Annotated in this window: 56 protein-coding genes, 1 pseudogene and 1 other annotated feature (1 of these 58 running past the window's edge); of the genes and pseudogenes, 32 read left to right on the top strand and 25 right to left on the bottom strand. The window is 42.7% G+C overall.

Going from position 1 to position 57,671, the window contains the following annotated elements; genetic code table 11:
- Nucleotides 1-272: the 3' portion of a hypothetical protein gene (locus BTW00_RS10995; RefSeq protein WP_075107439.1), read on the top strand. Its footprint begins 10 nt before the window's first position; only the last 272 of its 282 coding nucleotides appear in the window; its start codon lies off the left edge, out of view; its stop codon occupies nucleotides 270-272.
- A gap of 120 nt (nucleotides 273-392) precedes the next feature.
- Here BTW00_RS10995 and BTW00_RS10990 read toward each other — a convergent pair whose 3' ends face one another.
- The gene (locus BTW00_RS10990) at nucleotides 393-1,058 is read right to left on the bottom strand and encodes a DUF924 family protein (RefSeq protein WP_075107438.1); all 666 of its coding nucleotides are present in this window, start codon (nucleotides 1,056-1,058) and stop codon (nucleotides 393-395) included.
- A gap of 99 nt (nucleotides 1,059-1,157) precedes the next feature.
- Between BTW00_RS10990 and BTW00_RS10985 the strand changes: the two genes are divergently transcribed.
- Nucleotides 1,158-2,399, top strand: coding sequence for a carboxynorspermidine decarboxylase (locus tag BTW00_RS10985; protein ID WP_075107437.1), 1,242 nt, complete (start codon nucleotides 1,158-1,160; stop codon nucleotides 2,397-2,399).
- Nucleotides 2,400-2,713: 314 nt separating this feature from the next.
- The gene (locus tag BTW00_RS10980) at nucleotides 2,714-3,988 is read left to right on the top strand and encodes a saccharopine dehydrogenase family protein (RefSeq protein ID WP_075107436.1); all 1,275 of its coding nucleotides are present in this window, start codon (nucleotides 2,714-2,716) and stop codon (nucleotides 3,986-3,988) included.
- Nucleotides 3,989-4,083: 95 nt separating this feature from the next.
- On the opposite strand, the pseudogene BTW00_RS10975 reads toward BTW00_RS10980, so the two are convergent.
- Nucleotides 4,084-5,303 (bottom strand): annotated as a pseudogene (locus BTW00_RS10975) (IS3 family transposase).
- Nucleotides 4,912-5,028: a sequence feature (AL1L pseudoknot), on the bottom strand. (Overlaps the previous pseudogene by 117 nt.)
- A 307-nt stretch (nucleotides 5,304-5,610) precedes the next feature.
- On the opposite strand from BTW00_RS10975, the gene BTW00_RS10965 reads away from it, so the two are divergent.
- The 4 genes from BTW00_RS10965 to BTW00_RS10950 are packed head-to-tail and all read left to right on the top strand — an operon-like array spanning nucleotide 5,611 to nucleotide 8,070.
- A complete protein-coding gene (locus BTW00_RS10965) occupies nucleotides 5,611-6,306 on the top strand; it encodes a hypothetical protein (RefSeq protein ID WP_075107434.1) in 696 nt (231 codons plus the stop codon).
- A gap of 3 nt (nucleotides 6,307-6,309) precedes the next feature.
- A complete protein-coding gene (locus BTW00_RS10960; protein ID WP_075107433.1) occupies nucleotides 6,310-6,687 on the top strand; it encodes a hypothetical protein in 378 nt (125 codons plus the stop codon).
- Between the two features lie 31 nt (nucleotides 6,688-6,718).
- Nucleotides 6,719-7,462 carry a hypothetical protein gene (locus BTW00_RS10955; protein WP_075107432.1) on the top strand — a complete coding sequence of 248 codons (744 nt, stop codon included), beginning with the start codon at nucleotides 6,719-6,721 and terminating at the stop codon, nucleotides 7,460-7,462.
- Entirely contained in the window at nucleotides 7,456-8,070 is a 615-nt protein-coding gene (locus BTW00_RS10950) for a hypothetical protein (RefSeq protein WP_075107431.1), read from the top strand. The genes BTW00_RS10955 and BTW00_RS10950 overlap by 7 nt, the downstream gene beginning before the upstream one ends.
- Before the next feature lie 76 nt (nucleotides 8,071-8,146).
- On the opposite strand, the gene htpX is transcribed toward BTW00_RS10950, so the two are convergent.
- On the bottom strand, nucleotides 8,147-9,061 hold the full coding sequence (gene htpX / locus BTW00_RS10945) for a protease HtpX (RefSeq protein ID WP_075107430.1): 915 nt from the start codon (nucleotides 9,059-9,061) through the stop codon (nucleotides 8,147-8,149).
- Between the two features lie 350 nt (nucleotides 9,062-9,411).
- On the opposite strand from htpX, the gene BTW00_RS10940 reads away from it, so the two are divergent.
- Both BTW00_RS10940 and BTW00_RS13945 read left to right on the top strand, forming a co-directional pair.
- The gene (locus BTW00_RS10940) at nucleotides 9,412-10,224 is read left to right on the top strand and encodes a PhzF family phenazine biosynthesis protein (RefSeq protein ID WP_143506598.1); all 813 of its coding nucleotides are present in this window, start codon (nucleotides 9,412-9,414) and stop codon (nucleotides 10,222-10,224) included.
- Between the two features lie 6 nt (nucleotides 10,225-10,230).
- Complete coding sequence (locus BTW00_RS13945; protein WP_143506596.1) at nucleotides 10,231-10,563, top strand: YnfA family protein; 333 nt, start codon at nucleotides 10,231-10,233, stop codon at nucleotides 10,561-10,563.
- Between the two features lie 247 nt (nucleotides 10,564-10,810).
- Here the strand turns inward: BTW00_RS13945 and BTW00_RS14215 are convergent, their stop codons facing one another.
- Entirely contained in the window at nucleotides 10,811-10,933 is a 123-nt protein-coding gene (locus BTW00_RS14215; RefSeq protein ID WP_021815223.1) for a hypothetical protein, read from the bottom strand.
- 361 nt (nucleotides 10,934-11,294) lie between these two features.
- Between BTW00_RS14215 and BTW00_RS10935 the strand changes: the two genes are divergently transcribed.
- The 11 genes from BTW00_RS10935 (at nucleotide 11,295) to radA (ending at nucleotide 21,985) form a co-directional block, all read left to right on the top strand.
- Nucleotides 11,295-11,897 (top strand): 6-carboxytetrahydropterin synthase, encoded by a 603-nt coding sequence (locus BTW00_RS10935; RefSeq protein WP_075107429.1) that lies wholly within the window; start codon nucleotides 11,295-11,297, stop codon nucleotides 11,895-11,897.
- Nucleotides 11,890-12,420 carry a tRNA (adenosine(37)-N6)-threonylcarbamoyltransferase complex ATPase subunit type 1 TsaE gene (gene tsaE, locus BTW00_RS10930; protein WP_075107428.1) on the top strand — a complete coding sequence of 177 codons (531 nt, stop codon included), beginning with the start codon at nucleotides 11,890-11,892 and terminating at the stop codon, nucleotides 12,418-12,420. Before BTW00_RS10935 ends, tsaE begins: the two co-directional genes overlap by 8 nt.
- A 41-nt stretch (nucleotides 12,421-12,461) precedes the next feature.
- On the top strand, nucleotides 12,462-14,198 hold the full coding sequence (gene mutL / locus BTW00_RS10925) for a DNA mismatch repair endonuclease MutL (protein ID WP_075107427.1): 1,737 nt from the start codon (nucleotides 12,462-12,464) through the stop codon (nucleotides 14,196-14,198).
- Nucleotides 14,199-14,250: 52 nt separating this feature from the next.
- Nucleotides 14,251-15,414 (top strand): tRNA (adenosine(37)-N6)-dimethylallyltransferase MiaA, encoded by a 1,164-nt coding sequence (gene miaA, locus BTW00_RS10920; protein WP_075107426.1) that lies wholly within the window; start codon nucleotides 14,251-14,253, stop codon nucleotides 15,412-15,414.
- 417 nt (nucleotides 15,415-15,831) lie between these two features.
- Nucleotides 15,832-16,362, top strand: a complete 531-nt coding sequence (hfq, locus tag BTW00_RS10915) for an RNA chaperone Hfq (RefSeq protein WP_075107425.1) — start codon at nucleotides 15,832-15,834, stop codon at nucleotides 16,360-16,362.
- Between the two features lie 220 nt (nucleotides 16,363-16,582).
- On the top strand, nucleotides 16,583-17,575 hold the full coding sequence (locus tag BTW00_RS10910) for an SIS domain-containing protein (protein WP_075107424.1): 993 nt from the start codon (nucleotides 16,583-16,585) through the stop codon (nucleotides 17,573-17,575).
- Between the two features lie 76 nt (nucleotides 17,576-17,651).
- Nucleotides 17,652-18,218, top strand: coding sequence for an HAD family hydrolase (locus tag BTW00_RS10905; protein ID WP_075107423.1), 567 nt, complete (start codon nucleotides 17,652-17,654; stop codon nucleotides 18,216-18,218).
- Nucleotides 18,215-18,799 carry an LPS export ABC transporter periplasmic protein LptC gene (lptC, locus tag BTW00_RS10900; protein ID WP_058024069.1) on the top strand — a complete coding sequence of 195 codons (585 nt, stop codon included), beginning with the start codon at nucleotides 18,215-18,217 and terminating at the stop codon, nucleotides 18,797-18,799. The genes BTW00_RS10905 and lptC overlap by 4 nt, the downstream gene beginning before the upstream one ends.
- A 153-nt stretch (nucleotides 18,800-18,952) precedes the next feature.
- Nucleotides 18,953-19,435 carry a lipopolysaccharide transport periplasmic protein LptA gene (gene lptA, locus BTW00_RS10895; protein ID WP_227511569.1) on the top strand — a complete coding sequence of 161 codons (483 nt, stop codon included), beginning with the start codon at nucleotides 18,953-18,955 and terminating at the stop codon, nucleotides 19,433-19,435.
- A gap of 66 nt (nucleotides 19,436-19,501) precedes the next feature.
- Nucleotides 19,502-20,281: an LPS export ABC transporter ATP-binding protein gene (lptB, locus tag BTW00_RS10890; RefSeq protein WP_075107422.1), complete on the top strand. Its 780-nt coding sequence runs from the start codon at nucleotides 19,502-19,504 to the stop codon at nucleotides 20,279-20,281.
- Between the two features lie 267 nt (nucleotides 20,282-20,548).
- Nucleotides 20,549-21,985, top strand: a complete 1,437-nt coding sequence (gene radA, locus BTW00_RS10885; RefSeq protein WP_075107421.1) for a DNA repair protein RadA — start codon at nucleotides 20,549-20,551, stop codon at nucleotides 21,983-21,985.
- Nucleotides 21,986-22,081: 96 nt separating this feature from the next.
- On the opposite strand, the gene BTW00_RS10880 is transcribed toward radA, so the two are convergent.
- On the bottom strand, nucleotides 22,082-22,696 hold the full coding sequence (locus BTW00_RS10880; RefSeq protein ID WP_058024065.1) for a septal ring lytic transglycosylase RlpA family protein: 615 nt from the start codon (nucleotides 22,694-22,696) through the stop codon (nucleotides 22,082-22,084).
- Between the two features lie 1,054 nt (nucleotides 22,697-23,750).
- Nucleotides 23,751-24,893, bottom strand: coding sequence for a rod shape-determining protein RodA (rodA, locus tag BTW00_RS10875; RefSeq protein WP_075107420.1), 1,143 nt, complete (start codon nucleotides 24,891-24,893; stop codon nucleotides 23,751-23,753).
- Nucleotides 24,894-25,241: 348 nt separating this feature from the next.
- Between rodA and BTW00_RS10870 the strand changes: the two genes are divergently transcribed.
- Together BTW00_RS10870 and BTW00_RS10865 are read left to right on the top strand one after the other, a co-directional pair.
- Nucleotides 25,242-26,144, top strand: coding sequence for a D-Ala-D-Ala carboxypeptidase family metallohydrolase (locus BTW00_RS10870; RefSeq protein WP_256714056.1), 903 nt, complete (start codon nucleotides 25,242-25,244; stop codon nucleotides 26,142-26,144).
- Nucleotides 26,145-26,497: 353 nt separating this feature from the next.
- Nucleotides 26,498-26,992 (top strand): hypothetical protein, encoded by a 495-nt coding sequence (locus BTW00_RS10865; protein ID WP_075107418.1) that lies wholly within the window; start codon nucleotides 26,498-26,500, stop codon nucleotides 26,990-26,992.
- A gap of 132 nt (nucleotides 26,993-27,124) precedes the next feature.
- On the opposite strand, the gene BTW00_RS10860 is transcribed toward BTW00_RS10865, so the two are convergent.
- The 3 genes from BTW00_RS10860 to BTW00_RS14080 form a co-directional block, all read right to left on the bottom strand.
- Nucleotides 27,125-28,699, bottom strand: a complete 1,575-nt coding sequence (locus tag BTW00_RS10860; protein WP_083603634.1) for a pitrilysin family protein — start codon at nucleotides 28,697-28,699, stop codon at nucleotides 27,125-27,127.
- A 68-nt stretch (nucleotides 28,700-28,767) separates the two neighbouring features.
- Nucleotides 28,768-30,267 (bottom strand): M16 family metallopeptidase, encoded by a 1,500-nt coding sequence (locus BTW00_RS10855; protein WP_371915070.1) that lies wholly within the window; start codon nucleotides 30,265-30,267, stop codon nucleotides 28,768-28,770.
- Between the two features lie 64 nt (nucleotides 30,268-30,331).
- On the bottom strand, nucleotides 30,332-30,484 hold the full coding sequence (locus BTW00_RS14080) for a hypothetical protein (RefSeq protein ID WP_178379292.1): 153 nt from the start codon (nucleotides 30,482-30,484) through the stop codon (nucleotides 30,332-30,334).
- A gap of 293 nt (nucleotides 30,485-30,777) precedes the next feature.
- On the opposite strand from BTW00_RS14080, the gene ftsY reads away from it, so the two are divergent.
- A complete protein-coding gene (ftsY, locus tag BTW00_RS10850; protein WP_075107417.1) occupies nucleotides 30,778-32,148 on the top strand; it encodes a signal recognition particle-docking protein FtsY in 1,371 nt (456 codons plus the stop codon).
- A 55-nt stretch (nucleotides 32,149-32,203) separates the two neighbouring features.
- Nucleotides 32,204-32,788 (top strand): methylated-DNA--[protein]-cysteine S-methyltransferase, encoded by a 585-nt coding sequence (locus tag BTW00_RS10845; protein WP_075107447.1) that lies wholly within the window; start codon nucleotides 32,204-32,206, stop codon nucleotides 32,786-32,788.
- Nucleotides 32,789-32,907: 119 nt separating this feature from the next.
- On the opposite strand, the gene BTW00_RS10840 is transcribed toward BTW00_RS10845, so the two are convergent.
- Nucleotides 32,908-33,657, bottom strand: coding sequence for a YebC/PmpR family DNA-binding transcriptional regulator (locus BTW00_RS10840; protein ID WP_058024057.1), 750 nt, complete (start codon nucleotides 33,655-33,657; stop codon nucleotides 32,908-32,910).
- A 318-nt stretch (nucleotides 33,658-33,975) separates the two neighbouring features.
- Between BTW00_RS10840 and BTW00_RS10835 the strand changes: the two genes are divergently transcribed.
- Complete coding sequence (locus BTW00_RS10835) at nucleotides 33,976-34,806, top strand: ion transporter (RefSeq protein ID WP_075107416.1); 831 nt, start codon at nucleotides 33,976-33,978, stop codon at nucleotides 34,804-34,806.
- 46 nt (nucleotides 34,807-34,852) lie between these two features.
- Here BTW00_RS10835 and BTW00_RS10830 read toward each other — a convergent pair whose 3' ends face one another.
- Nucleotides 34,853-36,154 carry an AarF/ABC1/UbiB kinase family protein gene (locus BTW00_RS10830; protein ID WP_075107415.1) on the bottom strand — a complete coding sequence of 434 codons (1,302 nt, stop codon included), beginning with the start codon at nucleotides 36,152-36,154 and terminating at the stop codon, nucleotides 34,853-34,855.
- A 156-nt stretch (nucleotides 36,155-36,310) separates the two neighbouring features.
- Nucleotides 36,311-36,847 carry a type II 3-dehydroquinate dehydratase gene (aroQ, locus tag BTW00_RS10825; RefSeq protein ID WP_075107414.1) on the bottom strand — a complete coding sequence of 179 codons (537 nt, stop codon included), beginning with the start codon at nucleotides 36,845-36,847 and terminating at the stop codon, nucleotides 36,311-36,313.
- Between the two features lie 417 nt (nucleotides 36,848-37,264).
- On the opposite strand from aroQ, the gene BTW00_RS10820 reads away from it, so the two are divergent.
- Both BTW00_RS10820 and BTW00_RS10815 read left to right on the top strand, forming a co-directional pair.
- Nucleotides 37,265-37,480 (top strand): cold-shock protein, encoded by a 216-nt coding sequence (locus tag BTW00_RS10820; RefSeq protein WP_058024053.1) that lies wholly within the window; start codon nucleotides 37,265-37,267, stop codon nucleotides 37,478-37,480.
- Between the two features lie 278 nt (nucleotides 37,481-37,758).
- Nucleotides 37,759-38,913, top strand: a complete 1,155-nt coding sequence (locus BTW00_RS10815) for a DEAD/DEAH box helicase (protein ID WP_075107413.1) — start codon at nucleotides 37,759-37,761, stop codon at nucleotides 38,911-38,913.
- Between the two features lie 113 nt (nucleotides 38,914-39,026).
- Here BTW00_RS10815 and BTW00_RS10810 read toward each other — a convergent pair whose 3' ends face one another.
- The 7 genes from BTW00_RS10810 to ilvA all read right to left on the bottom strand — a co-directional run bounded on the left by BTW00_RS10810 (nucleotide 39,027) and on the right by ilvA (nucleotide 45,388).
- On the bottom strand, nucleotides 39,027-39,905 hold the full coding sequence (locus BTW00_RS10810; RefSeq protein ID WP_075107412.1) for a sulfite exporter TauE/SafE family protein: 879 nt from the start codon (nucleotides 39,903-39,905) through the stop codon (nucleotides 39,027-39,029).
- Nucleotides 39,906-40,004: 99 nt separating this feature from the next.
- Nucleotides 40,005-40,280, bottom strand: a complete 276-nt coding sequence (gene ccoS, locus BTW00_RS14210) for a cbb3-type cytochrome oxidase assembly protein CcoS (RefSeq protein WP_058024050.1) — start codon at nucleotides 40,278-40,280, stop codon at nucleotides 40,005-40,007.
- Nucleotides 40,281-40,409: 129 nt separating this feature from the next.
- Complete coding sequence (locus tag BTW00_RS10800; RefSeq protein ID WP_075107411.1) at nucleotides 40,410-41,183, bottom strand: YdcF family protein; 774 nt, start codon at nucleotides 41,181-41,183, stop codon at nucleotides 40,410-40,412.
- Nucleotides 41,173-42,282 (bottom strand): UDP-N-acetylmuramate dehydrogenase, encoded by a 1,110-nt coding sequence (gene murB / locus BTW00_RS10795; RefSeq protein ID WP_075107446.1) that lies wholly within the window; start codon nucleotides 42,280-42,282, stop codon nucleotides 41,173-41,175. The genes BTW00_RS10800 and murB overlap by 11 nt, the downstream gene beginning before the upstream one ends.
- A 237-nt stretch (nucleotides 42,283-42,519) precedes the next feature.
- Complete coding sequence (locus BTW00_RS10790; RefSeq protein ID WP_083603633.1) at nucleotides 42,520-43,017, bottom strand: low molecular weight protein-tyrosine-phosphatase; 498 nt, start codon at nucleotides 43,015-43,017, stop codon at nucleotides 42,520-42,522.
- A 206-nt stretch (nucleotides 43,018-43,223) separates the two neighbouring features.
- Nucleotides 43,224-43,646, bottom strand: coding sequence for an RNA-binding S4 domain-containing protein (locus tag BTW00_RS10785; protein ID WP_058024048.1), 423 nt, complete (start codon nucleotides 43,644-43,646; stop codon nucleotides 43,224-43,226).
- 188 nt (nucleotides 43,647-43,834) lie between these two features.
- Nucleotides 43,835-45,388 (bottom strand): threonine ammonia-lyase, biosynthetic, encoded by a 1,554-nt coding sequence (ilvA, locus tag BTW00_RS10780; protein ID WP_075107410.1) that lies wholly within the window; start codon nucleotides 45,386-45,388, stop codon nucleotides 43,835-43,837.
- A gap of 288 nt (nucleotides 45,389-45,676) precedes the next feature.
- On the opposite strand from ilvA, the gene rpiA reads away from it, so the two are divergent.
- Complete coding sequence (gene rpiA, locus BTW00_RS10775; protein WP_075107409.1) at nucleotides 45,677-46,336, top strand: ribose-5-phosphate isomerase RpiA; 660 nt, start codon at nucleotides 45,677-45,679, stop codon at nucleotides 46,334-46,336.
- A 120-nt stretch (nucleotides 46,337-46,456) separates the two neighbouring features.
- On the opposite strand, the gene argF is transcribed toward rpiA, so the two are convergent.
- The 3 genes from argF to dnaB all read right to left on the bottom strand — a co-directional run bounded on the left by argF (nucleotide 46,457) and on the right by dnaB (nucleotide 50,264).
- Complete coding sequence (argF, locus tag BTW00_RS10770; protein WP_057760398.1) at nucleotides 46,457-47,380, bottom strand: ornithine carbamoyltransferase; 924 nt, start codon at nucleotides 47,378-47,380, stop codon at nucleotides 46,457-46,459.
- A 209-nt stretch (nucleotides 47,381-47,589) separates the two neighbouring features.
- Entirely contained in the window at nucleotides 47,590-48,696 is a 1,107-nt protein-coding gene (alr, locus tag BTW00_RS10765) for an alanine racemase (protein WP_075107408.1), read from the bottom strand.
- Between the two features lie 164 nt (nucleotides 48,697-48,860).
- Nucleotides 48,861-50,264, bottom strand: a complete 1,404-nt coding sequence (gene dnaB / locus BTW00_RS10760; RefSeq protein WP_071001653.1) for a replicative DNA helicase — start codon at nucleotides 50,262-50,264, stop codon at nucleotides 48,861-48,863.
- Nucleotides 50,265-50,562: 298 nt separating this feature from the next.
- On the opposite strand from dnaB, the gene pdxA reads away from it, so the two are divergent.
- A complete protein-coding gene (gene pdxA, locus BTW00_RS10755) occupies nucleotides 50,563-51,651 on the top strand; it encodes a 4-hydroxythreonine-4-phosphate dehydrogenase PdxA (RefSeq protein ID WP_075107407.1) in 1,089 nt (362 codons plus the stop codon).
- A 745-nt stretch (nucleotides 51,652-52,396) separates the two neighbouring features.
- On the opposite strand, the gene BTW00_RS10745 is transcribed toward pdxA, so the two are convergent.
- The gene (locus BTW00_RS10745) at nucleotides 52,397-52,825 is read right to left on the bottom strand and encodes a hypothetical protein (RefSeq protein WP_143506594.1); all 429 of its coding nucleotides are present in this window, start codon (nucleotides 52,823-52,825) and stop codon (nucleotides 52,397-52,399) included.
- 265 nt (nucleotides 52,826-53,090) lie between these two features.
- Here BTW00_RS10745 and BTW00_RS10740 point away from each other — a divergent pair, with 265 nt between their 5' ends.
- Nucleotides 53,091-53,423, top strand: coding sequence for a hypothetical protein (locus tag BTW00_RS10740; RefSeq protein WP_075107404.1), 333 nt, complete (start codon nucleotides 53,091-53,093; stop codon nucleotides 53,421-53,423).
- Between the two features lie 407 nt (nucleotides 53,424-53,830).
- Here BTW00_RS10740 and BTW00_RS10735 read toward each other — a convergent pair whose 3' ends face one another.
- Complete coding sequence (locus BTW00_RS10735; protein WP_075107403.1) at nucleotides 53,831-54,610, bottom strand: transglutaminase family protein; 780 nt, start codon at nucleotides 54,608-54,610, stop codon at nucleotides 53,831-53,833.
- Between the two features lie 515 nt (nucleotides 54,611-55,125).
- Here BTW00_RS10735 and rsmA point away from each other — a divergent pair.
- Together rsmA and BTW00_RS10725 are read left to right on the top strand one after the other, a co-directional pair.
- The gene (gene rsmA, locus BTW00_RS10730; protein WP_075107402.1) at nucleotides 55,126-55,989 is read left to right on the top strand and encodes a 16S rRNA (adenine(1518)-N(6)/adenine(1519)-N(6))-dimethyltransferase RsmA; all 864 of its coding nucleotides are present in this window, start codon (nucleotides 55,126-55,128) and stop codon (nucleotides 55,987-55,989) included.
- A gap of 43 nt (nucleotides 55,990-56,032) precedes the next feature.
- On the top strand, nucleotides 56,033-56,869 hold the full coding sequence (locus BTW00_RS10725) for a symmetrical bis(5'-nucleosyl)-tetraphosphatase (RefSeq protein WP_075107401.1): 837 nt from the start codon (nucleotides 56,033-56,035) through the stop codon (nucleotides 56,867-56,869).
- 215 nt (nucleotides 56,870-57,084) lie between these two features.
- Here the strand turns inward: BTW00_RS10725 and BTW00_RS10720 are convergent, their stop codons facing one another.
- Nucleotides 57,085-57,624 (bottom strand): BLUF domain-containing protein, encoded by a 540-nt coding sequence (locus BTW00_RS10720; RefSeq protein WP_256714058.1) that lies wholly within the window; start codon nucleotides 57,622-57,624, stop codon nucleotides 57,085-57,087.
- Nucleotides 57,625-57,671: the final 47 nt, after the last annotated feature.

Genomic DNA, 57,671 nt, shown 5'->3' with positions numbered 1-57,671 from the left:
GTTCAACACGCCCTAATGTACCGATTCAATTGATCGACTTTGATAACGATCCGTATGTGAACACCAACTACGCATTACCAGCGAATGAGGCATTTATTTTGCCATTAACAGATGCACTAAAGAGCTGCGAAGTTAATCGCGCGGCAAATCAAAGCCAGCAATGTGGTCTGTATGGCAATACAAAGTATCAAGTAAGCTTTGATATCTTGGTTGATGATAAAAACTTAGAAAGTAAGTCATTCACTTTTACGACGGGTAAGGTAAATTATTAGTTAAGCCGTTTAATCAATCGTACAAACAAAAGGACTGAACCAGATAACTGGTTCAGTCCTTTTTTTATATAAAGACACTATAAAAATGTGACAAAGTAAGTAGACTGGATAAAATTTACTTTAAAATGAAGAGTTCGGCTGTTGCAAAAAGGCTTTTTCATCCTCAGTTGATTTGCGCCCTAGTGCCTCATTACGATGTGGGTAACGCCCAAATTGATCAATAATTTCTTTATGACGATATTCAAAATCTAGCGTGGTTGCATCGTCTAATTGCTTAAATAATGGTAGATAACGGTCGTGAATCAGCGCTGACTCAGAGTGCATAAATGGGATAATCATAAACTTACGCCATTGCATCGGTAAAGTGTCAAAATAGGGCTGCTGAGTGGCTTCTTGTGCTAAGACTAATGCTATACCGTCTTGTGCAAAAGCACAGGCTTGTTCGCGACACAGGTTTCGTGAAAACTGATCTAAGACAATGATTTCTGCCAGTCGCCCTGCTAGCGTTGTTATTGAACTATTGCCATCTAGAGAAGATTCTGCGAGGCGCCAATTAACGCATTCACCTTGCTTTGCTGCCTGCCAAATGTCACCAAACTTGTCCTTTATCTGCTGATCAAAACGATCGTTTTGTTCAAACCAACACGCTTCATTATCTTTATTAAACCAAAAATCCAATACTGCACGCGCATCCGGGTGGAGGTGCGTTAAGTCTATATGTTTTGGGTCTAATTGAGAGGCATGGGATCGACTGGCAGAGGTGGAATAATCGGTTGAGAGTGCCATAAGATATTCTAATTATGATGGATTTAGTCTACTATAGCGCAAATATTTATATCTGTCTGTCAAGATACCAACAGCAGAGTGTCTATTAGGTAACCTATTATGAATGCAAAAAATCTAGAGAATTCTATCAACGCGACATTGCCACCAACGCCTTACTATGTGCTTGATGAAGCAGCTATCGTTGCCAATATGAAAATCATCGCTAGGCTATGTGAGCTGTCTGGTGCCAAGGCATTGTTGGCACTAAAATGCTTTGCCACATGGGGTGTTTTTGATGTAATGCAGCCATATCTACATGGTACAACTTCATCTTCGCTTAACGAAGTCAGATTGGGCTATGAGACCTTTGGCGATAACAATGATGCCAGTAGCAGCGATAAAAAAGAAACGCACGCTTATAGCGTCGCCTATAGTGCAGATGAAATTCCTGAAGTACTGAGTTATGCTGATAAAATTATCTTTAACTCAATCTCGCAGCTAACTGCTTTTAAAGATCAAGCGGCAGCACAAGGTGTTCCAGTAGGCTTACGATTAAATCCAAAAACCAGTAACTCATCATTTTTGATCGCTGATCCTGCACGTCCATTTAGCCGTCTTGGTGAGCATGACAAAGGTAAAATCGCAGCGGTACTTGGCGATATCACTGGCGTCATGATTCATAACAACTGCGAAAATGACAGCTTTGAAGCCTTTAGTGAAAGTTTGGCTGATATCGAAGCCAGATTTGGCGATATTTTGCAGCAGCTTGAGTGGGTGAGCTTGGGCGGCGGCATTCATTTTATCGCGCCTGATTATCCATTAGAAAAGCTGGCTGACAGATTAAAAGTATTTAGTGAGACCTATGGCGTGCAAGTTTATCTTGAGCCAGGTGAGGCAAGCATCCATGGCGCGGGCACGTTGGTCACGACAGTGTTAGACACCATGCACAATCAAAAAAATCTCGCCGTCGTCGACGCTTCGATTGAAGCACATATGCTCGACTTGCTTATCTATCGTGAGTCCGCACCGATTGCCGCGATCAATAATACTGCTGGCAATATTGCACCTACTGGCAATCCAGCAGAAGCTGCGCCGTCTGAATCCAACGCAGGCTCAGCAGACCATACCATCATTTATGGTCGTTCTTGCTTGGCAGGGGATATCTTTGGTGAATATGCATTACCGAGTAATATTCAGATAGGCGATAAGATTGCCTTTGGTAATGCCGCAGGCTATACGATGGTGAAGAAAAACTGGTTCAATGGGGTCAATATGCCTGCGATTGTCATCCGTCGTTTGGATGGTCGTATCGATATCCAGCGTGAGTTCGACTATGAGGAATATAAAGCCAGCCTATCTTAAGCCTTAGTAGCGTTAGTAGCCTTAGTTTTTAAGACTATGTTATTGTCGGGTTTTGTATTTTAATGTTTAAAAAACAAAGGCTTAACCTGTATTAGTATGCATTTTAATATCTCTACTTTTTATACATATTTTTTACCGATAAGGGAATAAAAATTGTTATAATCGCGTCGGGCAAATAATGGAGTATTATCTGCCCGACGGGTGCGTGGGTTTTCCTCGGTCTTCCTTTTTAATTCACGCATATCATTCACTCGTTTCTGTTTTGCATAGCCGCAATCAATGGTATCGACAGGGGCACAAAGGAGGATTGTTCATTGAACACAAACCAACAAGCCAAATCTAACAAAAAAGACGTACTTATCATCGGAGCAGGTGGTGTCGCTCAAGTGGTCGCGCATAAGTGTGCGATGCATAATGATGTGCTTGGCGAGATCCATATCGCCTCACGTACCAAAGACAAATGCGATGCTATCGCGCAGAGCGTAAAAGAAAAAGACAGCTTTAAGCAGGCTGCAGTCTTGCATACACATCAGGTCGATGCCATGGACAGCCAAGCACTCGTGCAGCTGATACAAGACACAAAAATACAGATACTTATTAATGTTGGCTCGGCATTTATCAATATGACCGTACTAGAAGCTTGTATTGAAACAGGCACGGCATATATAGATACGGCTATTCACGAAGATCCACGCAAGATTTGTGAGACACCGCCGTGGTACAACAACTACGAGTGGCAACGCAAACAGCGCTGTGCAGACAATAATGTCACTGCTATTTTAGGTGCAGGCTTTGATCCCGGTATGGTCAATGCTTATGCACGCTTGGGCTATGATATGATGGATGCAGGATCTGTGACTGATATTGACATTATTGATATCAATGCGGGCAGTCATGGCAAATACTTTGCGACCAACTTTGACCCAGAGATCAACTTCCGTGAATTCACCGGTACGGTTTACTCTTGGCAAGACAGCAAGTGGCAGTCTAACAAAATGTTTGAAGTCAAACGTACAGACGATTTACCAGTTGTGGGTGTGCAGAACAGCTATCTGAGTGGTCATGATGAAGTGCATTCATTGTCAGCCAATCTAGATGTACCAAACATTCGTTTTTGGATGGGCTTTGGTGAGCATTATATCAATGTATTCACCGTGCTACAGAGCTTAGGACTACTGTCTGAGCAGCCAGTGATGACGGCTGAAGGCCAAGAAGTTGTGCCGCTAAAAGTCGTGAAGGCAGTACTACCAGATCCAAGCTCGCTGGCACCAGAATATACAGGCAAGACCTGTATCGGTGACAAAGTCAAAGGAAAAATCAATGGCGTTGAGACGGAAGTATTTATCTACAATGTCTCAGATCACAAAGATGCGTACAACGAAGTGGGTAGCCAAGGTATCTCGTATACCGCAGGCGTGCCACCTGTTGCTGCTGCAATACTAGTCGCGACTGGCGAATGGGATGCAGGCACAATGGTCAACGTCGAAGAGTTAGATGCTAAGCCATTTATTAATCTGCTCAACAAAATCGGTCTGCCAACGCGTATCAAAGATAGCGAAGGCGATAGAGCGCTTGAGTTTGATATTTAATTAGCAAGCGTAATTTAGAAAAGCCTGTCTTTTATAGATAGGCTTTTTTTATGGTTTGAACCGCCCCGACTTTATCGGAGACTTATTTACTTGAGTCAGGCAGCTTCACCTGACAAGGTTAAATTATCATAATACCGCTTTTCAAACTCAAAGGGTGACACATATCCAATCGTGCTATGCAATCGTGTTCTATTAAACCAATCCACCCATTCAAGGGTTGCTAGTTCAACATCGTTCACACCAGTCCAGTTCTGTTTTAAATAATGAATCACCTCAGACTTATAAAGCCCGTTGACCGTCTCAGCTAATGCATTATCGTATGAATCGCCTGTCGTACCGACAGAAGCTATAACACCGCATGTAGCCATTTTATCAGTATAGCGAATGGATAAATACTGAACCCCTCGATCACTGTGATGAATCACATCTTTGGGATAGTTTCTATCTGCTATTGCTTGATTTAACGCCGCCATCACCATATCTGTGTTCATACGATTAGATACTTTCCAGCCCACAATAGCGCGAGCAAACACATCAATAATAAAAGCGGTATACACCCAGCCGCTTATCGTCTTGATATAAGTAAAGTCTGCCACCCAGAGCTGGTTAGGGCGATGAGCGCTAAAGTTACGATTGACTAGGTCATCAGCACGCTTTTGGTCGTCACGGCTGTTGGTGGTAATCTTGCCTTTGCCACGCCAGACGCCTTATAGGCCATACTGCTTCATTAATCGCTCTACGGTACACCGAGCAACCTTTAACCCGTCAGCTTTCATCTGCTGCCATACTTTACGCGCACCGTAACGGCATTTGCTGTCCTGCCAGATACGTTTAATCTCGCTGAGATAGTAGTCGTCATGCTGACTGCGCAGTGAACGCCTTTCAGGGCAGCACTCTAGGTCTTTAGTACTGTGATAGGTTGACGGGGCAATCGGTAGTACTCTACAAATCAGCTCGACCCCATAACTACCTCTATAGTCATCAATAAACTGAACCATTATCTGGGTGGACGGTCGAGCTCCGCCTGGGCTTCAAGACCAGCAGCCTTACGTATGATCTCATTGGCTTGCTTGAGCTCTCTGCATTCGCGTTCAAGCTCCTTGATGCGCTCTTTATCACTTTGCGCTTGCACCGATGCAGGAATAGTTTGATCGATGTGTTTTTTATGCCACGACCGCAGGGTTTCAGGCGTACAGCCAATCTTAGGGGCAATGGCTTGAATCGCTGACCATGTGGAGGGATAGTCGCCCAATGCTTCTATCAGCATGCGAACGGCGCGTTCTTTAATCTCAGGAGTGTAGTTTCGTGTTTTCATTGTCGTATTCTCTCAGAATGTTGAGTCTCCGACAATCCCGGGGCGGTTCAGTTGGAGCTACTTGGAATCTTTGAAGAAGAAATAGATCAGGTACTGATATAATCTATTATCTACTTAGATGAGTGAAGAGTTGACATAGTCTATTTCTATTATCGCTCAGGTCTTTTTTATCTTAATATCTGTATAATAGAAACATCAGCCGTCTAACAAATTAAAGTTTTTTATATCAAGAAATGTAGTTCTATAAGGCAGAGTTCGAAATATATGCAAAATAATCACTTCTCAAGAGACTTAAACAGGTAGTTATATGAATAATAGCGGTAAAGGAAAATTAATTGTAATAGAGGGTGGGGATGGCCTAGGCAAAAGTACACAGTATAGTCTCATAGAAGACATGCTTATTAAAGAAGGTTATGAAGTATCAACTTATGATTTTCCTCATAAAGTAGGTAACCCACTATCAGATTTGATAGGCGACTTCTTAAATGGTAAACATGGGCAGGTTGAGCCTGAATTCTTGAGCTTAGCCTTTGCTGCTGATAGATATATCTCAAAAGATCCTATTAATGGAAGTCTTGAGAGTGGAGCTATTGTTCTGTGTGATCGTTACATACTATCAAATATAGCTTTTCAAACTTCTAAGTTAATAGATATCGATAGAAGTGAGAAGCTTGTAGAACTCATTCAGTGGTTAGAGTATGAGATATATAAGCTTCCCAAACCTGATTTGGAGGTTATTATTACTGCTCCAGACTCTCATTACATAGATGGTATACATTTAGAAAGAAATGGCTCGAAAGATAGAATTTACTCTTTAGATAGTTCAGATATTCATGAAAAAGATGAAGGTCTACAGGTAAAGGTGAACAATTTCTTTAGCAATATTGAAAATAAAAAAAATAGAGTGTTTATTGATGCATATGATAAAGGTAATAATCGTAAGTCTATACAGAGTATTTATAAAGAAATAATACCTTTTATTAAAAAAACACTAGAGGAATAGTACATGAAAATATTAGTTAGCAAATTAGTTGAAGCCCACTCTTATATTGATAAATTTTCAGATATGACTAATATCGTAAATGAAATGAGTGATAAAGAGAAAAACTTAGTAGAACATATAGTTGAAAAAATTGATGAAAAAATTTTAGAAGATAGCGATGAACAGACAGGACTTATAGAACTTGATTTAGAAAATAAAATAAGGTTACTAGCCACTATTTATAATAAATCGAGCGATATACTCTTGTATCCTAAGGAAATGCGAGAAGGGTATATTCAAAGATGGTCTGATAATCTGAGCTTAGAAGATTTTGTGATACGTAAGTGTTTAGTTATGGGTGCGGATAAAATTGATAGTATCATAAATATATACGACGTTTAACTATAATAACCATTAAAAATTAAGATTAAATATGGCTAGTTTTAACTTAGATGAACATGAAACAATTCGTAAGTTATTTAATTCTACTACTTCACTACTAGTCTTGAATATTTTAATACTGATACTAGGGTCAATATTAATTTTTTTTGATGAAATTCCACGTGCAATTGGAACTTCATTAATAGCTAGCTCTCTTGTAAGCTTTAGCACCTTATGGGTTAGGTTTATTAAGACATCTGAAGATAGACTCTTGTCTAACATTAGGAGCTATGGCTTAAAGGAAATACATAGTCAGAGAGCCTTAGTGAGTATATATGAGAAATTATTAGAAACATCTAATGAGATTGATGTTACAGGTTATTCGCTATCAGGGTTTTCAAATCAAGCTTTAGATATAATAAAAAGAAGAAATGAGGGTAAGAATCCTATAAACGTTAGGATTTTACTAGTTAATCCAGATACTGAAGCATCAAAGAGTCAAGCTCTTAACGAAGGGCACGTTAAAGATTATTACCAAACATTATGTACGAATATATTAGCCAGTTTTGAAGGTATTGAAAATGTTGAAATTAGGTTTATTGAACAAAGTTTACCAGTCATGATATATCGTATAGGAGATACATTATTTACAGGACATTATTCAATAATTAAAAAATCCAGAAGTTCATCCACTGTTACTTATGAAGTTAAAAATCCTGGTCGGCTATTCCATATATATCTATCTGAATTTGAAGAAATGTGGCGTATAGCCGATAAAAAGGACACTTCATGTTAGTTGTCTTTTGTGGGTTGCCTTGTTGTGGCAAAAGTACGTTAACAGCAAAAATAGCTGAAAATTGTAGTAGCCAGTACTTTCTAGAACCAGAGGAGGATTTTTGGCCAAGTTGGATTAAAGAGGATAACCTAGATCAGTTTAGTGCTTTGAATTGGTTTAGATCTGCTAGAGTTCCTGAGTATAAGAAAGCTGCATTAATATCTGAGAAAAAGTTAGTCTTCGTTGACAGTTTTTATGATGTATTGATTAAATATTATATTAGTGACCCGTCTTTTAGTTGGTTGATTTCAAAAGAAAATGCCTACTATGAAGTTGTTAAGAGAACTGCTGAATTAGATGCAGAACTATTAGCCGCTCCCGATTTATTAGTATTTATAAAAGTAAGTGAAGATGATTGGAACACATTACAGAAAAAAAGAAATCGTGTATACGACGAAACAGTGAATTTGATTGAAAACTATCAAATGCAAGATTCAATCTATAACGCAGCAAGAAATTATTGTAAAGATACCGGTACAAATTTTCTCGAAGTTGAACAAAAAATAGATGGTTATGAAGAGATAGTAGAGGAAATCACTAAATGTCTAAAATCTCTGCAGTACATATAAATCATAGGTAAGTTTTAGTATGTCACTTAATCTGCTAATAGATAACAAATTAGGAGTTAATTCATCAATCTTCTTATTATCCCTCACTAGGATTATATTCTCGTAGCGCCGTAATACGATCATCCAATGTTGGGTGTGAGCGGAATAGATTGGCGATACTAAAGCCTTGCGTTTGTCCAGACGAGATCGCAAACGCTTTCATACTCTCAGGCATTTGATCTGGTCGCTGTGCAGAAGGACGCAACGCATCAAGCGCACTGATCATTTTTTCGCGGCTGGCAAGTTTTGCGCCCATTTGATCCGCACGGAATTCACGTAAGCGTGAGAACCACATGACGATGGCAGACGCCAAAAACCCAAGCAAAATATCCATCACAATACTGGTGATAAAGTAACCGATACCTGGGCGATCACTGGTGTTTTTGAACACAGTACGGTCCACGAAGCTACCGACAATACGTGCAAAGAACATCACAAACGCATTGACCACGCCTTGAATGAGGGCGAGGGTTACCATATCACCGTTGGCTACATGACCAATCTCATGCGCTAGTACCGCTTCGATTTCATCTTGATTCATATTTTGTAGTAGACCAGAGGATACCGCTACCAGCGCTTTATTCTTATTCCAGCCAGTCGCAAAAGCATTTGGCTGCGAGTTATTAAAAATACCAACCTCAGGCATACCGATGTTTACCGCTTGCGCTTGTTTTGCCACTGTATCTATTAGCCATTGTTCAGTTGGGTTGCGTGCGGATTCTATTACCACCGTACCCGTGGATTTTTTGGCCATCCATTTCGACAGAAATAGCGAAATCATTGAGCCGACCATACCGTAGATACCGCACATAACTGCAAGACTGACATAATTTAGCCCACCTGCCGTATATACACCGCCAATCCCAAAAAACCTAGATAGTATCCCAAACACAATGCTAAAGACCACGATCACGGCCAAGTTGGTCAATAAAAATAATCCAATACGCATCATGACGCTAATTTCCTAATTAAAGTGTTGGTACGGCCTAGATAGACGGTTATCTAAGAGGTTTGTTTGCTATGATAGATTTTACTGTGGTTTTATCTGTCATACTATTTCAATATTGTCAAAATGCTAAAGTAATTATGTTGTCCTAGCTATAGCGAGATTTTTTGAGACAATTAGCGAGTTAGGTATATTGGCTCGTTGCCAAGATTGGTTAGCTACAGTACAACATCACCGAAACTATTGCCTATTGATCTAAGTATTAAGTTTTGGTCAACTATTTCTTATTTTGATTTCTCCGAAGATAATGATGACCAAGATTAATCTTTAAAAAATTATAAAAATGAGAACATCCCATGCAACTAGAAATAAATATTATAGACGCCTTCACTGATACGCTATTCAAAGGTAATCCCGCTGCAGTTATCGTTACAGATGAATGGTTAGATGATGCTTTGATGCAGTCTATTGCGTCTGAAAACAACTTGTCTGAGACCGCTTTTATTGTTCCTGATGACAAAGGTGTTTATCATATTCGTTGGTTCTCACCGTTGACTGAAATTGACTTCTGTGGTCATGCAACCTTAGCGTCTGCCTTTGTGTTGTTTAATAAAAATCCAAATACAAAGTCTATTAAGTTTTCGGCTAAAGCGGTTGGCGTAATGACCATTATCCAAACAGAAGCAGGCAAGATACAAATGGATTTTCCCAATAGAATGCCTGAAAAAATCGATGAGATTCCTGATAGTTTATTAGCAGGTCTATCCATTGCGCCTGCTGAAGTCTATCGTAATACTCAAGCGTATTTCGTCATCTATGATTCTGAATCCGATGTGCTGAATGTCGTGCGTGATAATGAGACATTGAAGCAGCTAGCGCCCTATGATGTGGTGGTAACTTGTCAGGCAACCTCAGAAAAGTATCATGATTATGATTTTGTCTCTAGATACTTTTGGCCAGCAAATGGTGGTGATGAAGACCCAGTAACAGGTTCGATTCATACTGGACTTGCACCTTTATGGGCCAAGCGTTTAGCTAAAAATGAATTAGTCGCTTATCAAGCATCTAGTCGCGGCGGTGTGCTTGACTGTACCGTGGCAGACGATAGAGTGCTTATTTCTGGCAATGCCGTACAATACCTGACTGGATTTATCACCGTTGAGGAGTAGATACGTTTGACAGAACTGAAGACCGTTGGACTGTTTGCGCTTACCGCATTGGCTGAGATTGCAGGGTGTTATCTGCCTTATCTATGGTTACGAGAAGGCAAGTCAATCTGGCTGCTGATACCTGGCGCGCTGAGTTTGGTGGCTTTTGTCTGGCTGCTTTCATTACATCCGACTGCTGCGGGTAGGGTATATGCGGCCTATGGCGGTGTATATATTTGTATGGCAATTTTGTGGTTATGGACTGTCAACGGTATACGGCCGACTACTTGGGATATAGTGGGTTCGGCTATTGCACTATTAGGAATGGCGATTATTATGTTTGCGCCGCGCAGTGCCTAACGAAAAACGAGAGGCCAACTCAAAAAAATGCCAATCAAACCATTAGGTGAGATCGGCATATTGATACGATAAGTATTAGGGCGTGTCCCTAATTCAAACGTTTATCACTAAATGGGCTAAAAATGGCTAAATCTTTACCAAACGGCGTCAAATAGCTGGTCAATATCTCGATATTGTCTGCACTATTTTCCTTGTTTGTCTGCAATTTATCTCATTTTTATCACTATTTTTAAAATAGGGACACGCCCTAATGTTTACCTAAAATACTACCATTGTCGTCTTTCTTGGCTTGTTTAGCCGCTTTTTTTTCTTTGGCTGTCAGAAGTGGCTTCTTTTTGACATTCTTTTTACTGTCTTGACCTTTACTCATGGTAATTCCTTTGTAGATAACGCATACAATCCGCTAAGCCAATTGAGCTGACTTAAGGTAAGTATGGTGACGACTAACATAGTCGCTTACTAAATCGAGTATAGGCTTAAGCATGAGTAATAGATAGCACTCGCACAATTCGCCTACGATTCATTTCTTTTGCTTTTTCTTTTAGCCAAATAATTGCTTTAGCCAAGCTATGCGCTAATCGATTCGTTCCATTAATCATGGTATTCATAAGTGCTTACTTACGGATACATGGCGATTTGCTATAATAAGGCATAAACCGATTAATCAATGCGGCAAACTCTTACTTATTAACATTTAGCACCATCGTGCTCACTGTTTTGGTCACCTTATTATGCGTATACGTAAACTATTCAAATTTGAAAATGCTCATATCGTTCGCAACTGTAGCTCTGAGCGCTGCAAACACTCCATCCATGGTCACAGCTATCAGATTGAGCTGATTTTAGAGGCCACCCGTCTAGACCATGGGCAAATGGTTTATGACTTTGGGCTACTAAAATCTTCGATCAAAGATATTATCGACAGCTTTGATCATGCCATTTGTTTTTGGAACAAAGACGATCCTGAATATGTCGCAGCGTGTAAGAAATTTAGCGCACGCTGGATTAGCCTGCCAGTGTCACCATCGGCAGAGCAGTTTTCACGTGTGATATTTTTCTGGGCGCAAGAAATACTGCGCCAGACGCAAATGCAAAATGGTGAAGCAGATGTCAGTGTGTATTCAGTGATTGCCCATGAGACCGCGACGGGTTACGCGCAGTGTTTCGCCGATGATGTGGCAAATGAGCAGATGGGTAAGCTGGTTTTAGAGGATTTTGAATTTAGTGAACAAGTTCGTGCTGAATGGACGGACTCTGAGCTATACGCCAAGCTGATTCGCGGTGAAAGCTTCACCAACCCAACGGTGACTATGCAGGTTCAGACTGATGCATAATGATCAATCAATAGAAAACAGTGACATCGTGCAAACTTTGATACTGAACTCTGAGCAAGACACTCAGTCACTGGCTGAGCAATTAGCGACATTGCCGCTGACGGGCAGTGTGTGGTTAGCAGGGGATTTGGGCGCTGGCAAGACCACTTTAACGCGTTACTGGTTGCATGCTCTCGGTCATACTGGTGCGGTAAAAAGTCCCACCTATACTTTGGTTGAGCCTTATAGCATTGAACAAAACAATGGCACGACTAAGCCAGTTTATCATGCAGACCTATACCGTCTGCAAGATCCAGAAGAGCTGTCTTTTATTGGCTTTGATGAGTATTTAGATGAGCCTGAAGCGCTCGTTATCATTGAATGGGCGAGCCGTGCTGATGGTTATCTACCGATGCCAACTTTGTTTATCGATATTACGCAAGTTGAAAGCGACGATAAAGGTAATGAAGCACGCCAAGTGCAATTAAGAGTATCAAAAGCAGGCCAAGCGCAAGGTCTGGATTTATCAAAATTTAATATCTAAATCACACCACTTACCATTCTTTTAAAATATGACATCTATCAATGCCAGATAACCACCCCAACACACGTATCAAAAAACTATCGCCGCTGCTCATTAATCAACTAGCAGCAGGTGAGGTCGTGACGCGTCCAGCAGCGGTCGTCAAAGAGCTGCTCGAAAATGCCATTGATGCAGGTGCCACCAATATTGAGGTACGTATTACTCAAGGTGGTATGGGCATGATTGAGGTGATAGATGATGGTACCGGCATTCATCCTGATGATATGGTGATGGCGATTACTCGTCATGCGACCAGCAAGGTCGCTGATGTTGCGAACTTGCATGGTATTACAACGCTCGGTTTTCGCGGTGAAGCATTGGCAGCGATGGCGGCTGTCTCTCGTTTGACCTTGACTAGTAGCCATGATGATAGTGGTATTGGTCGTCAATTGCAGGTGGCTGGAATATTAGATGATACACCGAAGCTCACACCAGTCGTTCATAATCGCGGCACAACAATCATAGTCAAAGACTTATATTTCAATGTGCCTGCCCGCCGGGGTAATTTAAAATCTATTGCCACTGAATTTGGCCACATCGAGACCATCGTCCGTGAAGTCGCACTGGCGCGAGCTGATGTCGCCCTGACACTTTTTCATGACAATAAAAAGCGGTTATCATTGTCTGCAAATGCTACAAACGTTAACGATAATGATGCTAACCGTCTACCGTTGCCGCGTTTAGAACAAGCGACTGGTATGCCATTAACGGACAATGCGCTAGCAGTATCGATAGATCTATCGAGTCTTGTGCAGTCGTCTGTAGCGTACGGCGATAGCACGGTTAATCAGGCAGCAATCAGTGGCTGGTTATGGCCGATGACTGATGAGCAGATAGCATTGCCAAAGCTAATTTATGTGAATGGCAGGCTGGTAAAAGAAGCATTGATTAGCAATCAAATGCGTCAACTGGCTCAGAGTGCTCAGCTAGCAGGTATGGGGTATGCGCTTTATTTTGAGTTGCCAACCCAATGGCTCAATGTCAATGTACATCCATCAAAGCAGCGTATCAAAATCAGTCCGCTAAACAATATCATGGCTCACTTAAGCCATACGATTCGTTCACAGCTAAAAATAGTCAATGCTACGCCAAAGGTTGCTAGCCCCGATAATCCAGAAGTGTCAAAAAAAGACGTCTCTGTAGATAATTTGTCTGACACACATTTGCCCAATGATATGCCTATAGATCACACAAGACAGAGCAGGCAAGTACAAGAACCTAGACAATCATATCAATCTGCCTCAAGCAAATCATTTCCAGATAAATCACTAGCTCAAGAACCAGCACCATCTTATGTCGATGAGCCGTTACAGCAAAGTCGCCATACTTCGTATCGTTCATCCGAAGCGCCTACAGTTTCATCCTTACCAATCTGCTTGGATATTATTAATGATGCAGAGGCTCTTGTTATCGATTCAACCGCAACTGATAAAAACCTACCTTGGCTCTTATTTTATCATCAAGGGCAATGTCTATTAATAAGTACTAAAGACTGGCAGTCAAAGGTAAGCCAGTTGTTTGAATCATCTATATTTAGCAATAAGGTATTTAAAAAAGATAAAATGTCAAACAGTGCTATGGAGATCAATCATCAGCTTACAACAGTAAGCTCGCAAATGACTGCACAAGACTCAGCAGTTTTTGTCGCAGATCTCGCTGATATACTGACAAGAAATGCGATCAAAATCTTAGACAGTCATCGTTTAGTCACACTAATGTTATCTTCTACATCCGAATAAATATCAAGCTGACTACTATTTTAGCCAACTACATATTGAGAAAGGCAATTCTATGCAATATTCGTCTGATAGCGTATCTAAAAATCTGTCGGATAATAGTGTCGTGTGTCTGATGGCACCAACTGCTAGCGGAAAAACAGCATTAGCATATGAATTATACGATACAGGCCGTTTTGAACTGATTTCTGTGGATTCAGCACTGATATATCGCGATATGAATATTGGTACCGCAAAACCAACAGCAGATGAGTTAACGCGTTATCCGCATCATTTGGTTGATATTATTGATCCCATGCAAAGCTATAGCGTCGCTGAGTTTGTTGGTGATGTAGCACGTCTTATTGATGAGTGTCATGAGCGCAAAAAGATACCGCTGTTAGTAGGCGGCACTATGATGTACTACATGGCGCTACTCGATGGCCTGTCTTCAGTGCCTGATAGCGATGACAGCGTACGTGCACGCGTAGAACAATGGCGTCAAGAGGAAGGTATCAGTGCTTTATATGATTATCTTGGCAATGTTGACCCGATAAGCCATCAGCGTTTGAATGCGACGGATACTCAGCGCATTACTCGGGCAATTGAGGTTTATTTGCAGACAGATAGGCCCATAAGCGACTGGCAGCGTGAGCCGAAACAAGCTTTGGCCCATCATCCAGAACAGCAGTGGCATGCATTGTCAGTGATACCAGACCGCCCGTGGTTACATGCGCGTATCGAACAGCGCCTTGATATCATGTGGCAAGAAGGGTTAGTGGCAGAGGTTGTTGGCTTACTTGAGAAGTACCCGCTGACCCCTAATATGCCGTCGATGCGCTGTGTGGGTTATCGCCAAGTATTAGAATATCTCGTTCGTACGCAGCATCCAGTATTGGATAAAACCCATTTGGACAAAGCCCAATTTTATGAAGCCTTCGCAGACTCTAAAAGCCTAATGGCCATAAATAAGATACAAGGCGAGGGCGTTTACACAAATGCTCAGCCAGATGTATCCTATGCTGAGACCGAAGCGCTTGCTTGTCAGGAAATGCAAAATAAGGCATTATATGCCACAAGGCAGCTGGCAAAGCGTCAGTACACATGGTTGCGAAAAGTAATACAGCTCCCTAATGCTTCTTCAGCATTGGCAATGGGATCTGATAGTACTGCTACTAATAACACCATAGTACTAAAAACATTTGCGACGATGGAGCAGGCAAGAAATTATCTGTATTGAAAAGATGTTTCTTGCTTTTTACTTTATAAGAATCAAACTTAATGTGGATTATTTTCGTAGAAAGCTCTATTCATAGATGAAAGCATAATCACAATTAGTTTCAAAAATTAGCATAGATAGCTGTTATAATTTAAATTCTCTGAAAATGCAGTAGGAAGCGAATATAACTGCTTCGATAATAAGCATTAGTTGACATTTGTAGATAAAATAATTAGTGAAACAAGTAGTTACTTAATTATTTACAATAATAACGTATTCGCGATAAAGTGGAATAACTTAAGAACAATGAATATTTATTTAGATACGTTTTATAAAGAAAACATATTATTGTATCTACCTTTTAGCCACTATAATTAAATTGACACTTAGAATAATTGGCACTCAAAACATAACTATATAATATTTAGGAGAGATTTCATGTCAAAAGGACAAACTTTACAAGATCCATTCTTGAATTCGCTGCGCAAAGATCGCATTCCTGTCTCTATTTTTTTGGTTAACGGTATCAAGCTGCAAGGCCAAATTGAATCGTTCGATCAATATGTTGTCCTCCTCAAAAATACAGTCAGTCAGATGGTATATAAACATGCCATCTCAACCGTAGTGCCAGCTCGTAACCCGCGTAGTAGTACAACCACTACAGGTACTGGCGCTCAACCTCAAGGCTTAGCGCAAACTGGCTATCAAGGTGGTGGCTTTGAGCGTGGCAGCAATCCTGTTGCGGGCGGTTTTGAAGAGCGTGGTTTCGCCTCTAGTCGTAGTGGATTTAATCGCGGAGGGTTCAGTCAAGGTCAAGAACGTGGCTTTGAGCGTGGTAGCTTTGGACAAGGTCAGGAACGCGGTTTTGAGCGCGGCGGCTTTGGACAGGATCGTGGTTTTGATGCACCGACAGACGGTACGGGCTTTGAAGAAAAGCCGGACAACGGATCGAATGATACCAATAGTTAATTAGTTGTACGAATTGAGTGTATTATCCAACTATACATCAAGAGATATGATTTATACGATTAAGACCTGCTGCTATAGTGGGTTTTTTTTATATAAATAAGCAGATAGTTACTGTAAAAAATAATGGCTGTCTCCATTATATAAATGGTAGGCCATTATTAATATGAAACAGAGTATAGTAAAATACTAGGTTGATTCATTATAAAAATAGAGCAGATTCATGAGCGATACTAAAACTGATTTGACCCATGAGCAATTTATCACAACGGCTATTGACGCGATTAATACTGAGATATCTGCATTAGCATTGTTGACAGAGCAGATAGATGACAGGTTTGCACAAGCATGTGACGTTATTTTGGCTTGTCAGGGTCGAGTGGTAGTAACGGGCATGGGTAAATCAGGATTGATTGGACGTAAAATAGCAGCGACTTTTGCCTCGACGGGTACGCCTGCTTTTTTTATGCATCCTGGTGAGGCAGGTCATGGCGATTTGGGCATGCTTGTCAAAGGTGATGTACTGCTTGCTATCTCGAACTCTGGTGAATCCGATGAGATTAAAATGCTACTACCAGTGGTCAAACGCTTGAACATCCCTCTAATTAGTATCAGCCGAGATAAACGCGGTATGCTGCCACGAGCGGCTGATATTGTTTTGACCCTTGGCCACTCACAAGAGGCTTGTCCGCTCAATCTTGCCCCTACATCGAGTACAACGGCTACCTTAGCGTTAGGGGATGCTCTAGCGGTCGCCTTGGTACATGCTCGTAACTTCACTTCTGAGGACTTTGCATTATCGCATCCAGCGGGCGCATTAGGTCGTCAACTATTGACGCGTGTCGAAGATTTAATGCATACCAAGTCAGAAGACTTACCCTTGATTCACCAACAAGCACCGCTACAGCAAGCACTATTTACGATGTCTGCTGGACGCTTAGGGATGACCGTGGTGACGGATGATAATGAGAAAGTCGTTGGGGTATTTACAGATGGTGACTTACGCCGTGGTCTTGAAAAAGGTATTGATCTACAAACGCCGATGAATGAGGTAATGGTCAGTAACCCACGCCATATCAGTAAAACAATGCGCGCATCGGATGCCTTGAGTGTCATGAATGAAAATGGTATCAGTCAGTTACTAATTATTGATGATGAAGATCGTTTAGAAGCAGTCATTACGGTTCATGATCTACTACAAGCTGGTGTAAAGTAATTCATTAATAGTTGATAGAACGATTGGTTTTTCATATAAAATAGTTAGAAAAATATTCGTCAAAAAGAGACAAATAATGCAAGATTTAATAAAAAAAGCCGGACAAGTAAAGCTATTGGTCATGGATGTCGATGGGATTTTATCTAATGGTCAAATTATCTACGACGCAAATGGTATCGAAACCAAAGCGTTTTCAGTACAGGATGGCGTGGGTGTTAAGTCTCTAGCGCGTTATGGCATTTTAACTGCTATTATTACTGGGCGTAGCAGCGCTATGGTTGATAGACGTGCAACAGAAATGGGTGTCAATCACGTGGTACAAGGACGGGATGATAAGCTCATTGCACTAAAAGAGTTATTATCGTCTCTTGATCCTGCGCTCAATATTACTGCTGCCGACTGCGCTTATATGGGTGATGACTTGCCAGATATTAAAGCGATGCAAACGGTAGGGTTTACAGCAACCGTGCCCAATGCACACGCGGAAGTCATAAAACGCAGTGATATGGTCACCACTCGAGCAGGTGGCACCGGCGCAGTACGTGAAGTATGTGATCTCATTTTAAAGGGTCATGGACATTATCAAGACTTTATCGCACATTATACGCTTGATGAAACTCAAGCTCAGGATGAACTATCGTGAATACACGTGTTCTCATTATATTAGCGTTGATTATTGCCGGTATTGCGGGCTGGTTTTTCCAGCAACAAGGGGATGTGTCGCCACCAGTCAATATCGAGACGACAGATGTCGATTATGAAGCCACTGATATCAAAGCAGTTCAGACGAATGAGCAAGGTGAAACTGAGTATGAACTTACTGCTGAGTCTTTAACGCATAATCCTGAGACCAATCAGGATGAGATGTCAGGCATCACGATGAATTGGGAGCCGTCAACAGAGCAGCGCTACCGTATTCAAGCAGGTAGTGCAGCCATCAGTCAGCAAACAGGGGAGTTGAGCTTATCAGGTGGTTTTACACTGGTTAGCGAAGGTAATAAAGAGGCGTCTGATATTGAGCCAATAAAAGTGACTGGTAGTACCCTAAAAGGCAATACAAAGTCTGGTCAAGTGTATAGCGATGAGCCTGTCAAAATTGAACAAGGGATGAATCGTTTTGAAGCATCCAGCATGACTGCCAATCTGGAAACGGGTGAATATGAGTTTGGGCAAGTTGCTGTCGCTTTTACGCCCGCTGATCGTCAAGACAAAGCATTATTTTAAACTAGCGTTTTCTACTACATTAAAACAGCAGCCATCATGAAGTTTGCAAATCCTATCACCAATTATGAAACGAGTTATTATATGAAATCTAAATTTTTGCCTACTTTATGCGCATCAATCTGCTCACATAAGCTACGTGTTGTTCCAACGTTTATGTTGTTAGCCCTACCATTGTATAGCCATGCACTGCCATCAGATGCCAATCAGCAAATCAAACTGCTAGCGGACAAGGCCACTTATAGTGAGCGTACTGGCGTCACTAGTTACTCAGGTAATGTCATTATTACTCAAGGTACTTTTAAAATGACTGCGGACAATATTACAGTCAATCTCTCGCAGCAGCGCAGCATTAATTCAGCGGTAGCGACGGGTCGTCCAGCAACTATGCAGCAGGTTGTGACGCAAGAAAAAGGCTTGGCAAAAGGTCAGGCAAATAAGATTGATTATAACGCGGTATCTGGCATTATCACCTTAACAGGAAATGCCAAGCTGGTTCAGAATGGGGCAAGTTTTGCCGGTAATGTTATTCGTTATAGTCTAAAAGCAGGTGATGTAGAAGCGACCGCTGGTGGTAATCAGCGAGTAGAGTTGGTATTTCCACCAAATAATAATACCAACCAAAGTGGCGTTCGCTAACCTAGCTAACTAAAGCATAAATAGGTTTTTGGTGGTATACGAATATCGTGAAAGCAAGAGTAAGCTATGAGTGACAATAAAAATATAGATTCTTCAGTATCAAATAGCGATACGGCGCCTGTCGCTCGCTTGACTATGCAAAATTTGGGTAAACGTTACGGCAAGCGCTGGGTAGTCAAAGATGTCTCGTTTTCTGTTGAGCAAGGCCAAGTTGTTGGACTGCTAGGCCCGAATGGTGCTGGTAAAACGACTAGTTTTTACATGGTGGTGGGACTGGTCAATATGGATAAGGGCCGTGTCACTCTAGGAAAAATGGATCTGTCTAAATACGCTATGCACGAGCGTGCTCGTGCTGGTATTGGTTATTTGCCGCAAGAAGCGTCGATTTTCCGTAAATTATCTATCGAAGACAATATATTGGCGATTTTGCAGACTCGTATAGAATTAAGTAAAGCCGAGCAGCAGCAAGAGCTTGAAAAGCTGATTGGCGAATTTCATTTAGAACATGTACGTACCTCACTTGGAATGAGTGTGTCAGGCGGCGAGCGTCGTCGCTGTGAAATTGCTCGTGCGCTAGCAGCGGATCCTAAATTTATCTTATTGGATGAGCCATTTGCCGGTGTAGACCCCATTTCTGTTGGCGATATCAAGGATGTTATTTTGACACTGAAAAATCGTGGTATTGGTGTCTTAATCACTGATCACAATGTTCGTGATACGTTAGCCATCTGTGAAAAGGCTTATATTGTTTCAGAAGGGGCTATCATTGCCGAAGGTACTTCATCGGAAGTATTAGAAAATGATCTGGTCAAATCTGTTTACTTAGGTAAAGACTTTCAAGTATAGCCCGCTGTGCTAAATCATTTTTTACTCATATTCTTATCTACACGAACTGCTGGTTTTGGCATTGCAACTAACTTATAAAGCCAGCAGTCAACATCTTCATTATATTTAGAATAACCTACGCTTAACGCTCTCCCTTCTATCAAATACAGCTTTCGATACTCACAACTGGCTGATCGCGACAAACACTCTTACATTCCCACTCATCAAAGAGCGTACGATATTTTATTCATTATTCTCGACTAATCATCTGGATAAGGCTCATCACTTATGGCAAAAAATAAAAGCAGTTATGTCTGTCAGAATTGCGGCGCGCATTTTGGCAAATGGGCAGGGCAGTGTACAGATTGCGGCGAATGGAATAGCTTGGTAGAAGCGCCAAATGTCAGTATGCCGCATCACAATAAAAGTACCGCCAAGCCTAATGCCGGCCGATCCACTTCTCGTAGTACTGCTGCACCAGTTGGTAACTTCTCTGGCACTCACAGCGCAGTTATGCCACTTAACGCAGTCAGTGTGACGTTAGACACACGCTTGCCAACAGGCATTAGTGAGTTTGATCGTGTGCTGGGTGGCGGATTGGTAGCTGGTTCTGTCGTACTAATCGGTGGTGACCCGGGTATTGGTAAGTCAACCATATTGTTGCAGACAGCGACCAATATGGCACGTGCCGATTCTTTGGCAGGTAGCGCGCTTTATGTGACTGGCGAAGAGTCACTTGCACAAGTAGCTATGCGTGCCAAACGCTTAGATTTACCTGCTGATAGACTTCGCGTACTCGCAGAAACCAATGTAGAAACCATTTGTGCGGCCTTGACCCAAGAGCAGCCAGCCATTGCTATTATTGACTCTATCCAGACTATTTATACTGACGCCATCAATTCTGCACCAGGCGGCGTCAGTCAAATCAGAGAGTCTGCCGCGATCTTAACGCGCTATGCAAAGCAAACAGGTACAGCGCTATTTTTAGTGGGCCATGTGACGAAAGAAGGCACTTTAGCAGGCCCACGTGTACTTGAGCATATGGTCGATACGGTATTGTATTTTGAAGGTCAGTCTGACTCACGTTTTCGGATGATTCGTGCAGTCAAAAACCGTTTTGGTGCGGTTAATGAGCTGGGTATTTTTGGCATGACTGACATGGGGCTCAAAGAAGTTGCCAACCCATCAGCGATATTTTTGAGCCGTTATGATAAGCCCGTTGCTGGATCTGTTGTTATGGTTAGCCGTGAAGGGACTAGGCCATTACTGGTTGAGGTTCAGGCACTGGTTGATGACTCCCAAGGACAGCCTAGGCGCATGGCATTAGGTTTAGATTTTCAGCGATTGTCTATGCTACTAGCAGTGATGCATCGTCATGGTGGCATTCATACCAGTGGACAAGACGTCTATGTCAACGTTGTTGGTGGCGTCAAAGTCATAGAGACTGGATCTGATTTGGCAGTGTTGTTGGCATGTGCATCAAGCATCAAAGAAAAGCCATTACCATCGTCATTAGCAGTGTTTGGTGAGGTCGGTTTATCTGGTGAAATCCGTCCAGTACCCAACGGTCAGGAGCGTTTAAAAGAAGCGATGAAGCATGGGTTCAAACATGCGATTATTCCAAAGGCCAATGCACCTGCTAAAGATGCGCCTCAATTTAAAGGAATCAATGTGATTGCTGTTGAACGTCTTGACGATGCCATCGAAAGTGCCTTTGAGTTATAGATAGTCTCAGGAAGTATAAAGGATGTTATCAAAAAAGCGCCTAACTCATGATAAGTTAGGCGCTTTTAGTGTTTGTCTTATATGAATTGTCTAAACTTAAGGCCCTGAAACACGCTCAATAGAAACGTTACCAACACCTTTGTTTGTGATACCTAAACGCTTAGCAGCCCCGTAAGATAAGTCCATAACACGGTTGCCATGGAATGGGCCACGATCATTGACTTTTACCACAACGCTTTTACCGTTAGTTTTATTAGTGACTTTAACATAGCAGTTTAATGGTAGTGAGCGATGCGCCGCAGTCAAACCATTCATGTCAAAGGTTTCACCACTGGCTGTTTTACGACCATGAAACTTACGACCATACCAAGAGGCAAGACCAGTTTGCTTAAATTTACTAACAGAATTAGAGGCTACTGCGGTTAGACGCTCTAACACATCTTCATCATTGGTGACTTGAGTGGTATCACTCGCTAATAGTGAACTACTAAGTGCTAATGAAGTAGGCTGACGTGCTGATTTGACCAAACTTGATGCACCATCATGCTGACGGCTAAGCTCACCAAGTACACGATCGATATGGGAGGCGTTATCTTGTGAAATCATCGCAAGGGAGGTTTTTGCTTCTACAGCATTTACATTTGTAGCAACTGCAGAGCCAGCGAATAAAACTGCCGACATAGTAAGTAAACCAGATAAACGCTTATTCATAAATACCTCTATAACTTATACACCAAAACCTAACTCTAAATTTTTAGATTGAGTATGACAGCGTTAGACCAATCTAACAGTGAATCAAACTCTAGAATCTTTATATTAATCTATAGTTTTGATAGCGATTAATATTTAGGGCGAGACTCTTATAGGTTTCAATATATGGTAATTTTTCATTTTATGATCATAAGTAGCGGTAGTAATGACCGTAGTTACTTAGGACATGCTTAAATGATAGTCAGCGATATTCATTGAGTACTTATTTTTAACTTAGAGAGTAAGTACCAATGTCACTATATGTCGTATCTATAAAACTTCCGATATACAAACTTTCTGATATTGCTAAAGTAATGAAGGGTTTAAAAGTTTTTGCGTGATGCTTTGTTATTAAACCGTTAATTAAGTAGTGTATTTGAAAGTCTGAAATCTACAAGATGCTAACTATACGACCAATCTACAACCAAAGTATAATTAAATGCAAAGTTTGTTAGTGGCTATGTACGGGTTATGTATCAAAGTACAGTAAAACGAGGTTAACGCAATTTTTTGTAAAAAACAAGAAATAAAATATTTCAGCCCTGATTTACAATTCATTTTGGTTAAAAAAATCACTGATAATGACAGTATGATACAAGTAATTAAATAACAATGCTTTATGTCTCATGACAGCCTTTTGATAGGCTGGTCATGACTGGGGATCATGTAGTATCTATTAAAAGTAACAAAATATTAATAGTAGAAAAATCGCTGATACTTTGATGTAATCTAAACTTTGTTGTCATTAGTCATGCGAGAGTGCTTTATTTTATGCTCAGTGTTTTTGAGAGATATAAATGATGTGTGTTTGTCACATTTCAATGATAATTTACTGATGTTTTATATATAGTAGAACCTCAATAAAATTGATACAGCATAGGAAACGCGCTCGATTAAACGCTACTTTTCTTGCTTGCTGTGACTGCGTCTCCAGAGGCTGCGAAAAATAGCGTTTAATCTTGCTATACCATTTTTATAATGGTTTCACTATATAAGGTATTGATTATAAGTGTTTTTAACCAGATTTGTGAGTGTGAATCGACATCAATAAGCCAAAACCTGCCATCAAAGTCACGATAGCGGTGCCACCATAGCTGATGAAAGGAAGGGGTACGCCAACAACAGGTAAAATACCGCCAACCATACCGACATTGACGAATATATAAACGAAGAAAGACATGGCAATAGCGCCCGCAAGCAGCCTGCTATAAATGTCAGGATGGGTGAAAGCGATATACAAGGCACGCGACAAAAGGCAAAAGTAAATAAACATCAGCAGCATGACACCTAGTAAACCAAATTCTTCAGAGAAAGCTGCAATAATAAAGTCAGTATGACCTTCTGGTAAAAAATGCAGATGCGACTGTGTGCCTTCTAAATACCCTTTGCCAGTGAGACCACCTGAACCAATAGCGGTCTTTGATTGGATAATATTCCACCCAGCACCTTGTACATCGGCTTCAGGATTGAGTAAGGTTAGGACGCGCGTACGCTGATAATCATGCAACAAAAAGTTCCAAGCAAACGCAATAAAAGGTATCGCTAAAATCACAGCAGCAGAAATCAGACGCCAAGACAGACCTGCCAAGAACAGCACAAAAATGCCACTAGCAGCGACTAAAAGCGAAGTGCCAAGATCAGGCTCTTTTGCAATCAATAACACGGGTACGATAATCAATGCCAGAGTAATGGCAATACTGGACGGTGATGGCGGAAGATCACGCTTGGACAAAAACCAAGCACACATCATCGGCATACCAAGCTTCATAAACTCAGACGGCTGCACACTACCAAACCCAGGTAAGTTGATCCAACGCTGAGCACCCATACGCACTTCACCGATGATATCAACCAATACCAACAATATAAGACCTAACACGTAAAATATAGGCGTAAAGGTACGGTAAAGGCTTGGCGGTATTTGTGCCATCGCAAACATTACGGTGAATGCCACACCGTAACTTACCATCTGACGTATGACCATGCCAACGTCTTGACTGGCAGCACTATATAAAATCGTCAGGCCAATGCAGCAAACCGTTAACAAAAGCAAGGTCAACCACGGGTCGATGTGAATACGTTGCCAGATCGTCGGTGCATGACTTTGGCCTAAGTGATGGCTCTGACGTGAAAAACGGTATTGCGGGTTAGAAGACATAGGCAAAGTTTGGCTAGCAGTTGGAGTAAAAGGGAGAGGTTATCTAAGCTGTCTTATATAAAATATGTGATGAGTATTTGACGGTCTCTATTCTAATAGAAGCTCACGGACAAAAAAACAAGCAGATACTTAACATCTAGGCAATAAAGTCACTGAATTATAAAAGTGATAAGGATAAGTGTTAATTACGAATATCCTGCCTCAGATTAGAGGCGATAGTTTAGCCTGCTTGCTGAAAATTTGATAGTATCGATAAAACGTTTTTAGCGGTAGATTCCTGCAATGATAAAATCAAAAAACCATAACTATGGACAAATCCAGAAGCCTATTCTTGCACTGGTTGTTTGTATGAGTAGCATCAGTGTTCATGCCGCTATCATCAGTGATAATAGTGAACGCCGTATCGAAGTGCGTCAAGGCAGTGGCGACACTAGTAATGCTTATATATCGCCTTCTAACAATGTCTCTAGTCAGCGCCCTGGTGTAACTATGTTAAGTGGCGCAAATGCATCAAATGGCGATAGTATGCAAAGCTTGATTGCACAAAAGCAGCGTGATTTTGAAATTGATGCCAGTCTGTCTATCGAGGAAAACAAACACGTCAATGTGAATCAACGAAGACCGACTTATAATACAACTTACCGTAATAACAGCTACAGCACAACGAATAACACCTATAATAGTGCTAATAACGATCTTACGAGCATGGACTTTAATGCATGGCTCAACAGTAACAGTTACCGTGCTAGGCAAGTAGCCGAATATCAGCGCTATTTGAGTGCACGTGTGGGTGCACAAAATTTACCACCACTGTCTCAGCTACTTACCACCGCGCGCAGCTGGGACAAATGCGGTTATGAGCCTTATCAGCTGCCACCGCGAGAGTTGTGGGCCAATATCGTGCCAACACTACACCTCTATAGTGAGCTAAAAAATAAAGGCATTTTGCCTCTAAGTACTGAAATACGCTCGGTATACCGTAGCCCTGGGCTGAACGACTGTGCTGGCGGTGCTGGCAGTAGCAAGCATATGAATGCAAGTGCCATGGATATTTGGGTGCCAGAGTACGAAGACAACCTATGGCGCCTCAGTACGATGCAGGATGGTCTGTGCCAGTTTTGGCAATATCAAGGACAGTCTTACAACTTTGGCTTGGGTTTATATGCCACAGGTGCGATTCATCTAGATACCGATGGTTATCGTAAATGGGGTTTTAACCATGCCAGTAGTAGCTCTTATTGTCGCTATTAGATAGCTAAGGGTTAACGCGTCATAAGCAAGCGCACACTCAAATTAGTGACAATAAAAAAACGAGAAACAGTATAATATCGCTTATAAATTTTACAGCTAAATGATTAATAGGATGAGCTGGCTAGACGCGCAAGTTCACCAAAAAATTGTTTGGAATTAGAATTTCATGCTCTAATAGTGGCATGTTTATCAATTATCTTTATATCCTTATCGATCTTCAAGGAAGAAGATCACGGTTATTATAAGCGGGATTTATGACAAAGCAGCATTCAGCAGTTGCAAGATGCAGTAAATCGAATGAAAGGAAACAACGTTTTTTTCGCTCAAAATATATTTACACCACGTTAATAGGAATGGCATCATTTTCCGTATTATTGGTGAGTGCCTGCAGTTCAGAACCCTATCCTGAAAACAGCTCGCTGGTGACAGATAAAGCTGCGCTAACACGTGATAGCATCGCACAAAATTCTGAAAACATTGAAGACAGTATTAGAAACTCTTATGCTCGTTTGGCCTCAGAGCGCGCTGATGTATGCCCAAAGTTGATAGAAGAGCAGGGTAGTCAGGTTATTGAGCGTGTTGCAGAAGTAATGGTAAACGATTATTGTGACTATTTCCTATATCCTCGAGAGGGTCAGCATATTTCAGTCGTCACCAACAATCGCCAAATCGAGGCATTACTTATAGTCCCCGCGCTACATAACTTTGCTAATGGTGGTTATAAGGTCATGTCTTACGACAAGCATATCATTCGACTGAGCTATAATGGTGCCACCTATAAGCCTCAAAACCTCAATTACGACATCGTAATGACCATTTCTGATAACTCTGATAAAGAGTATTCGTAGTCTTTTTTGATAGCACAAGTCAGTCACAAGATAATAAGCACATGAGTGATGAGTCGGACATACTGAATCGCTCATCACTCACGCTATTCGTTATCTAACTGAGTGAATTTAACCTAGCTTATTTCCCTCTTGTTATTTGGTCGTTTTTGTCGTAGCTTCTATCCCCTTCCAAGGATCGTCTTGCCCGACTGTCACGATTAAAAAGTTATCCGGATTTAAGGTATCGCGCAGTGTTTTGTTGACCCCTGACAGCGTGACTTGATCAATACGGTTGACATAATCGGCCAAGTAAGTGTTTGGCAATTGATAGAAATTCATCATTCCTAACAACCCATTGATCCCTGCGTTACTTGCAAAACCCATCGGGAAGCTATTTTTGAGATTGTCTTTGGTCAGGCGTATCTCGTCCTGAGTGACTCCTTTTTCTAACGTGTCATCGATAACCGCTAAGCTTGCATCGATTGCCGCACGTGCTTTGTCATTGCGCGTTGAAAAACCAATCTGATAAGGCCCGCGTGCTAGCATCGGATTCATTGATCCTGAAATACCGTAGGTGTACCCGAGATTTTGTCTAATCTCAGTCATCAAACGGGCATTAAAGTCACCACCTGCCATTACCTCGTTACCAACCGCAAAATTGGTTTGCTGCTGCTGGGCTGTTGGATTGGTTGCACGTTTACTGCCTAATTGCCCCATCAATACGGTAGTTTGGGTACTTGGGAAGGGGATATGAATGTGCTGTGATTTAGTGAGAGGTTTAGGCTCAGGTAAATCAGCGGCAGCTTGACCAGCAGATAGTTTAGTCGTGATATCTTCAGCCAGTTTTTTCGCCTGTACCAAGGTCAGATTGCCTGTCATAGCGATAGAGGCATTTGCCGCCACTAAATACCGATTTTTAAAGTCTATCAGCTGTTGCTTCTGGATAGTTGGCACGCTCTCTAGCGTACCGACTGAGGGATGAGCGTAAGGATGACTGCCATATAAAGCCTTATCAAAGGCAATACTGGCAAGACTGCCAGGGTCTTGTTTTTGCTGCTGTAAACCAACGAGTAATCGTGACTTATTCCGTGCTAATACCTCGTCATTAAACGTAGGCTCACTCACCATTTGCGTCATCAAATCAACAGCTGGTAAAAGGTGTTTATCGTCTGATAAGCTGCGTAGCGAAACAATGAACATATCCTTATAGGCACTACTGCCCAGATTGATGCCTAGTGTTTCAACAGCACGCGTGAATGCATCTTCATCTAAGCTTTTGGAGCCCTGCTCAAGCATCGTTGCGGTCATGTTGGCGATGCCAAAACCGTCTTTACTGATGCTGCTATCACGGGCACTACCAGCGTTGAAACGTAAGTCCACATCGACGATCGGTAAGGCTGTGGTCTGAACGAACATGACAGGAACGCCAGCTTTGGTCTTAAACTCTTGAATCGTTGGCACTGTGACTTTTAAAGATTTGGCATCATCGATACTGGTAAGTTTAGATAAGGCTGCAATCGGCGCACTCGCATCAACAGCAGTAGGGGCTCGGTAATCTTCAGCGCCTGTAGTGTCGGCTTGGGCAGTATTAGCCAATATACTCAACGCAAAAACTACACTGGTACTAAGGTATGATAGCTTTTTTAATGAGAGATTAGATGATGTAGAGGGCAAAGCATTACTCAAAGATTTTTGTCTTGCTTGAGAGTCATATTTATTCTGAATCATGATGTTCTTCTTATTAAGAATACGGTTATATCGTCGCTTTTATGAGACGTTCTGATAACAGGCAGTATTTATTGTGCTTTGGTAGTGTTCTCTTTTGGGGGCACAATATGCATCACCGTTAAGTTGTCCTTAACCAAATATTTCTTACTGGCAGCCTGAATGTCAGCGACACTGATACCATCTAGTTTGGTTGGTAACTTAGCAAGTAATCTGTCATCTAGCCCAATAGACTGTAGTGAGCCAATCATACGAGCTTGTCCTTCCATGCTGTCTTGTGCATATACTAGGCCAGTGACGGCATTGGTCTTGGCGCGACTGATTTCATCGGCAGCAATCGGGTCTTTTTTGAGTTTGTCTATCTCTGATATTATGGCTTGTTGCGCTTGTTCTAAACTGACACCTTCACGTGGTGTCGCTTGAATCATAAATAGCCCATCGCCGCGATCTAATAAATCGTAAGAAGTACCAACCGTGGTCAGTAGACCCTGCTCACGTATCAATCGACTCTCCAAGCGTGCAGATAGACCACCATCGAGTACATCTTGAGCAAGCGAGAGGGCGTAAGCCTGTTTTTCATTGTTTGCGCCTGCTGTCACTAGGCTAGGTACGTTGTAACCCATTAGCAAAACGGGCACTTGCACCGCTTGCTCAGAGTCTACTTTTTGATAACCACGAAAGCCTTTTTGAGTGACAGCGTTACGCTTAGGTACGTTGCTTGGCGCCAGCTCACCAAAATAGCGTTTGACTTGAGTGAGTACTTCTTGTGGTTGCACATCGCCGACGATGACTAAAGTAGCATTATTGGGTGCATACCATGTCTTGTACCAGTCTTTTAAATCCGAGAGCTTGATGGATTCTAGCTCACTCATGGGCCCAATGACAGATTCACCCTTTGGACTGTTAGGCAATGCTAGCAAACGAAAGGATTCGTAAGCTTTGGCAAGGGGATTGTCATCAGTACGCTGACGTCGCTCTTCCATGACGACTTGGTGCTCTTTGGCAAACTCTTTGTCATTGAAGGTGAGGTTTTTCATTCGATCTGCTTCAAGCTCTAACGCCAATGGCATACGATTGGCAGGAAATAGCTCGTAGTAGCCCGTATAATCATAGCTGGTAAAGGCATTGTTAACCCCGCCAAACTTGGCAATCAACCGCTCATAATCATCACTTGAAACATCAGGAGTGCCTTTAAACATCATATGCTCAAGTAAGTGAGAGATGCCGCCTTTATCCAGCGGCTCATCTGCCGAGCCCACCCGATACCAAATCTGGGTCATGGCGACGGGTGCACGGTGGTCTTCTTTTATGACCACTTTTAGGCCATTTTCTAACTGGTATTCATGTCGACCTGACATATCCATTGTCAACGCAGAGGGCTTTGCCTCATCAGTTGTTTTATTTTTACTAAATGCGCTTTGAGATGACCCATCTGTCGTGACCGTATTTTTTGTGGTGGTAGTCGTGCTAGAAGGTAATGAGGTGGTTTGACAGGCAGAAAATAATGTTGCCATCGTTAAAGCACATGCAATGCGTAATGGCGTAGTAGGTAGTGGTAAAGACAATGGCATGGTATGGTCTACTTATATAAAATAATGACTGAAGTGATGGACGTAATCATAGCAATAAAATGCATCACAGTGATGTCTGTGCGCCAACCATGACACTAGCGGTCGGTCTGAACTCTTGCGTAGTATTGCAACCTGCCACAGATAATACAGTTGTCGTTAGCAAAATCGCCACACTGATATTGGCAATGCTTTTATGGTGTTTAGAGAGTGATGACATAAGCGTTTCCTAATAAGAATTTTTAGATGAGTCTTGGTAGAGTAGGCGAAGTCTTGCAAGGAACAAGTCAGAATTTTGTGTCCAAACCTTAAGCAAAACTCTCTCAAATCATTATGTGATTTTTTGAGCAGATAAATTTTGACGACAGTCTACTATGGTAAGGGCTGAGCGCGACTTGAATTATGCTAGAATAGGCTAAAATCCATGGCCATATAGCTGGCAAGCTTATGACAATCTAAAAATCCATTTACAATAAACAAATAATTAATAGCGATAACTTTTAGGGCAAACTTATGAATAACCCAAACAATAGCAACCGTGTGGTCATCAACCTTGATGATGGTCTTGATGACTTAGATGACGATGATATTACCTTACCCAGTTTGCCGGCGCAATCTGTACCCATTATTGATGAAACAGAGAGTGCTGCGCCACAAAGGGATAATACGACAAATCCAGATGTCTCAAACAATCAGGCAGCAGAAAATATTGCTTTGGCCACGCCAATTGTTATGACAGAAGAGCATAACGTCCCTAAAGGTGCCTCTGAGAGCTTTTCGAGCGCTAAAGAGACAGGCACTACGAGCAAACCTAACACTGCGACAACCATTCCTGCCATGCCATTACAAGAGCAATTAGGCGATACACCAAGCGTGAGTCCAGTCGCTAGCAGTAATGTACAAGCGACTACGCCGCAAGAAACTGCTGAAGAGTCACCAGAAAATAAGAAAAAAGGCAGCTGGTTTAACCGTATGAAGACGGGTCTGAGTAAGTCACGTAAAAACTTGGCCGAAGGGATGGTCAGCATACTTATCGGTGGTAAAGAGATCGATGACGAGCTGTTAGAAGAGGTTGAAGATCAGCTATTGGTAGCCGATATCGGCGTCAACGCGACCAACCGTATCATCAAGAGCCTCACTGAGCAGACTGCCCGTGGTGACTTGATTTATGCCCATTCATTATATAAAGCCTTGCAAAGTGAGCTGGTCGATATCTTAACGCCAAAAGTTGAGCCGCTGGTGATTGATACCAGCAAAAAACCATTTGTTATCTTAGTTGTGGGCGTCAATGGTGTGGGCAAAACCACAACCATCGGTAAGCTTGCCAAGCGCTTACAAGGTGAGGGTAAATCAGTCATGCTAGCGGCAGGGGATACTTTTCGCGCGGCTGCCACCGAGCAGCTACAGATTTGGGGCGAGCGTAATCATATCCCAGTGGTGGCGCAAGGTCATGGCTCTGATAGTGCCTCTGTCATTTTTGATGCGATGCAATCTGCCAAAGCAAAAAATATCGACGTACTCATAGCAGATACCGCTGGCCGTCTACAAAACAAGACGCATTTGATGGCAGAGTTAGAGAAAGTGGTGCGCGTGATGCGTAAAGCTGATCCAAGCGCTCCGCATGAAGGTATGATCGTACTCGATGCTGGCACGGGTCAAAATGCCATTAACCAAGTTGAGCTATTTAACAAGATTGTACCATTGACAGGTATCACCATTACGAAGCTAGATGGTACGGCAAAAGGTGGTGTGGTGTTTAACATTGCCGAAACGACAGACGTGCCTATCCGCTATATTGGTGTGGGTGAGTCGATTGATGACTTGCGCGCCTTTAGTCCGAAACAGTTTGTCGCCGCTTTGTTTGAGACAGATGATAAAGAATAAAAATAGCCAGTTTTATTTGGTAAATCATTTTTAAGATAATATGGAAGTAGACGCTATGATAGTTACCACAGCAGCTTTTGGGTCACATCAATTAACGCTGATTGCCCGTGCTAATGCGCATGTCAGCGAGCATAGTCGGCCTATGCTCGTTGAAGCCAACTGGCTGCTGCCCGGTAATACTTGGCACAGCTCAAAATCTGTCCCCAAACTTAAAAAATATTATGGCCTGACAGATGAAGACTTTACCTTTATAGACAGCAATAGCCTAAGCATGAAAGAGCCTACTCAAGCTTTACTGATAGAAACGATTTTCCAACTCAAAGATTATGCTGCTGGTAAACGCAAGACATTGGACTTGCCCTTAGATTTTTCTATGGGTACTGAGTTTCAACAAAGCGTATGGCGGGCGCTGCAAGAGATTGAATATGGCGAAACTATCAGCTATGCCACCCTCGCGCAGCGTGTTAATAGCCCGAAGGGGTTCCGCGCGGTTGCACAGGCTAATGGCAAAAATCCTTTTAGTATCATTGTGCCTTGTCACCGAGTGATTGCGAGCGACGGTAAGCTTGGCGGTTATACAGGTGGATTAGATAAGAAGAAATATCTACTAGCGCTTGAAGGGGTTAGGTGTAGAACGTAAAGATAAATATACATATAACGTTTGAACTATTGAGTGAGTGAGCAGAAAAAGCACCAAACCGACAATTGATTGGTGCTTTTTCTGGGGGTGTTCTTGCCAGTATTTAGTTATTAAGCTGGCTATCCTTCAAGCTGTGCCATGACGTCAGCAGAGAAGTTCACGTTAGTATAAACTTCTTGCACATCATCCGCATCTTCTAGCATATCGATCATTTTTAGGATTTTTTCAGCATCTTCTACATTGTCTATTTCAGCCGTGGTAGATGGTGACATGGTGACTTCAGCATTGTCAGAGACAAGACCAGCAGCGTTAAGCGCGTCTTGAACTTGACCGAAAGTTTCCCACTCAGTGATGACAAGCAAGCTTTCACCATCGTTTTCGATATCAACGGCGCCCGCATCTAGTGCCACCATCATGACTTCATCTTCTAGGCTTACATCATTAAAAGTGATCTCGCCGCGTTTGGTAAACAGATAAGCCACTGAGCCTGAAGTACCAAGATTGCCATCACATTTGGTAAAGGCGTGACGGACTTCACTGACCGTACGATTGAGGTTATCAGTCATGGTTTCGACCAGTACCGCTACACCGCCGACACCGTAGCCTTCGTAACTGACTTCTTCCATGTTTTCATTATCACCGCCGCCTGTACCACGGTCGACAGCACGGTTGATCGTGTCGCGAGTCATATTGACTGATAGCGCTTTTTCGATAACAGCACGTAAGCGCGGGTTTTTGTCAGGGTCGGGGTCGCCTTGTTTGGCAGCTGAGACGATTTCACGGATAATTTTGGTAAATATTTTACCTTTTACTGCATCCTGACGGGCTTTACGGTGTTTAATATTTGCCCATTTTGAATGGCCTGCCATATAATATCCTTAAGGTTTACGTATTATTTTTTATGTGCAAAAAGGCGATGAATTACAGCCTTCGATGTCTGATCACCTTGTTTTATACTATCATTACTTTGTCTATATCAGGTAATAGCGCTACTTGCACGTTAACGATTTGTATGTTGTTGAGAGTGCTTTTTTGCTACACTGTGGCAAATTATAGATTGTATTCACTATGATAAGTGAGCAATATTATAAACCAGTTTTAACTGTTTTGACCAACTTGCCCTTATCCATCACATTTTAAGTCATGGAACGCTATCAAGCCATTGATTTTATAAAGTTACTGATTCTATGAAGCAACCAACCGCTGAAGCCCTAACACACTTGCGTAACCGCACGCATATTATTATCGAAGGTACGGATACCCGTTTGGGTAAGCTCTTTGATATTGTATTATTGATTGCGATTTTGGCCAGTGTGGCTGTCGTCATGCTTGATAGTGTGTTGTACATGCGCTTGCAATACGGCACGTTGTTTTTTTATGCAGAGTGGTTTTTTACCATTCTATTTACCATTGAGTATGCACTAAGGTTGTTTTCAGCACCCAATCGCTTGCGCTATGCGTTTAGCTTCTTTGGGATAGTGGATTTGCTGTCTGTGCTGCCAAGCTATCTGAGCTTACTATTTGTAGGGGTGCAGTATCTACTAGTCATACGAGTGCTGCGTATCTTACGTGTATTCCGTGTCCTAAAACTTAAAGCCTATATGCAACAGGCAGGTTTTTTGGCTTCTGCACTCAAAACCAGTCAGCAGAAAATTACAGTCTTTTTCTTGTCCCTTGTGCTATTAGTAACCATCTTTGGTTCAATTATTTATGTAGTAGAGGGGCCTGAGAACGGGTTTACCAGTATTCCATTGTCTATCTATTGGGCGGTCGTCACGATGACCACGGTTGGCTACGGTGACATGTCACCCAAGACGCCGTTAGGCCAAGCGATTGCAACCATGGTTATGATCACAGGTTATTCGATTATTGCTGTACCGACAGGGATATTCACCTCTGAGCTGGCTCGTAATATGCGCCCACAGCTTAATCCTGTCACTTGTCCAAACTGCGGTAAATTTGGTCATGCAGTAGGCGCAGACTTTTGTGATCGCTGCGGGCACGCGCTCCACATTTAGTGATAGGTAGTGATAGGTTTTATATCACTACCGATTGCTCTCTTATCTATACCTCAATGTACTCATCAACGAGCGGCGAGAGGTCAGTCTCAACGCCAAGATTGACCAGATTCCAGTACTGTCCAGATACGGTACGGTCTAACATCATGGTGGTGGCAGAGGGCTGAAACTGACCGAAGTATTTTAATGAAGTGCGCATTTGGGCAATCGCCTCATGGTGTATTTGACTGCTACCAAAATCAAATGGCCCTTCTTGGTATGGGCGGATAGATAGGGGTTTTAGACCAATAGATAGCCATTTTTCATAAAACTCGCCAGGGATGTTTTTATCATCATCACGGCGAATATCTAAGGCGACAAGGTCTTGCTCAAGCGCGGTCACATCGCCTTTGATAGCATGCTTGGCAAAACGACGGAATAGTTGGACCTCGTTGTCACTATAACTACGAATACCGCCGAAGTCATACGCCACAACACTACCATCCTGCCGAAAAGCAAAGTTGCCTGGATGCGGATCACAATGCATACGGTACAGACTAAATAGTTGTCCTGCGGTAAAATGAAACAAGCGCTTTGCTATTTTTTGCTTAATGGCATTGTCCCATGTTGCAGCGACGGTCAATGTCTCTCCCATCTCCTCAGTCAGTGTCAAAATCCGTCTAGAAGAGTGGCTGCTAATGACTTTTGGGATAATGAGACCTTCATCATCAGCATGAAAGGCACCAAATACACGCAGATTGTGCGCCTCTTTGGTATAGTCCAACTCGTCGTGTAGACTCTGTCGAATCTCATTAAATAACTGCTCTTGCAACTGCTTACTCATATTGAGCACACCTGCAATTTTTAGCGCCATGCGCACCTGTTTGAGGTCGCTATCACAGTTTTCATCGACATCAGGATACTGGACTTTGACCACGACTCTTTGTCCAGAAGGTAGCACAGCTTTATGGACTTGCCCGATAGATGCTGCGGCAAATGGCGTCTCGTCAAACTCACTGAACAGCTCTGCCATCGGTGCTTTAAGCTCACGCTCAACTTGTGCACGTATTTGCGCATAAGGCATGGGCGGGGCATCTTTTTGGAGTTTTTCTAGGGCAGTTGCAACCTCAGGCGGGAACACGTCTTTGTACTGTGAGGCAATTTGTCCGACTTTCATCACCGCACCTTTCATCTCACCTAATGTCTCGGCAATCTGGATACCCACGTCTTGCATCAAGTCTGAGCGAGCTTGTAGGCGCTTTTCTTCGTCACTCGAGAGATGCTTAAACGAGTTTTTAGCGGCTTTGCCGGCGATGCTTGCTGTCATACCAGCGAGTTTCATAAAGCGCTTTCCGGACGTTTTTGCCATTCATATCACCATATAGTGGATTGTTTGCTCAGTCATAATTCTATTATTTTCATCAAACAATTACTGTTTAACTAATGTGTGAAAAACAAAATGTGTGAAAAATAAGAAGTTTTACTTTATTAACAAAGCTAGTGATCTATAAAATTAGGAAACACCTTAAGTGCTTGTATTGACTGAATAAATATTGCTTAGCCAGTAGTCTAGTGCCATCTCATAACCCATATGACCCAAACCACAGATGACACCTACTGCGATATCGCTCAAATAGGAATGATGCCTGAAAGGCTCACGCGCATGAACGTTGGATAAATGTACTTCTATAAAGGGTTTTTGCGTGGCCAATAGGGCATCACGTAGGGCAACTGATGTGTGGGTAAAGGCAGCAGGATTGATAATAATGGCATCAGCTTGGGCAGATTTGTCTGCTAATAAGCCATAGTATTGGATCTTATCTACTAGATCGCCTTCATGATTTGACTGTATACAAATTAATTCAATGCTGTGCTGAGCGGCTCGTTCGACCAAGCGTTTTTCGATATCTACCAGCGTCATATGGCCATAAATTTCAGGCTCACGCTTACCCAATAAGTTCAGGTTGACGCCATTCACCAATAGCAGTTTGTGATTGAGTGTCTGATCGATGTGTTGGTCAGCAGGATTTTCTGCTGCTGTAGATGGAGAAGAGGACGTCATAGTAATCTCTATCGCTGTTTAAATATGTGGATGATTTATTATAATGAATAAGGTATGCATGACAAATAGGTTGCACAAGCTGATCCAGCGTATCCCTTTATAATAGCAGCTTGTAGGCTGGGTTATAAAAAAATTACAGGAAAAACTCACCCATGCATTAAAAAGCGTGTTAAAAGTCTTTATGTTGCTAAAAACCCGTGCTATGATATTTTTTATGCAATAAATATTGCAAGTTTGTTACTATCATTGATATGAGAGATAGTTTGCAAGATTGGCTTTCTTTTATATAAGCGTTTTAAAGATGACTGTGACTAGATTGGTACTCTTAAGTTTTTGATTTCATCATCTTAGATCCCGTTTATATGCAATGTTGCAAAGGAATTTGGGGCTAAGCGAACTTTTTTAGGAAGTAATATTATGTCAGCTCGTGAGCAAGGTATCGTTAAGTGGTTTAATGACTCAAAAGGCTTTGGTTTCATTCAACGTGACAGCGGAGAAGATATTTTTGTCCATTTCCGCGCGATTCAGGGTGATGGCTATCGTTCTTTAAAAGATGGCGAAAAAGTTGAGTTCAGCGTAGTAGAAGGTGAAAAAGGCCTACAAGCTGAAGAAGTCAGAAAGTTAGAAGAGTAATCTATCCAGACATTAAAGCAGTTTAGTTATAATGTCTGTACGAACTACTGATATACTACTGAGTCAAGCCCGTATTGTCTTACCCATGTTGAGTTAACAGCAGCATATTTGGTAGGTCAGGTATTGGGCTTGGCTTTTTTTGTACCCGTATGTCTAGCGGTCATCTATAGATATAATGTTGCGACTGCTATTGGTCACGCTTATGTCAATATGAAATTTTATTGTGAGCTGATTTGTGATTGATAAAATACAAGCAACTAATTTAAAAGGATATTTTTTTGAGTAATTTTACAACGTTTACTGATTTGCCACTTTCAACCGCGACCCTGCGGGCAGTGAGTGATTTGGGTTTCACTGATTTAACGCCTATTCAGGCAAAAATACTACCGCATACATTAGCAAATCAAGATGCCATCGGACAGGCACAAACGGGAACTGGTAAGACAGCAACGTTTTTGCTGACTATTATGGAGGCGTTACTTAAGCGTCCTTTTACGCATGACGAAACGCGTTATCTTGGTGAGCCACGTGCAGTCGTTATGGCACCGACGCGTGAGCTCGCTCAGCAGATATTTGATGACTGCATAGCATTGACCAAATATACGTCGCTGCATAGTGTCTGTATCATGGGTGGTACCAATTACGAAACCCAGCAGCATGAGCTTGAGCGCCAATACGTTGATATTTTGGTGGCGACGCCTGGCCGTCTAATTGATCTTGCCAATAAAGGCATGGTGTATTTAGATCGAGTAGAGGTGTTGGTGTTGGATGAAGCAGACCGTATGCTGGACATGGGTTTTATCCCTGATATCAAGCGCCTTGTGGGGCGTATGCCCGCCAATACAGACCGTCAAAGCTTACTGTTTTCTGCTACTTTTAACCAAGATGTGATGAATTTGGCGTATCGCTGGTTGCATGAGCCGCAGTTTGTGGAAATCGAGCCAGAACACAAAACCAGCGAATTGGTTGATCAGCACTTTTACTTACTGACAGAAGATCAAAAACTCGAAGCCCTGCAGCGTATTATTAGTGATGAGGCCGTTGAAAAGGTCATTGTATTCGCCAATCGCAAAGATCAAGTCAAGCGTCTCTATCATAAACTGCGTCAAGCACATAAGATTGTCATGCTCTCAGGTGATGTGATTCAGCAAAAACGTGAGAAATACTTGCAGCGCTTTAAGGATGGTCACGCGTCTATCTTGGTGGCGACAGATGTTGCAGGGCGCGGTATCCATGTTGATGATATCAGTCATGTCGTTAACTATACCTTACCGGATCAACCAGATGATTATGTCCACCGTATTGGTCGTACGGGCCGCGCTGGGCAAACAGGCATTAGCATTAGCTTTGTCAGTGAAGATGACGCATTTAATATACCAGCATTAGAGAAGCATTTAGAAACCAAGTTTACGCTTGAGCAGTGGCAGGAATAATTGCTATAAATAGGTATCACTTAACCAATAAACCCCTTAATATCATTTTTGATATTAAGGGGTTTTTGTACACTTGGTAAAGTCCGCGCAGTACTCGAGTTATGTGTTAGAAATTATTGACCATGATGCATGGAGGTGGCGTCATCACCCACATCATGCATGCTATGATCCATATGATTATCCATGTCTTGTATATCATGATCCATAGCTGGCGTCATATCGTGATTCATCTGATCTATATCATGAGCATCTGTCTCAGACATCATAGCAGAGTGGCTACTATGATCCATCTGTGCGTGTCCACCACCATGCCCGCCATGCATATTTGCCATGACCATAGGAACAACAGCAACTGCCAAACCTGAGAGTACCATCACCGCACCATTTAACTGCCTTAAGCGAAAACGACCAATCTTGTCACGTAACCAGCCAACTGTCTCGTGCGTTGCAACTAGCATTGGTATGGTTCCTAAGCCAAATACAAACATTAATGCGGCACCGCTTAATGGGTTGTGAGCGAAGACAGCAATAAGTAGGGCGCCATAGACCAAGCCGCAAGGTAAGAAGCCCCACAACAATCCAGCAGTCAGTGCGCGTGGAAAAGTATTGAGTGGAAACACTTTTTGACGCAGCGGGCTAAGGTATTGCCAAAAGCGCATACCAAAACGCTCAAGCTTTGTCAAAAACGGCGCGCCAAGCATGGTAGCACCGACAAATACCAATACCAGTCCTAACAAGATGCGCGGCATGCTGTTGCCCTGCATCAATGGCGCTAGTACCGTGACACCAATAAGTCCTGCGACCAAACCTAATAATGCATAACTGATTAGACGGCCAAGATGATAGGTGGCCACCAGCGCGCGGCGTTTAGTAGGGCTGACATCTTTCATAGACAGACCAAATGCCGTCACAAGACCCCCACACATACCCAAACAATGCGGCGAGCCAAAAAACCCCATCAGTAATGCCGCAGCAAGTAAAGCCATGGTCATGGATGCATCTCCTAAAAGTCATAAAGGCCGTATCTATAGACACGATTATTATCTAACGAAAGCTCATCATTACACGATGAAAAGAGAGGAGAATAAAGGTTAGATTTTTGTGTTTTTCTCTACATCAGTACGAACGAGCGCATCTTTATCAACGTTATCATCTGACGGCTCGGTATCAGCAGAAGGCTGAGACTGAACCGCGCGCTCATGAGCCTGCATGGTTTGCCTGCGCTCTTGACGATCATCCAATATGATACGCTGTGATGCATTGTCCAAATCTTCGAACTGGTTTGATTTTACCGCATAACGCACCGCCCAGATGGCAACCACAAATAGCATGAGACTTAATGGGATTAATAAAAATATACTGAGCATGGTAACTCTCTTCAATAGCAGTGTCTTTTATTATTATACACCCATCGCAAATGCAGTGGATGATCTGTAGCGATTAGAATGAGGCGTAGCATCATATGACGATATTAGCTGCGCGTTTAGTATAAAAACCTATTCATCAGATGCTTTTTTGGCACTGCCTCGCGGTGTTAGGAGCTGCTGTGAAGTCACATCATCGGCGTGACGACAGTTCATTTGCGGACGTATCACATCCCGTAGATAGGCGGCGATTTCATAAACAGCCCGCCGTGAATGACTTAGGTTTTGCGCAGGTTTCATCCAGTCGCGTCTAACTGGCAATGGTGCGCTAAGCGGTGTGCTATTAATACCATTCAAGGCAAACTGTCTGCGCGCACGTGCCATATGATAACTATCAGTAATAAGGTAAACGTGATGAAGCGGAATACGCTTGGCTGTAAAACGGGCGTTTTCGCACGTATTCATACTGGCATTTTCGCTTATCAGCCCATCGATACCATGCTCAATGAGCCATTGACCGAGCCAAGGGGCTTCAGCGCCGCTTAGTACAATAGGTAAGGGAAGATCGTGATAGGCCCCAGCCGCGGTACGGGCACGATTCAGGCTATAGCGATTGAGGATGATTTGATTGTTATTATCATTAGTTAGACCACCGCCTAATACCACGTAAGCAGTCGGCGGAGAGCTCATAGCAGCAGAAGGCATTTTTGGTAAAGGAAGAAGCGCAAATATATAGACAACGGCTTGTGAGAATAGCGGTGTGAACAAACTGATTAGGACTAAAATAACAGACGTCGAGCCTAATACAAAGGTAATATTGATGATACGGAATAGCTTCACCATTCGTTCGGCTGAACGCAAATAGTTTCGCCATAAGCGTTTAGACCATGATTGTTTAGACCACATGCTCAGCATATCCAATTGAGCCATCAGCATTCACCCAAACTGGCTCACGTGATAGCTGAATTGCAAATTTCTCATAGACGATGTTGGCGATATAGCGCTGTGCTGTTTCCACATCTTCTTGAGTTGCTTGATAAGGAGTATGATTGGTCAGTACCAGCGCCTGATGTTTATGAGTCATGATAGGTGCGATGCCGCCCCCTTTTAATCCTGCTTGCTCGATGAGCCAACCTGCGGCAACTTTTACCATCGCGTCAGGCATCGGATAACCAACGATAGCTGGATAAGTTGTTTGCAACGCCGTAAATTGATCTTGACCAATAATAGGATTTTGAAAAAAACTACCACAGTTAGGCAGCTGTTTTGGGTCTGGCAGCTTTTGTTGTCTAATATCTATAATGGCTTGCATAACGTCATGAGGATTGGCTTGCTCGCGCTCTTGTTGTTCCGCATAGCGCTGCGCCACAGTCTGTACATCTCCATAGCTGGCTAAAATATTGGTAGGATCAGTATGTAACCTGAAACCGACGCGACTAATAAGCCATGTGTTTGGCGTGCGTTTAAAGATACTATCACGATAGTCAAATTGACAGTCGGCCGCTGATAAATGGTGCCAAGTTTGTGTCGGTAAATGATAGGCGCGTACATATTGTAGGCAGTCTTCTAATTGCACACCGTAAGCACCAATGTTTTGTACTGGCGCTGCACCAGTTAGGCCAGGTATGAGCGCAAGGTTTTCTAACCCATACCAGCCTTGATTGACTGTATGTACGACTAGATCATGCCAATTTTCCCCAGCCATCACCTCAATATCAACATAATCGTCGGTTTGTGCAGTCAAGTGAATACCGCGCATTTTGGGTTGCAATACCACCGCATTTAACGCTGCTGGTAATAAAACATTGCTACCGCCAGATAAGACAAATAATGACAGCTGATGCTCTACATCCTCTGCATAGGTTGCCATAAAGTCATCAAGCTGTGCCTCATTGGTCAACGTCACTACAGAGTCAGCGACACACGACAGTGCCATCGTATTGCTATGTGCCAAATCGACTGAATTACTGACTAACAGAGTCGCTGATGAGTCATTTATAGTCATGGTCTGAGCGTCGAGATCAAGGCGTGCAGCTTGGGTCATAACATAGCCTATGGGGCAAAAGGATAATAAATAATAAGGTAGCTATAGTTGATTCAATTTAAAAGAGATACAACGCAGTTGAGTGCAGACGTAACTGTGATACTTCAAGCACGGTTAACGCTGCAGCTCTTTTATAGAGGATTAACTATATTATAGAGGATACCGGATGCAAGAGTAGCAGAAATATAGACGGTATGGCTAGCAGGCTTTCCAGCTTTCTATCCAAGCTTGGGCGCTTGATTCGATACGCTCGATCACCTCTTCGAAATCATCGTTATCGCCTTTATATGGATCTGGCACATCACTGCCGCAATAGGTAGGGTCTTCTTCACTAAATAGGGCCAGCTTTGCCAAGTCATCTTCTGTATCTATGATGCCATCTTTAATAGCTTGCAGGTCGGCTAAATTCTGTGAATCCATGGCTAAGATCAAATCAAAATCACGAAAGTCATCGGCGCTGACTTGGCGTGCAACGAGCTTATTTATTTTGTAGCCGTGAGACTTGGCATGACGCTGTGAGCGTGCGTCGGGTGAGTCACCAACGTGCCAGTCACTGGTGCCTGCTGAATCTATTTTTATGGAGAGTCCAGCGATTGCTGCCTGCTGACGGAAAACTTCCTCAGCGGTAGGGGAGCGGCAGATATTTCCTAAACAAACCAATAATACAGACGAGGGAGTACAGGCTTTCATCAGCATAATATGACCTTCTATAACAAAAAAACATGCTATAAGAAACCAGCATTGTTAATGCGGCTTTTATTAGCATGCAATAGATTGAACCAACGACTAGCGTAACGCTTAATCGCTTGAATGGCAAGGACAGAGACTAGACAATAGCGTCACTTAATACTGGGTTTATGACAATGCTATATGTAACTGGGTGATGCGAGGGTAATGCTGTATCAATCTTGATTGCTTTTGAAGCGCTGTAAGTCACGGCGCTCTTTTTTATTTGGCTTATTATCAGGACGAGCAAGGTTGGCCAGTTTGCGCTGTTCGGCATAATAAGCACGCCGCGTTTCGCTCTCTTTGGTCTCTGAATATAGCACCTCAGCGGCGGTCGCATTGCCCCGCTGTGCAGATAGCGCCTCAACAATGACAGTCTTTTCAGTCATGGCGGTCGCTGAGCCTTGACGAATGGTTAGCTCATCGCCGACTGAGATTTCTTTACTGGTCTTGACGCGGCTGCCACCATAATGGACACGTCCGCTTTCAATGGCTTGCTTGGCAAGCGTACGTGTGCGGTAGAACCTGGCTGCCCATAACCATTTATCGAGACGAATTTTGGCCAGACTTTGAGGGTTATTATTTGTATTCTTACTCATAAGAATCCTTTTACATTCGTTTTTATATTAAATTATAGTTTTATATAAATAATATTAGGGCAACTTTACTATTTGCAAATTGATTTTTGTGATTGTAGTACTTAGTATCGGGTTATATGATGCAAAAAGCGGCTTATCGTAAGAGAAGCCGCTTTTGTTATTCATTTTAGGAACATACTCTTAGGAGGTTATCTTAAAAACAACTGATAGCCAATATTGTCATTGACCGTCGTACAGTCGTAACCGATATCCAAAAGGGCGTCTTGTAGCTGACGAGAGTTACTGTCAGAAGCTTGCAGACCAACCAATACGCGACCTTCAGCGGCACCATGATTACGATAATGGAATAAAGTGATATTAAAATCATCGCCTAATTTTTCTAGGAAAGTAAGTAAGGCACCTGGGCGCTCTGGAAACACCACCTGTAGCAGCTGCTCATTTTCGACCTTGGCATGACCACCAATCAGATGGCGAATATGCGATTTGGCGATATCGTCATCGGTCAAATCATAAGCATTATAGCCATCATTTGCCAATTGAGTACTAATAGTTTGACGCTCTTTTTCACCTTCTTTTAATGCAATACCGACAAAGATTGAGGCAGGCTCCATTGAGTCTGGTGACTTTTTGCTATCGGCACGGTAGTTGAACTCAGTAATATTACGACCGTGCAGACTGCGGCAGAAGTTCAAGAAAGCGCCAGTTTGTTCTGGGATAGTAACACCAAAGATAGCTTCTTTTTTCTCGCCAATCTCAGTGCGCTCAGCAATATAACGCAGACGGTCGAAATTCATATTAGCGCCGCAAATGATGGCCGCGCAGTTTTTGCCCGTAATCTCGTTGGCTTGAAGATATTTTTTCATACCAGCAACCGCTAACGCGCCTGCAGGCTCCACGATACTGCGGCTCTCCTCAAACACATCTTTGACCGCTGCGCAGACTTCATCGTTACTGCAGGTGACGACGTTAGGCTCCACGATAGGGCCTGAATTGTCACTTTTCTGAGTACGCACGACGTCAAAAGGCAATTCACCAATTTGCGCGACTGCCACGCCATCGACGAACAGTCCGACTTGCTCAAGTTTGACACGTTCACCCGTTTCAAGTGCGGCTTTTAGGCAAGCTGATTGTTCCGCTTCTACCGCGATCACTTTGACATGCGGTGCCACTTCTCCCAAAAATGCGGCGACACCTGAAATCAGACCGCCACCACCGACGGCAACAAAGACGTAATCCATGTTGCGCCATTGTTGTGTCAGCTCAAGCGCAATGGTTCCTTGTCCTGCGATAACTAGCTCATCGTCATAAGGTGGAATAAAGGTAAGTCCTTCGCGTTCAGCACGATCTATTGCATAGCGGTTTGCTTGATCAAAACTATCGCCATGCAGATCGACATTGCCACCAAGCACTCTGACGGCTTCTACCTTAATATCAGGCGTAGTCGTTGGCATAACGATGATGTTGTTTAGTGACAGTTTGCGCGCCGAGTAAGCCACGCCTTGAGCATGGTTGCCTGCTGAGGCGCAGATAACGCCGCGCGCTTTTTGCTCATCGCTTAGCTGACTGATACGGTTGTAGGCACCTCGTAACTTAAAAGATTTAACAGGTTGTAAGTCTTCACGTTTAAAACGAATGTCATTGGCAAAACGTTGGGTCAGCTTGGGCGCCGTTTCAAGTGGTGTTTGAATCGCAACGTCATAGACGGTGGCTTGTAGTATGGCTCGTACCCAGTGTGACAGCATAGTAATCCCTAAACAGAATGAATATAAAAACGAAATAGATTAGCCTATGCTGATTTTGAGTATCTTGCAAGACTCAATTGCATTTTTCTTGGGGTTTCATGCCTGAATGAATATAAAGTGAAAGCGTGTGGTGAAGAACGTTGTGAGATAAGTATTATATGACTACCGAATTAGAATTGTGATTGCGCTAACATCGATGAATATCATCGGTTATAATAGCCGCGCATTTTATCTGTTTTAGCCTTTTACTTTTTTTAAGACCATACGTTTATTTTCCAAGGATTTATGATGAGTGATCAGCAAGCACAAAAGCAAGCCGCCGCCCGCGCCGCCCTAAGCTATATCGAAGATGATATGATACTTGGGGTAGGGACGGGTAGTACGGTCAACTGTTTGATTGAGTTGTTGCCACAATTGAAGCTTGCTGGTGCGGTTGCCAGCTCACAGGTGACTGAAGACAAACTGCGTGCGCTTGGTATCGAAATTGTTGATCTAAACTTTGCTGGTACGCTAGATGTTTATATTGATGGTGCTGATGAGGTCAATGAACACTTGCAACTTATCAAAGGCGGCGGCGGTGCATTGACTCGCGAAAAGATCGTCGCGGCTGCTTCCAAAAAGTTTGTGTGTATGGTCGATGAAAGCAAAAGCGTTGATATATTAGGTCGCGCGTTTCCAGTACCAATTGAAGTCCTGCCGCAAGCACGCTCTTATGTCGCGCGTCAATTAGCAAAATTGGGCGGTGAGCCTGTCTATCGTGAAGACTTTGTCACTGATTACGGCAACGTCATTCTAGATACTTATGACTTGGATGTGAGTAATCCAATCGCGCTTGAAAAAGAGCTGAATAATATCGTGGGTGTGGTCTGTAATGGTATCTTTGCGGCAAACCAAGCGGATGTGCTATTAAAAGCCAGTGCAGATGGCGTAACGACGCTTACGCGTTAATACAGTCTCAAGAATACAGTCTCAAGCCATTTTTACAGATAAAAAAGCCGTCCAAATCTGAACGGCTTTTTTATTTATGAACGGACTAATAACTTATCTTACTGTTTTTTACACGGTAAGTTAGGCAGGTAGTTTGATTTTGTCTTTTAGCAAAAACTCCATCAAGGCTTTTTGCGCATGTAGACGATTTTCGGCTTCATCCCACACAACAGAGCGCGGATCATTTAGCATATCATGAGAGATCTCCTCACCACGATGGGCGGGTAAGCAATGCATAAACACCACTTCAGGATCGGCTTTGTCTAGTAGAGACGGCGTCACTTGATAAGGGGCAAAACGACGTGCGCGCGTATTTTGCTCGGACTCTTGACCCATACTTGCCCATACATCGGTGACAATCAAATTAGAATCTTTGGCTGCGTCTTGTACGTTTTCTACCAAACTCACGCAATGTGAAAAGCGTTCCATAAGTTTTGGATCAGGCTCGAACCCATAAGGCGCTGCCACGCGTAATTCAAAACCAAATTGATTAGCAGCTTGCATAAATGATGAACACATATTGTTGCCATCACCAACCCACGTGACGATCTTATTTTCAATACTACCGCGATGCTCGTAATAGGTCTGCATATCAGCAAGCAATTGACAAGGATGATAATCATCGGTCAATGCATTGATAATAGGTACGCTTGAATATTCAGCAAAGGTCTCTACTTTTTCGTGCCCAAAGGTACGAATCATAATGATATCTACCATACTAGAAATCACGCGTGCTGAGTCTTCTAGTGGCTCGCCGCGACCGAGCTGTGTATCGTTGGGTGATAAGAATATGGCATTACCACCAAATTGACCCATGCCGGTCTCAAATGAGATACGGGTACGCGTTGAAGATTTTTCAAATATCATGCCAAGCGTACGACCAACAAAAGGCTGGTATATCTCGCCTGCATGTTGCATCTTACGCAATTCGCTTGCGCGTTTGATTAAGTTTTCTAGTTCTTGTTTGGTTAAATCAGATAAGGTTAAAAAATGGCGCAAACTCATAGTAATCCTAGCAGTCGATCGCAGTCAGTGAAACGTCATCAGTCTTCAATAGCATCGCGTCAGTGCGCATACTGGGTTGACAACAAACTTTTAGTATAGCGTATTTACTTTCAATGTAAACGTGCAATTTTACCAAGATTACATAGCTCACCAAGTAGACTAAACTCATATCAATGAGCTATCAATAACGGCTTGCTTAAGGTGAGTACCTAGGCCTGTATACGGTCTGGACGTATGCTGAGACGGCACAATAGCTCATAACTAATGGTCCCAGCATGTCCTGCCACTTCATCGACACGCGGCGCATCGCCCCAGAGCATGACTTTACTGTCCAAAGTAAGGCTTTCAGGCGTTTTGCTGACATCAATGACGATCATATCCATTGCCACACGCCCAATCACAGGACAACGGTAGCTTTGATTGTCGTTAGTATCGATGACGGTGACATAAGCGTCGTCACTTATTACACGCGGGTAGCCGTCTCCGTAACCCACACTCACGAGAGCGGTTCTGGTGTCTTGCTGCGCACGCCAGCGGCTACCATAGCCGATCGCATCATTGGCACTGACCGTTTGTAATGCCATGATTTGAGCACTAAACTCCATCGCGGGCTGCAAGTCTAAATCCTGCGCGCTTTTATCGACGACAGGCGAGCTACCGTATAAGATAATACCTGGGCGCACCCAATCATAATGATGCTCTGGGAAATTTATGGTACCAGCAGAATTGCACAATGAGCCTTTGATATCTGCACTAATGGTATCTTGCAAGGTCGCAAGTACGCTTGAGAAGCGCTCAATCTGCATGGCATTTAATGGATGGTCATGATCATCAGCATTGGCAAAATGGGTGGCTAGGATCAGCTGATAACCTGCTTCATGCAAACGCTTGGCTGCTGATAGTACGCCCTCAGCATTGAAACCCAAACGGTTCATACCTGTATTATATTTTAGCCAAACCACATTAGTTGCACTACCAGCTGGCGGGAAATTTTGTAGTGCCCACTCTAGCTGAGGTCCGTGGTGAATCACGCAGCTAATATCATGATCAATGGCTTGTTGCCACTCATCAGCACTAAATGCCCCTTCTACTAGACCAATGGTTTTCTCCCAACCTAATTGTCTGGCTTCTAATGCTTCGGTTAAAGTCGCAACCCCAATACCATCTGCTTGCTGCAGGGCTGGTAATACCGCTGCAACGCCATGCCCATACGCATTGGATTTGACCATCGCTAAGACTTTTGCTTGCGGTGCGCGTTGTTTTACTTGATTGAGATTATGAGTAATGGCTTTTGGTTTTATGGTAATGGTGCGCATAATCGCCTTCTTTATGAGTAGAATTATGAAGTGATAAAGCCAGTACAGCATCAATGGAGTTGATACTATACTGGCTATGTGGTTAAAGCTACTTACTAACTTGTGAGTAAGCCAGAATCGGTATGGGCTTACATTTTACTAAGACTTAAATGTTATAACGCTGATTACTCATCATTCTCAAAACTCACGCCCTGATAGTATTCTGGCGTTAGATTAATGAAGCGGGTGAATTGACCTTCAAAACCCAAACGTACGGTGCCGATAGGACCGTTACGCTGCTTGCCGATAATAATTTCCGCCACGCCTTTGTGGTCTGAGTTTTCATTATAAACCTCATCACGATAGATGAACATAATCAAATCGGCATCCTGCTCAATTGCACCAGATTCACGTAGATCCGACATAATTGGGCGTTTATTTGGTCGGTTTTCTAGGCTACGGTTAAGCTGTGACAACGCAATCACGGGACATTCAAGCTCACGTGCGAGTGCCTTTAGACTACGAGAAATCTCAGAAATCTCGCCAACACGGTTACCATCTAGACTTGGCACTTTCATGAGCTGAAGATAATCGACCACGATAGCACCCAAGCGCCCATCATGGTTTTTGGCGATACGGCGGCAGCGAGAGCGCATCTCAGAGGGCGGTAGGGCGGTACTGTCATCAATATACAAATGCTTTGATTGCAGATGTTGAATGGCATTCATCATTTTTGCCCATTCATCTTCATTCATTTGCCCAGAGCGCAGGTGTGTCTGATTAATCGCACCCCATGATGACAGCAAACGCATGACAATAGATTCTGCAGGCATCTCCATCGAAAACACCACAACGGGCAAATCTTCATTAAACAAAATCCCTTCTGCCAAGTTCATTGCAAAAGTGGTTTTACCCATAGAAGGACGAGCGGCGACGATAATCAAGTCGCCTGATTGTAGCCCTTGCGTTTTGTTATTGAGCTCGACAAATGGCGTTTGTAAACCAATCATACCGTCAGGGTTGGACTTTAACTCTTGGATTTGATCGATAACATTGGTTAAGACCGAAGTAATACCGACAGGGCCACGCTGCTCAGCACGTTTGTTATGCTGCTCATTGATGCTAAATATCTTGCCTTCGACATTGTCCAAGATATCACTAACGCTTTGGTCTTTTGGATTGTAGGCCAGCGCTAGCATGTCATTACCCGTGGTAATGAGCTGACGCAGCGTTGAGAGCTCACGTACGCGCTGAGCGTAAGCGGTCAGGTTAAACAAGGTCGCCGGACTTTGGCTCAAAATATCCGCTAAGTAGCTGTCCCCACCTGCACCTTTGAGTAACTTTTGCGCCTCTAACCAGTCGTGTACCATGACCGTATCATAAGGCTCATTCACGGCTGCAAGGTGAGCAATGGCATCAAAAATATATTGATGTCGCCCAGCATAAAAGTCATCTTTGGTGACGATATCGGCAATCTTGTCGTACGCCTCTTCGATACTCATCAAAGACGCGAGCAATGCCTTTTCAATATCGATATTGTGCGGCGGTGTCTGATTGAGTAAGTCGTCGGTTTTGTCGTTTTCTGCCATGAGTGCCTAATAAGTCAAAATGGGTATAAAAAAAGATGTCGATGATAGAGCAATACAAACGCAGCGCGCCTCTACGATAGAAGTACCAAAACGCGGTCTCAGGTTTGTCTGCAAATGCTACAATCAGAAGCGAAAGTTTAACACATTATGTGATTTTTTAGGCTGGGTAAGCAACTAAATCTACAGTGGTTGTTATGCATAAAATAAGAGACCGCATCCATTGTCTAAACGTAACAACTGAAAATATTGACGATAAATATAATAAAATCAAAAATTTAAATAAAATAAGGCTATTGCTATGACAGAAAAAAAACGTCCATTATTAATCACGACAGGTGAGCCTGCGGGCATTGGAATGGATGTCGTACTGAGTTTGGCGGCAGAGGGCAAGCTGCAAGATTTTGACCGTCCCATTTGGGTAACCGCTGATGCGAGCACGATGCAAGTCCGTGCAGAGGAGTTGGTCGCGGCTGGCGTGCTCAAAAGCATACCTAGTTGGCATACTATCAATACAGATGTAAATGCCGATAACTTCGATGTTAACTTGGTAGAGCAGATATCAAAGCAAAAGATCAACGCTGATAGTCCTTTCATTTTGCTTAATGTCCCTTGTGCAGAACGAGTTACTGGCGGACAAATCAATACTGCTAACTCAGCGATGGTGGCTCAGCAATTAGACATTGCTCATCAGTTAGCAGTAAATGGAACAGTCGCCGCTATCGTCACAGGTCCCTTACAAAAATCAGCGCTGATAGATGCTGGTATCAAGCTGTTAGATGGCACTATGTTTAGCGGTCACACTGAGTTTTTTATGCAGCAAAGTGGCTGTGAGAAAGTCGTCATGATGCTAGCCAATCAAGCGATGAAAGTCGCGCTTGTCACTACCCATTTGCCATTAAAAGACATACCTGCTGCGATTACTGCCGACAATGTACGCCAAACGGTACAAATCGTCATCGATGACATGAGAGAAAAGTTTGGTCTCATGCAGCCTCGCATTCTAGTGTGCGGCCTCAATCCACATGCAGGCGAGGGCGGGCATTTGGGTATGGAAGAGATTGAAATCATCAACCCAGTCTTACGAGAATTCATCGATGCGGGCGTCAATGTTTCAGAGGCGATGCCAGCGGATACGTTATTTACCACCAGACATTTAGCGAACTGTGATGCGGTCATCGCGATGTATCATGACCAAGGATTGCCTGTACTCAAATCACACGGCTTTGGCGATACCGTTAATTTAACCTTGGGTTTGCCTTATATTCGCACCTCTGTCGATCATGGTACGGCGCTAGATTTGGCAGGGCGTGGCGGGGCGAGTGCGACCAGTCTATATCAAGCACTAAATATGGCAAACGAGATGGCTGACAAGTCACTCACTAATTGATATATCTGTTATGACTCATCGCCGTATAGGTATTGTTCACGTCGTACTGGATGATTTTAGTGTGAGTAATACCTATTTATAAATAATCAAAGACGACTTAATATAAGTGGTTCCATTATACAGTCTGTTTTCAGTAGTCTGTTAATAGGTTTGAGAGGTGAGATAGCTAGTTCTGCTAGGGTATGCCCTATAAAAACCCTATGCATGACGTTAATAAAACTAATCTGTGCTAGTTTTGATATGTGTGAATCAGAATAGCTGAAATTCATTTACAAAGATTGTCTCTCATATCTTTAGATATAAGACCAACTAAATACATATCGTGAAAAAGGTTATTTCTATCTTCATCTACAACTTGTCGAATAAAGTTTCTAAAGTCTTGAGATTCGATCTGGTTTAATAGGTTTTTTTTAAGTGTTTTGGAGAAACTGCTTGTCACGTCGAATTTACCGCATAAAACGTAAAGTACGAAACTGACTAAGAATAACTCAATCTCTGAGAAACCTTCTTCGTAATGATAGTCTACATACCCTAAAACTTCGTCATAACTTATATCGGTCTTTGGCTTATTAACTAGACATAAGAAAAAGTCATCAAGTACATCTAACCTAAAATCCATATAGCTAATTTTTTTCATAAATGCTTATTCTCTTCAAAAGGAGTAAGAGTTGTCTAAATTTAGCATAAAAGCAGTGTAGCGATAGATTAATATAGTCAACAGTTCGATGCCTGTATAGCGCACCGATCACGAATTGATGACAGCTAAAGCTTTTTCACTTTCAGGTTCTAATGCTAGCAGCTTAGCAGCATAATACTTCTTTTGATCTTCAGTCAGGACAATTTCAGGTGGTTCACCTAAATCCATAATAGCATTCAGTATAGAAGTATCCTTTGAATCTAATTCATGAGCTTTGATAAAATAAAACAAGGCAGATAGTCTAGCGCCATCTACGTAATGTAGATAAACCATGCACAAGTCACCTAATTGACCATACCAAAAAGATGTATGTTTTTTCTTTGCAATCTCATCTAAAAGGGTTATCAGATAAACCCCATAATCATCAGCATTGTATATCATGAATGTTGTTAAACTATCCTGATCCTCACCCAATGCCGTAATGTAATCTAGAATTTTATTGTGTGGTAGAAAACGTGATAATTTATACCTTTCCATTTTAATTTCCAGTAAATCAGACAGTTTCTGTAACTCCATTACGAGTAATAGCGCTTATACTAAATAAAAATCCAAAAGCTCACTGCATGTATACTATGAAGTACACTGTAGTTATCTCAGAAAGTTAAAACATTGCTACCATTAGCCCACAGCTCAAGTTTCAAGTCCTCACTAGGGTGCCATAAACTAATCCTTAGCTAAAAAACTTATAACTCAGGTCTTATATTAATTTTAGGTAAATTAAAAAATTTTGGAAAGTGCTAACATGAAATTAATAGAAGTGGAGCTTCATTGGTGGGAGCTATATCAAGACCATGAGGGAGTGTACCTTAAGGTTAATATTTTCTTAAGACTTATAGTTTTTGAGAAATGTGTGATTCTAGATGAAGACGCGATAAAAAACTATCTTGAACAAGGAAAGAACTTTATTGACCGGCTATCTAAACAGATTAGAAGCAGTCACTTCAGAAACGATTATAATAGATTTTATCCTTATCCAGATGCTCCAGAGGATAAGAGAAAGGAAATTTCCGAAGCATTCCATTTGTGGCTAGACTCATCAAACGCACCTTATGACCCTTATTTTTTTGAAAGGTAACACGATGATATATACTAAGATTAACTGCCTACTATAACCTTCATCTAAAACTCATACGATAAGTTTCTGATTTACCCTTATATCTGACATCAACAGTTTAGCCGCAGCTAAAATCTTCTATCTCTCTTGATTGTTCGCACAAAGCTGCATTATGGTAAATGGTTCGGGAGCAAAAAGCTGCTATGTTGGTTGCGCTACATTTGAGATAGTTTATAGATAAAATATCTCAAAAATACAGCCTGAGACGCTTTCTTACCGTGTCCTTGATCCGGTGAACGGAAACTTTGATCTGCACGGTGAAGAATGGAAGAGCGTGAAACCGATGGACCAAGACCACTGCCATCTCCTTTGTATTACGGCGGCGGTTATGGTCTTAAACGCAGGCACGCAATCCTAGGATCAGGAGCCTAAGCTTGCCTAGTCACGGATACCGATTGATTGACCAATTCCATGGATCCGAACGAGGTTAAGAATGCGACGCTGGATGCATCGGACCCAACACCGATGCGAGCCATCGTGTCTGCACCTGCCATGCCAGTCGGATCAATGAGGTGCCAGCTCCCTCCGAGATAGACCTCGGCCACGGCATGAAAGTCTTGTGGCGTCACATCGGGCGCATAAACACTCGCGAACCTAGCCGGTATCGACGACGCGCGCGCTAATGTCACGAGAACATGCGCGAAGTCGCGGCATACGCCCTGACGTTGAACAAAACTATCGAGCGCGGTGGTTTGGGCGTGGCTCGATCCGGGCACATAGCTAAACGCCGACTCGATCCAATCGCGCATCGCAGCAATCCGTGCGCCGCCAGCAAGATCGCCAAACTCAGCTTCCACGAAAGCTTGAAACTGGTCTGACGGGCAATAATGAGACGGCATCAAATGCCTGATCGTCTCTCCAGGCAAAAGATGCAGGGGCGTTTGGGACAATGCCGATATGTCCAAGGCAGGACGGTCAACGGCGATTTCTGCGAGGTAAGTGCAGCTAAAATCTCCTTCGGCGTGAATCCAAATCCGTTCTCCTATGCCATCATCAGCGGCGACCCGTGAAAAATGCGCAACGTCTGATGTCCAAATCTCGGTCGATCGCACCCGCTGATCCGCAAGATCAGCGGCTTCGATCTGAAGCAAAAGATCCATCGGCTCTGAGAGTCGATAATGGAGAGTGACGTTAAGTTTCAGGATCATATTTGAATTCCCTAAGGGCATGGGTCTGGCGGGCTGACGATCGCGTGGGGCTGAACCGCTTCGACTATTTCAGAGACTGGTTTACTGGATTGAGGTAGCAATGCCTGACAGGATTAAATTATCATAATACCGCTTTTCAAACTTAAAAGGTGAGACATGATCACTTACATTATGTAGTCGGGCTTTATCAGACGTGTGAAACGTTAAAATCGATTCATTATCGATTTAGCTTTACGCCGCAACTATTATGATGACTCACATCTTTGGACTTGTTTTTGTCTGCTAGCGCTCGTTTTAGTGCTGCCATTGTTGTTATAGCAGCGTTTATATTAAATGGATTCAGAGAAAAAAATTACTGGGTCGGTTACCCAAAAGCATGGCTCGTCTGCCGATAATAATCGTTCAAAAACACAGCCTAATTAGGAGCTGTGGTATAATTTACCATTATAAAGCTAAAACATTGCTGCTATTACATTATCATCGCCCATTTCTCTTTTATACATTAAGACTCTTTTATGTCCAAAACTTCATTTGATGCTCAAACTATTTCTAACAGTTTACGTACTGCCAAGCACCAGCCGCGTAAGCGCTTTGGTCAAAACTTCTTGCATGATACCAGCGTCATTCGCGAAATCGTTGAAAGCATTCGTCTCGAGCGCGATGACAATTTGATTGAGATTGGGCCTGGTATGGGCGCATTGACCGAGCCGTTATTAGCAGAAGTGGATGCGATGACAGTCGTAGAGTTGGATCGCGATTTGGCTGATAGCTTACGTATTCGTATTGGTGCCAATAGCCATCCAAATTTTACGATTATCAAAGATAACGCCATGCATGTGGACTATCGTGAGCTTTACAGCGAGGAGCGCGGTAAACTGCGCGTGGTAGGTAACTTACCATATAACATCTCAACGCCTATTTTGTTTCATTTGCTGAGCTTTGCCGATGTCATTCAAGATATGCATTTTATGCTACAAAAAGAAGTGGTTGAGCGTATCACGGCTGATGTTGGTAGCAAAACTTATGGTCGTCTGTCTGTCATCATGCAGTATTACTGTGATACAGATTATTTGCTGACTGTGCCTCGTGGGGCTTTTAATCCTCCGCCAAAAGTCACCAGTGCTGTTTTTCGACTGACACCGCATATTGACAAACCGATAGTAGCAGAGGATGAAGCACATTTTGCTATCGTGGTACGTGAGACCTTTAACCATCGTCGCAAAACGCTACGCGCTATCTTCAAAAAATCAACCTTGCTGCCGACGCTGAGTGAGGATGATTTCGCCGCTTGCGGTATCGATCCGCAGGCACGTCCCGAAACCTTAAGCGTTACAGATTTTGTCAATCTAAGCAATCAGGCTCGTCATATAGACGTTTAATGTAAATAATGACCAATTATTATATAAAAATCATAGAGGGATTATGAGTTTTCGCCATCAATATGTCATTGGTGACCTACAAGGTTGCCACGCGGCTTATCTGCAATTACTAGAGACATTAGATTTTGATCCTACTCAAGACAAGTTATGGTTCGCCGGTGATTTGGTAGCGCGTGGTGAGGACTCATTAAATACCTTACGCGACGTCAAAGCGTTGTGTGAGCAGGGCGCTGCAGCAACGGTATTAGGCAATCATGACATCAATCTAATTGCAGTCTGGCGCGGCGCTGCAAAACTCAAGAGCAAAGACAAAACAGCGCCAATTTTTGCAGCCGATGACTGTGATGAATTGCTTGAGTGGTTACGCAGGCAGCCGATATTGGCGTACCCAGATGAGCATACGGTGCTGGTACATGCAGGGATTCCACCACATTGGAGTATTGAGGCAGCAGCAATATATGCAAAAGAGCTAGAATCGCAGCTGCAAGGTAGCTTAGAGCAGCTTGATGAACTACTGCCAAATCTCTATAGTAAAAAAGCCGATAAATGGCACGCAGGTATTGAAGGCTTTACCAGAATGCGAGCAATTGCCAATTACTTTACTCGTATGCGCCTGTGTCAGCAGGATGGTTTGCTTGAGTTTGACTTTACAGCAGCGCTAGATGAGCCTATGCCAACTGATTTTTTACCATGGTTTGAGTGGCAAGTACCGCGCACGCGTAAGATACTATTTGGTCACTGGGCCGCGCTACAAGGCGAGATTGATTTACCACATGCGCGTGCACTCGATGGTGGGTGTGTATGGGGCAACTGTCTGTTGGCGTATCGTCTCAGCGACGGCAAGGTAATAGCCTCAAGTGCACAGTGCCCGAGTTCATAACGTAGGCTACAAATACCCGGACTACAAATACCTGGACTACAAATACCTTGGTATAAAAGCCTAAATAATCTTTTTAAATAGGTCTGCAAATGCCGTCTGTTTCAAGTGGGCTATTGATCAATTAACAGCCCTGTTTTGATGGTTCTACTAAGATATACTGAGATGATTAACATTGAGTTATGCTCAAATGATTAATAAGGTGTCTAACTGAGTCATTAAGGAATAACGTCGTACCTGAATAATAGGACAGCGGCGGTTGACGCGACCAGTAGCCCAAGAAATATAAATAATAAGATATTATCTTGAGTTAACTTTTCTTCAAGCTCAGAGTAACCTAAGTCATCAAAGGTGATGTAGTTTGTGTCATGACTGATGTTAGAGTAGTCGAACTTCCTCACACATTCAATAAAGTATTCAATAAACCAGTATGGCCAGTGTTCTGGTTTGAATGGTGAGATCTCTCCTAACTGCGCATGATCAGACAGTCTATGCCAATTGCTGGCGCTTAAGTTAAGACTGTGCATACGCCAATCTTCAAAGCGGCATTGACTGACCTGCTCAACAGCAACGATATCTACTTTTTTATGGTTCCTATCTTTAAATATTCTTTGCATAAGAGAAAATACAACGTCTTTTGCGCCTTCTAAGCATTGAAGGAAGCTTTTTTCATCATTGCATAGAAAACCTGCAATTTTATTATTTTTATTGTAGACATGCGAGTGTGGGAGTTTCCCAAACTCTGTGTAACTGCTTATAATCCACTAACAGGAGAATAAGCAATGACTACTCAATCTGACCTTAA

This window comes from Psychrobacter sp. C 20.9 (genome assembly GCF_001921765.1).
GTDB lineage: Bacteria > Pseudomonadota > Gammaproteobacteria > Pseudomonadales > Moraxellaceae > Psychrobacter > Psychrobacter piscatorii_B.
The sequence above is the reverse complement of the archived record's forward strand: the minus strand, read 5'-3'. Positions and strand labels throughout refer to the sequence as shown.

Excerpts from the sequence above, each read along its gene's own strand:
- lptA (WP_227511569.1), top strand. The coding sequence starts at position 18,953 with ATGTTGTTAGCCCTACCATTGTATAGCCATGCACTGCCATCAGATGCC.
- BTW00_RS14080 (WP_178379292.1), bottom strand. The coding sequence starts at position 30,484 with ATGTCATCACTCTCTAAACACCATAAAAGCATTGCCAATATCAGTGTG.
- BTW00_RS10785 (WP_058024048.1), bottom strand. The coding sequence starts at position 43,646 with ATGAGTAAGAATACAAATAATAACCCTCAAAGTCTGGCCAAAATTCGT.
- BTW00_RS10740 (WP_075107404.1), top strand. The coding sequence starts at position 53,091 with ATGAAATTAATAGAAGTGGAGCTTCATTGGTGGGAGCTATATCAAGAC.
- BTW00_RS10790 (WP_083603633.1), bottom strand. The coding sequence starts at position 43,017 with ATGCTGATGAAAGCCTGTACTCCCTCGTCTGTATTATTGGTTTGTTTA.
- BTW00_RS10830 (WP_075107415.1), bottom strand. The coding sequence starts at position 36,154 with ATGGCAAAAACGTCCGGAAAGCGCTTTATGAAACTCGCTGGTATGACA.
- rodA (WP_075107420.1), bottom strand. The coding sequence starts at position 24,893 with ATGTCTTCTAACCCGCAATACCGTTTTTCACGTCAGAGCCATCACTTA.
- htpX (WP_075107430.1), bottom strand. The coding sequence starts at position 9,061 with ATGATGCGTATTGGATTATTTTTATTGACCAACTTGGCCGTGATCGTG.
- argF (WP_057760398.1), bottom strand. The coding sequence starts at position 47,380 with ATGAGTTTGCGCCATTTTTTAACCTTATCTGATTTAACCAAACAAGAA.
- pdxA (WP_075107407.1), top strand. The coding sequence starts at position 50,563 with ATGACAGAAAAAAAACGTCCATTATTAATCACGACAGGTGAGCCTGCG.
- lptB (WP_075107422.1), top strand. The coding sequence starts at position 19,502 with ATGAGTGACAATAAAAATATAGATTCTTCAGTATCAAATAGCGATACG.
- BTW00_RS10935 (WP_075107429.1), top strand. The coding sequence starts at position 11,295 with ATGCGTATACGTAAACTATTCAAATTTGAAAATGCTCATATCGTTCGC.
- BTW00_RS10910 (WP_075107424.1), top strand. The coding sequence starts at position 16,583 with ATGAGCGATACTAAAACTGATTTGACCCATGAGCAATTTATCACAACG.
- aroQ (WP_075107414.1), bottom strand. The coding sequence starts at position 36,847 with ATGACGTCCTCTTCTCCATCTACAGCAGCAGAAAATCCTGCTGACCAA.
- BTW00_RS10965 (WP_075107434.1), top strand. The coding sequence starts at position 5,611 with ATGAATAATAGCGGTAAAGGAAAATTAATTGTAATAGAGGGTGGGGAT.
- BTW00_RS10950 (WP_075107431.1), top strand. The coding sequence starts at position 7,456 with ATGTTAGTTGTCTTTTGTGGGTTGCCTTGTTGTGGCAAAAGTACGTTA.
- murB (WP_075107446.1), bottom strand. The coding sequence starts at position 42,282 with ATGACTATAAATGACTCATCAGCGACTCTGTTAGTCAGTAATTCAGTC.
- BTW00_RS10960 (WP_075107433.1), top strand. The coding sequence starts at position 6,310 with ATGAAAATATTAGTTAGCAAATTAGTTGAAGCCCACTCTTATATTGAT.
- BTW00_RS10735 (WP_075107403.1), bottom strand. The coding sequence starts at position 54,610 with ATGATCCTGAAACTTAACGTCACTCTCCATTATCGACTCTCAGAGCCG.
- BTW00_RS10990 (WP_075107438.1), bottom strand. The coding sequence starts at position 1,058 with ATGGCACTCTCAACCGATTATTCCACCTCTGCCAGTCGATCCCATGCC.
- tsaE (WP_075107428.1), top strand. The coding sequence starts at position 11,890 with ATGCATAATGATCAATCAATAGAAAACAGTGACATCGTGCAAACTTTG.
- BTW00_RS10840 (WP_058024057.1), bottom strand. The coding sequence starts at position 33,657 with ATGGCAGGCCATTCAAAATGGGCAAATATTAAACACCGTAAAGCCCGT.
- BTW00_RS10810 (WP_075107412.1), bottom strand. The coding sequence starts at position 39,905 with ATGACCATGGCTTTACTTGCTGCGGCATTACTGATGGGGTTTTTTGGC.
- BTW00_RS10820 (WP_058024053.1), top strand. The coding sequence starts at position 37,265 with ATGTCAGCTCGTGAGCAAGGTATCGTTAAGTGGTTTAATGACTCAAAA.
- BTW00_RS10880 (WP_058024065.1), bottom strand. The coding sequence starts at position 22,696 with ATGAATAAGCGTTTATCTGGTTTACTTACTATGTCGGCAGTTTTATTC.
- ilvA (WP_075107410.1), bottom strand. The coding sequence starts at position 45,388 with ATGCTGTCACACTGGGTACGAGCCATACTACAAGCCACCGTCTATGAC.
- ccoS (WP_058024050.1), bottom strand. The coding sequence starts at position 40,280 with ATGCTCAGTATATTTTTATTAATCCCATTAAGTCTCATGCTATTTGTG.
- rsmA (WP_075107402.1), top strand. The coding sequence starts at position 55,126 with ATGTCCAAAACTTCATTTGATGCTCAAACTATTTCTAACAGTTTACGT.
- miaA (WP_075107426.1), top strand. The coding sequence starts at position 14,251 with ATGCAATATTCGTCTGATAGCGTATCTAAAAATCTGTCGGATAATAGT.
- BTW00_RS10940 (WP_143506598.1), top strand. The coding sequence starts at position 9,412 with ATGCAACTAGAAATAAATATTATAGACGCCTTCACTGATACGCTATTC.
- BTW00_RS10725 (WP_075107401.1), top strand. The coding sequence starts at position 56,033 with ATGAGTTTTCGCCATCAATATGTCATTGGTGACCTACAAGGTTGCCAC.
- BTW00_RS10835 (WP_075107416.1), top strand. The coding sequence starts at position 33,976 with ATGAAGCAACCAACCGCTGAAGCCCTAACACACTTGCGTAACCGCACG.
- BTW00_RS10955 (WP_075107432.1), top strand. The coding sequence starts at position 6,719 with ATGGCTAGTTTTAACTTAGATGAACATGAAACAATTCGTAAGTTATTT.
- BTW00_RS10845 (WP_075107447.1), top strand. The coding sequence starts at position 32,204 with ATGATAGTTACCACAGCAGCTTTTGGGTCACATCAATTAACGCTGATT.
- rpiA (WP_075107409.1), top strand. The coding sequence starts at position 45,677 with ATGAGTGATCAGCAAGCACAAAAGCAAGCCGCCGCCCGCGCCGCCCTA.
- BTW00_RS14215 (WP_021815223.1), bottom strand. The coding sequence starts at position 10,933 with ATGAGTAAAGGTCAAGACAGTAAAAAGAATGTCAAAAAGAAGCCACTT.
- BTW00_RS10905 (WP_075107423.1), top strand. The coding sequence starts at position 17,652 with ATGCAAGATTTAATAAAAAAAGCCGGACAAGTAAAGCTATTGGTCATG.
- alr (WP_075107408.1), bottom strand. The coding sequence starts at position 48,696 with ATGCGCACCATTACCATAAAACCAAAAGCCATTACTCATAATCTCAAT.
- BTW00_RS10985 (WP_075107437.1), top strand. The coding sequence starts at position 1,158 with ATGAATGCAAAAAATCTAGAGAATTCTATCAACGCGACATTGCCACCA.
- BTW00_RS10855 (WP_371915070.1), bottom strand. The coding sequence starts at position 30,267 with ATGCCATTGTCTTTACCACTACCTACTACGCCATTACGCATTGCATGT.
- BTW00_RS10745 (WP_143506594.1), bottom strand. The coding sequence starts at position 52,825 with ATGGAAAGGTATAAATTATCACGTTTTCTACCACACAATAAAATTCTA.
- hfq (WP_075107425.1), top strand. The coding sequence starts at position 15,832 with ATGTCAAAAGGACAAACTTTACAAGATCCATTCTTGAATTCGCTGCGC.
- ftsY (WP_075107417.1), top strand. The coding sequence starts at position 30,778 with ATGAATAACCCAAACAATAGCAACCGTGTGGTCATCAACCTTGATGAT.
- dnaB (WP_071001653.1), bottom strand. The coding sequence starts at position 50,264 with ATGGCAGAAAACGACAAAACCGACGACTTACTCAATCAGACACCGCCG.
- mutL (WP_075107427.1), top strand. The coding sequence starts at position 12,462 with ATGCCAGATAACCACCCCAACACACGTATCAAAAAACTATCGCCGCTG.
- radA (WP_075107421.1), top strand. The coding sequence starts at position 20,549 with ATGGCAAAAAATAAAAGCAGTTATGTCTGTCAGAATTGCGGCGCGCAT.
- BTW00_RS10870 (WP_256714056.1), top strand. The coding sequence starts at position 25,242 with ATGAGTAGCATCAGTGTTCATGCCGCTATCATCAGTGATAATAGTGAA.
- BTW00_RS10860 (WP_083603634.1), bottom strand. The coding sequence starts at position 28,699 with ATGATTCAGAATAAATATGACTCTCAAGCAAGACAAAAATCTTTGAGT.
- BTW00_RS10800 (WP_075107411.1), bottom strand. The coding sequence starts at position 41,183 with ATGTGGTCTAAACAATCATGGTCTAAACGCTTATGGCGAAACTATTTG.
- BTW00_RS10865 (WP_075107418.1), top strand. The coding sequence starts at position 26,498 with ATGGCATCATTTTCCGTATTATTGGTGAGTGCCTGCAGTTCAGAACCC.